This is a genomic window from Gorillibacterium timonense, from assembly GCF_001457415.1.
GTDB classification, from domain to species: Bacteria; Bacillota; Bacilli; order Paenibacillales; family NBRC-103111; genus Gorillibacterium; species Gorillibacterium timonense.
Genome location: NZ_LN881721.1, coordinates 57,672 through 115,342, shown reverse-complemented (window position 1 = coordinate 115,342; position 57,671 = coordinate 57,672). Strand labels below are relative to the sequence as shown.

At 45.1% G+C, this 57,671-nt stretch carries 52 protein-coding genes and 3 pseudogenes (2 of these 55 cut by a window edge); 17 read left to right on the top strand and 38 right to left on the bottom strand.

What is annotated here, in order from left to right:
- Positions 1-601 carry the 5' portion of a DUF5694 domain-containing protein gene (locus tag BN2684_RS02685; protein ID WP_058300642.1) on the bottom strand. 176 nt of this gene lie to the left of the window's left edge, so the window shows 601 of its 777 coding nt (coding positions 1-601); its start codon is at positions 599-601; the stop codon falls past the left edge of the window.
- Positions 602-841: 240 nt separating this feature from the next.
- Here BN2684_RS02685 and BN2684_RS02680 point away from each other — a divergent pair, with 240 nt between their 5' ends.
- Positions 842-1,957 carry a DUF4037 domain-containing protein gene (locus tag BN2684_RS02680; protein WP_058300641.1) on the top strand — a complete coding sequence of 372 codons (1,116 nt, stop codon included), beginning with the start codon at positions 842-844 and terminating at the stop codon, positions 1,955-1,957.
- Between the two features lie 176 nt (positions 1,958-2,133).
- Here the strand turns inward: BN2684_RS02680 and BN2684_RS02675 are convergent, their stop codons facing one another.
- Together BN2684_RS02675 and BN2684_RS02670 are read right to left on the bottom strand one after the other, a co-directional pair.
- Positions 2,134-3,489, bottom strand: coding sequence for a GyrI-like domain-containing protein (locus BN2684_RS02675; protein WP_058300640.1), 1,356 nt, complete (start codon positions 3,487-3,489; stop codon positions 2,134-2,136).
- Positions 3,490-3,711: 222 nt separating this feature from the next.
- The gene (locus BN2684_RS02670; protein WP_058300639.1) at positions 3,712-4,005 is read right to left on the bottom strand and encodes a hypothetical protein; all 294 of its coding nucleotides are present in this window, start codon (positions 4,003-4,005) and stop codon (positions 3,712-3,714) included.
- Positions 4,006-4,129: 124 nt separating this feature from the next.
- On the opposite strand from BN2684_RS02670, the gene BN2684_RS02665 reads away from it, so the two are divergent.
- On the top strand, positions 4,130-4,369 hold the full coding sequence (locus BN2684_RS02665) for a helix-turn-helix domain-containing protein (RefSeq protein WP_058300638.1): 240 nt from the start codon (positions 4,130-4,132) through the stop codon (positions 4,367-4,369).
- A gap of 98 nt (positions 4,370-4,467) precedes the next feature.
- Here the strand turns inward: BN2684_RS02665 and BN2684_RS02660 are convergent, their stop codons facing one another.
- The 8 genes and pseudogenes from BN2684_RS02660 to BN2684_RS02625 all read right to left on the bottom strand — a co-directional run bounded on the left by BN2684_RS02660 (position 4,468) and on the right by BN2684_RS02625 (position 12,906).
- On the bottom strand, positions 4,468-7,233 hold the full coding sequence (locus BN2684_RS02660; RefSeq protein WP_058300637.1) for a hypothetical protein: 2,766 nt from the start codon (positions 7,231-7,233) through the stop codon (positions 4,468-4,470).
- Between the two features lie 71 nt (positions 7,234-7,304).
- Positions 7,305-7,865: a TIR domain-containing protein gene (locus BN2684_RS02655; protein ID WP_058300636.1), complete on the bottom strand. Its 561-nt coding sequence runs from the start codon at positions 7,863-7,865 to the stop codon at positions 7,305-7,307.
- On the bottom strand, positions 7,865-8,692 hold the full coding sequence (locus BN2684_RS02650) for a macro domain-containing protein (protein ID WP_058300635.1): 828 nt from the start codon (positions 8,690-8,692) through the stop codon (positions 7,865-7,867). Before BN2684_RS02650 ends, BN2684_RS02655 begins: the two co-directional genes overlap by 1 nt.
- A 577-nt stretch (positions 8,693-9,269) precedes the next feature.
- On the bottom strand, positions 9,270-10,259 hold the full coding sequence (locus BN2684_RS02640; RefSeq protein WP_058300633.1) for a type II toxin-antitoxin system antitoxin SocA domain-containing protein: 990 nt from the start codon (positions 10,257-10,259) through the stop codon (positions 9,270-9,272).
- A 192-nt stretch (positions 10,260-10,451) separates the two neighbouring features.
- Positions 10,452-10,817, bottom strand: coding sequence for a hypothetical protein (locus BN2684_RS02635; RefSeq protein ID WP_058300632.1), 366 nt, complete (start codon positions 10,815-10,817; stop codon positions 10,452-10,454).
- A 272-nt stretch (positions 10,818-11,089) separates the two neighbouring features.
- A complete protein-coding gene (locus tag BN2684_RS02630) occupies positions 11,090-11,554 on the bottom strand; it encodes a hypothetical protein (RefSeq protein WP_058300631.1) in 465 nt (154 codons plus the stop codon).
- Between the two features lie 54 nt (positions 11,555-11,608).
- Positions 11,609-11,722 (bottom strand): annotated as a pseudogene (locus BN2684_RS24845) (transcriptional regulator); the annotation flags it as partial.
- Entirely contained in the window at positions 11,710-12,906 is a 1,197-nt protein-coding gene (locus BN2684_RS02625; RefSeq protein WP_058300630.1) for an MFS transporter, read from the bottom strand. The gene BN2684_RS02625 and the pseudogene BN2684_RS24845, both read right to left, overlap by 13 nt.
- 318 nt (positions 12,907-13,224) lie before the next feature.
- Here BN2684_RS02625 and BN2684_RS02620 point away from each other — a divergent pair, with 318 nt between their 5' ends.
- Genes BN2684_RS02620 through BN2684_RS02610 form a run of 3 tightly spaced genes read left to right on the top strand, consistent with a single transcriptional unit; the run spans position 13,225 to position 14,407 of the window.
- Positions 13,225-13,593, top strand: coding sequence for a DUF2089 domain-containing protein (locus BN2684_RS02620; RefSeq protein WP_058300629.1), 369 nt, complete (start codon positions 13,225-13,227; stop codon positions 13,591-13,593).
- A 13-nt stretch (positions 13,594-13,606) separates the two neighbouring features.
- Positions 13,607-14,035: an SHOCT-like domain-containing protein gene (locus BN2684_RS02615; RefSeq protein ID WP_058300628.1), complete on the top strand. Its 429-nt coding sequence runs from the start codon at positions 13,607-13,609 to the stop codon at positions 14,033-14,035.
- Positions 14,036-14,041: 6 nt separating this feature from the next.
- Positions 14,042-14,407, top strand: coding sequence for a hypothetical protein (locus BN2684_RS02610; protein WP_148449859.1), 366 nt, complete (start codon positions 14,042-14,044; stop codon positions 14,405-14,407).
- Between the two features lie 168 nt (positions 14,408-14,575).
- On the opposite strand, the gene BN2684_RS02605 is transcribed toward BN2684_RS02610, so the two are convergent.
- Positions 14,576-15,808 carry a S41 family peptidase gene (locus BN2684_RS02605; RefSeq protein ID WP_159065751.1) on the bottom strand — a complete coding sequence of 411 codons (1,233 nt, stop codon included), beginning with the start codon at positions 15,806-15,808 and terminating at the stop codon, positions 14,576-14,578.
- 290 nt (positions 15,809-16,098) lie between these two features.
- Here BN2684_RS02605 and BN2684_RS02600 point away from each other — a divergent pair, with 290 nt between their 5' ends.
- Positions 16,099-17,388: a serpin family protein gene (locus BN2684_RS02600; RefSeq protein WP_058300625.1), complete on the top strand. Its 1,290-nt coding sequence runs from the start codon at positions 16,099-16,101 to the stop codon at positions 17,386-17,388.
- Between the two features lie 21 nt (positions 17,389-17,409).
- On the opposite strand, the gene BN2684_RS02595 is transcribed toward BN2684_RS02600, so the two are convergent.
- Entirely contained in the window at positions 17,410-17,832 is a 423-nt protein-coding gene (locus BN2684_RS02595; protein WP_058300624.1) for a GNAT family N-acetyltransferase, read from the bottom strand.
- Positions 17,833-17,947: 115 nt separating this feature from the next.
- Here BN2684_RS02595 and BN2684_RS02590 point away from each other — a divergent pair, with 115 nt between their 5' ends.
- Positions 17,948-19,327: an aminotransferase-like domain-containing protein gene (locus BN2684_RS02590; RefSeq protein ID WP_058300623.1), complete on the top strand. Its 1,380-nt coding sequence runs from the start codon at positions 17,948-17,950 to the stop codon at positions 19,325-19,327.
- Positions 19,328-19,337: 10 nt separating this feature from the next.
- On the opposite strand, the gene BN2684_RS02585 is transcribed toward BN2684_RS02590, so the two are convergent.
- The 3 genes from BN2684_RS02585 to BN2684_RS02575 all read right to left on the bottom strand — a co-directional run bounded on the left by BN2684_RS02585 (position 19,338) and on the right by BN2684_RS02575 (position 22,587).
- A complete protein-coding gene (locus tag BN2684_RS02585; RefSeq protein WP_058300622.1) occupies positions 19,338-19,940 on the bottom strand; it encodes a class I SAM-dependent methyltransferase in 603 nt (200 codons plus the stop codon).
- Positions 19,941-19,983: 43 nt separating this feature from the next.
- A complete protein-coding gene (locus tag BN2684_RS02580; protein ID WP_058300621.1) occupies positions 19,984-20,976 on the bottom strand; it encodes a phosphotransferase enzyme family protein in 993 nt (330 codons plus the stop codon).
- Positions 20,977-21,183: 207 nt separating this feature from the next.
- On the bottom strand, positions 21,184-22,587 hold the full coding sequence (locus tag BN2684_RS02575) for an MFS transporter (RefSeq protein WP_058300620.1): 1,404 nt from the start codon (positions 22,585-22,587) through the stop codon (positions 21,184-21,186).
- A 148-nt stretch (positions 22,588-22,735) separates the two neighbouring features.
- Here BN2684_RS02575 and BN2684_RS02570 point away from each other — a divergent pair, with 148 nt between their 5' ends.
- Positions 22,736-23,704: an AraC family transcriptional regulator gene (locus BN2684_RS02570; RefSeq protein WP_058300619.1), complete on the top strand. Its 969-nt coding sequence runs from the start codon at positions 22,736-22,738 to the stop codon at positions 23,702-23,704.
- Positions 23,705-23,803: 99 nt separating this feature from the next.
- Here the strand turns inward: BN2684_RS02570 and BN2684_RS02565 are convergent, their stop codons facing one another.
- The 7 genes and pseudogenes from BN2684_RS02565 to BN2684_RS24405 form a co-directional block, all read right to left on the bottom strand.
- Positions 23,804-24,835, bottom strand: a complete 1,032-nt coding sequence (locus BN2684_RS02565; RefSeq protein WP_058300618.1) for a Cfr family 23S rRNA (adenine(2503)-C(8))-methyltransferase — start codon at positions 24,833-24,835, stop codon at positions 23,804-23,806.
- Positions 24,836-25,364: 529 nt separating this feature from the next.
- A complete protein-coding gene (locus BN2684_RS02560) occupies positions 25,365-25,586 on the bottom strand; it encodes a hypothetical protein (protein WP_058300617.1) in 222 nt (73 codons plus the stop codon).
- 25 nt (positions 25,587-25,611) lie between these two features.
- Positions 25,612-26,052: a pyridoxamine 5'-phosphate oxidase family protein gene (locus tag BN2684_RS02555; protein WP_058300616.1), complete on the bottom strand. Its 441-nt coding sequence runs from the start codon at positions 26,050-26,052 to the stop codon at positions 25,612-25,614.
- Positions 26,053-26,057: 5 nt separating this feature from the next.
- A complete protein-coding gene (locus BN2684_RS02550) occupies positions 26,058-26,468 on the bottom strand; it encodes a MarR family winged helix-turn-helix transcriptional regulator (RefSeq protein WP_234340138.1) in 411 nt (136 codons plus the stop codon).
- A gap of 196 nt (positions 26,469-26,664) precedes the next feature.
- Positions 26,665-26,892, bottom strand: a pseudogene (locus tag BN2684_RS02545) (SAM-dependent methyltransferase); the annotation flags it as partial.
- Between the two features lie 250 nt (positions 26,893-27,142).
- On the bottom strand, positions 27,143-27,835 hold the full coding sequence (locus BN2684_RS02540) for a GNAT family N-acetyltransferase (protein WP_159065750.1): 693 nt from the start codon (positions 27,833-27,835) through the stop codon (positions 27,143-27,145).
- 324 nt (positions 27,836-28,159) lie between these two features.
- Positions 28,160-28,291 (bottom strand): annotated as a pseudogene (locus tag BN2684_RS24405) (DinB family protein); the annotation flags it as partial.
- A gap of 545 nt (positions 28,292-28,836) precedes the next feature.
- On the opposite strand from BN2684_RS24405, the gene BN2684_RS02530 reads away from it, so the two are divergent.
- From BN2684_RS02530 to BN2684_RS02520, 3 genes are read left to right on the top strand one after another with little or no spacing between them, the layout of a single operon-like run.
- Entirely contained in the window at positions 28,837-30,426 is a 1,590-nt protein-coding gene (locus tag BN2684_RS02530; RefSeq protein WP_058300612.1) for a methyl-accepting chemotaxis protein, read from the top strand.
- 17 nt (positions 30,427-30,443) lie between these two features.
- A complete protein-coding gene (locus tag BN2684_RS02525; RefSeq protein WP_058300611.1) occupies positions 30,444-30,863 on the top strand; it encodes a chemotaxis protein CheW in 420 nt (139 codons plus the stop codon).
- Positions 30,864-30,884: 21 nt separating this feature from the next.
- Entirely contained in the window at positions 30,885-32,885 is a 2,001-nt protein-coding gene (locus BN2684_RS02520; protein WP_234340158.1) for a chemotaxis protein CheA, read from the top strand.
- Positions 32,886-33,043: 158 nt separating this feature from the next.
- On the opposite strand, the gene BN2684_RS02515 is transcribed toward BN2684_RS02520, so the two are convergent.
- The 5 genes from BN2684_RS02515 to BN2684_RS02495 form a co-directional block, all read right to left on the bottom strand.
- Positions 33,044-33,484 (bottom strand): cell wall hydrolase, encoded by a 441-nt coding sequence (locus tag BN2684_RS02515; protein WP_058300609.1) that lies wholly within the window; start codon positions 33,482-33,484, stop codon positions 33,044-33,046.
- Positions 33,485-33,547: 63 nt separating this feature from the next.
- Positions 33,548-35,323 carry an aminopeptidase P family protein gene (locus tag BN2684_RS02510; RefSeq protein WP_058300608.1) on the bottom strand — a complete coding sequence of 592 codons (1,776 nt, stop codon included), beginning with the start codon at positions 35,321-35,323 and terminating at the stop codon, positions 33,548-33,550.
- A 243-nt stretch (positions 35,324-35,566) separates the two neighbouring features.
- Positions 35,567-38,323 carry an S-layer homology domain-containing protein gene (locus BN2684_RS24130; RefSeq protein ID WP_058300607.1) on the bottom strand — a complete coding sequence of 919 codons (2,757 nt, stop codon included), beginning with the start codon at positions 38,321-38,323 and terminating at the stop codon, positions 35,567-35,569.
- A 1,303-nt stretch (positions 38,324-39,626) separates the two neighbouring features.
- Complete coding sequence (locus tag BN2684_RS02500; RefSeq protein WP_058300606.1) at positions 39,627-40,757, bottom strand: response regulator; 1,131 nt, start codon at positions 40,755-40,757, stop codon at positions 39,627-39,629.
- Positions 40,754-41,866: a sensor histidine kinase gene (locus BN2684_RS02495; RefSeq protein WP_058300605.1), complete on the bottom strand. Its 1,113-nt coding sequence runs from the start codon at positions 41,864-41,866 to the stop codon at positions 40,754-40,756. The genes BN2684_RS02500 and BN2684_RS02495 overlap by 4 nt, the downstream gene beginning before the upstream one ends.
- Positions 41,867-41,977: 111 nt before the next feature.
- Between BN2684_RS02495 and BN2684_RS02490 the strand changes: the two genes are divergently transcribed.
- Positions 41,978-43,273 carry an IS110 family RNA-guided transposase gene (locus BN2684_RS02490; protein WP_058300604.1) on the top strand — a complete coding sequence of 432 codons (1,296 nt, stop codon included), beginning with the start codon at positions 41,978-41,980 and terminating at the stop codon, positions 43,271-43,273.
- A 383-nt stretch (positions 43,274-43,656) separates the two neighbouring features.
- Here BN2684_RS02490 and BN2684_RS02485 read toward each other — a convergent pair whose 3' ends face one another.
- A complete protein-coding gene (locus BN2684_RS02485) occupies positions 43,657-44,367 on the bottom strand; it encodes a histidine kinase N-terminal 7TM domain-containing protein (RefSeq protein ID WP_058300603.1) in 711 nt (236 codons plus the stop codon).
- 210 nt (positions 44,368-44,577) lie between these two features.
- Between BN2684_RS02485 and BN2684_RS02480 the strand changes: the two genes are divergently transcribed.
- Positions 44,578-45,048, top strand: coding sequence for a pyridoxamine 5'-phosphate oxidase family protein (locus BN2684_RS02480; RefSeq protein WP_058300602.1), 471 nt, complete (start codon positions 44,578-44,580; stop codon positions 45,046-45,048).
- Positions 45,049-45,346: 298 nt separating this feature from the next.
- Here the strand turns inward: BN2684_RS02480 and BN2684_RS02475 are convergent, their stop codons facing one another.
- Together BN2684_RS02475 and BN2684_RS02470 are read right to left on the bottom strand one after the other, a co-directional pair.
- Positions 45,347-46,141, bottom strand: a complete 795-nt coding sequence (locus BN2684_RS02475) for a Nif3-like dinuclear metal center hexameric protein (protein WP_058300601.1) — start codon at positions 46,139-46,141, stop codon at positions 45,347-45,349.
- Positions 46,142-46,302: 161 nt separating this feature from the next.
- Positions 46,303-46,569: a hypothetical protein gene (locus BN2684_RS02470; protein WP_058300600.1), complete on the bottom strand. Its 267-nt coding sequence runs from the start codon at positions 46,567-46,569 to the stop codon at positions 46,303-46,305.
- Positions 46,570-46,742: 173 nt separating this feature from the next.
- Here BN2684_RS02470 and BN2684_RS02465 point away from each other — a divergent pair, with 173 nt between their 5' ends.
- On the top strand, positions 46,743-46,958 hold the full coding sequence (locus tag BN2684_RS02465; protein ID WP_108722143.1) for a helix-turn-helix transcriptional regulator: 216 nt from the start codon (positions 46,743-46,745) through the stop codon (positions 46,956-46,958).
- Between the two features lie 135 nt (positions 46,959-47,093).
- Here BN2684_RS02465 and BN2684_RS24400 read toward each other — a convergent pair whose 3' ends face one another.
- The 6 genes from BN2684_RS24400 to BN2684_RS02435 all read right to left on the bottom strand — a co-directional run bounded on the left by BN2684_RS24400 (position 47,094) and on the right by BN2684_RS02435 (position 54,446).
- Complete coding sequence (locus BN2684_RS24400) at positions 47,094-47,624, bottom strand: hypothetical protein (protein ID WP_148449857.1); 531 nt, start codon at positions 47,622-47,624, stop codon at positions 47,094-47,096.
- Positions 47,602-48,507, bottom strand: coding sequence for a hypothetical protein (locus BN2684_RS02455; RefSeq protein ID WP_058300597.1), 906 nt, complete (start codon positions 48,505-48,507; stop codon positions 47,602-47,604). The genes BN2684_RS24400 and BN2684_RS02455 overlap by 23 nt, the downstream gene beginning before the upstream one ends.
- A 418-nt stretch (positions 48,508-48,925) precedes the next feature.
- Positions 48,926-49,249, bottom strand: coding sequence for a DUF2834 domain-containing protein (locus tag BN2684_RS02450; RefSeq protein WP_058300596.1), 324 nt, complete (start codon positions 49,247-49,249; stop codon positions 48,926-48,928).
- Positions 49,250-49,352: 103 nt separating this feature from the next.
- The gene (locus BN2684_RS02445; RefSeq protein WP_058300595.1) at positions 49,353-51,092 is read right to left on the bottom strand and encodes an ABC-F family ATP-binding cassette domain-containing protein; all 1,740 of its coding nucleotides are present in this window, start codon (positions 51,090-51,092) and stop codon (positions 49,353-49,355) included.
- A 40-nt stretch (positions 51,093-51,132) separates the two neighbouring features.
- Positions 51,133-53,376 carry a U32 family peptidase gene (locus BN2684_RS02440; RefSeq protein WP_058300594.1) on the bottom strand — a complete coding sequence of 748 codons (2,244 nt, stop codon included), beginning with the start codon at positions 53,374-53,376 and terminating at the stop codon, positions 51,133-51,135.
- Between the two features lie 197 nt (positions 53,377-53,573).
- Entirely contained in the window at positions 53,574-54,446 is an 873-nt protein-coding gene (locus BN2684_RS02435; RefSeq protein WP_058300593.1) for a LysR family transcriptional regulator, read from the bottom strand.
- Between the two features lie 164 nt (positions 54,447-54,610).
- Between BN2684_RS02435 and BN2684_RS24675 the strand changes: the two genes are divergently transcribed.
- The 3 genes from BN2684_RS24675 to BN2684_RS02420 are packed head-to-tail and all read left to right on the top strand — an operon-like array spanning position 54,611 to position 56,914.
- Positions 54,611-55,168 (top strand): MFS transporter, encoded by a 558-nt coding sequence (locus BN2684_RS24675; protein ID WP_058300592.1) that lies wholly within the window; start codon positions 54,611-54,613, stop codon positions 55,166-55,168.
- Positions 55,140-55,688: an MFS transporter gene (locus BN2684_RS24670; RefSeq protein ID WP_392388991.1), complete on the top strand. Its 549-nt coding sequence runs from the start codon at positions 55,140-55,142 to the stop codon at positions 55,686-55,688. The genes BN2684_RS24675 and BN2684_RS24670 overlap by 29 nt, the downstream gene beginning before the upstream one ends.
- 14 nt (positions 55,689-55,702) lie before the next feature.
- Positions 55,703-56,914: an MFS transporter gene (locus tag BN2684_RS02420; protein ID WP_058300590.1), complete on the top strand. Its 1,212-nt coding sequence runs from the start codon at positions 55,703-55,705 to the stop codon at positions 56,912-56,914.
- A 393-nt stretch (positions 56,915-57,307) separates the two neighbouring features.
- Here BN2684_RS02420 and BN2684_RS02415 read toward each other — a convergent pair whose 3' ends face one another.
- Positions 57,308-57,671 carry the final stretch of a bacteriophage abortive infection AbiH family protein gene (locus BN2684_RS02415; protein WP_058300589.1) on the bottom strand. The gene runs 563 nt beyond the window's last position, so the window shows 364 of its 927 coding nt (coding positions 564-927); its start codon lies off the right edge, out of view — the gene reads right to left on this strand; the stop codon is at positions 57,308-57,310.

Genomic DNA, 57,671 nt, shown 5'->3' with positions numbered 1-57,671 from the left:
GCCACTCCACTCCTACGTACTGATCCCCATCTCCGATTCGCGCCATGTTTAGGTTCATCGTATGATGCTTCTTGACCCCAGTTGGTTCGTTACAATCGCGGTACATCTCCAGAATGCTTCGGTAAGAAGGAGCGGCTGGTTGGTCTCCTGAATGAAACAACCACCCATAGATTTCATCCCAGAGCGCCGGCTGATGTTCCTTCGCCCATTCATATACCTCTCCTGCACTCTTCGTTCCTGCACCCTTTTCCATCCAATCGATGCAATAGACCTGTTCGTGAACGAGATCCGCAGCGATACGAAACCCCAGTTGGTAGGCCTCGTTAACGGGAAGCTCAAAGCTCCCTTTGCGATACTGCCGGTATTGTTCATTGACGGTGTCGTTCTGTTTGGTTACCAGCTCTAGGGCTACCTTGGTTGGATGAAATCTCCTTAATCGTTCCACAACTTCCGCTATTTCTTGCCGCCTTTGGGCGGATAACACGAACTCCGTTCTGGCCGAAAACAAGTCAGTGGTTGATCCCATGTGGAACGTGCCGAGCAGCAGCAATTTTGGCAGCTTTGGTTGTATTGGTTGTACAGAAGACTCTATCCCGCCCATTTGATCACTCCATTAGGGTCATGGTGGAGAAGGCAAAATAAAAAACAAGACAACGGTGTCTTGTTCTGGATGAATAAGCTTAATCAAGTTTTCGAGGAGTCTGGATTTTTACCAAGACTTCAATCTAAATGATAACCGAAGCGAAAGAAACAGTCTAGTAATTTTTGGGTAGACTGTTACGATTATACCACCGGTAAAAACAATGCAGGTGCGCGCCTTAGCATGAAATGGAGTATACCCATGAAGGGATTAGACTTGAGTGAGCAGTTTTATTGGGAGATGGTTCGACCCATCCTGGAGAGGCGTTTCCCAACCTTACTGGAACGACATGCGGCAGGATTAATTGGCTATGGCTCCGATGTCCTTGGCCATGATGATGCTTTATCGAGGGATCACGAGTGGGGGGCAAGATGCCATCTGTGGTTGCTGGAATCGGATTACGATGAGGTTGCCGCTCTCCTGAACGAAGCTCTTCATGAAGAATTACCGTTTACTTATAAAGGATTTCCGGTTCGGTTTTCATTGGATGACTGTAATGAGGTATTGATCCCTTATAACGGCAGTACCAACCTGCATCATGTCGCCATCACGACGGTTCAACGGCATAGGAGAATTCAATTGGGGTTGCAATCCTCTCGCCCCTCCATGCTTGACTGGCTTGTCATCCCGGAGCAAAAGCTGCTGGAGTGGACGCGGGGGAGGATTTTTACAGACCCCGTTGGCGACATTTCGCAAATGCGAGAAACCTTGTCCTATTTACCCGATGAGGTTTGGCGATTCAAATTGAAGAATGCCTGGAGTTCGTTTTCTCTTCTCCGTGTAGCCAGGCTAACGGATCGAAGAGGCGAATCTTTGTCCGCCAGACTCGTCATTAACCGAATGGTGGAGAAGGCCGTTCAACTGATTTTCCTCTACCATAAGAAGTACCGCCCCGGCACGTACAAATGGATTTCGAGAGAGCTTTCCCAAATAAGCCCGCTGGCCGATCAAATGGGCAAGCAGCTCGAGGGTGCTTTGATGGAGATTTCCATCCCTAGGGCCGTTGAGCAAATTGAGATGGTATTGGATCAATTATTCGTCCAGCATAATGAGTTAAAGCTAACCGAACCACTCACCCTTCAGCCCCCTCCCCCTTATGCAAGAGGGATGCAAACCTACTCCTATAAAAGCATAGAAGAAGCTCTATTCGCTTCACTCCCTGAAGAGCTTAAGCAAATGGAGCTATCCGGAGCCGTCGATCAATTTGTTACGAACGAAGACATTTTAATCTGGGCAGACCACTACACGAAGTTTAAACCGCTATTCATGATGAAGTCCGATATTGAAAGAACGGGTATCGGGGATATGATCGTTTAGATGTACGAGGAGCCTCTTCCGCCTCAGTGGTGGAAGGGGTCATCCCCCCGTGTCAGGGTTTCCCCATATGTTCTGATTTTGAAAGGAGATCCGGGGAAGCATTCTGTAAAGGTGTAGCCGAATGGTTTCCTGTTCGTGCGTGCTTCTTTTTATCCAGATGCCTGTTGTTCATTAGGTTACGCTTCCCCGCCGATCCGTTCCACCTTCTGATAAAAGCACAGCTCTGTGTAGAAGCTCACCCGGCCGTCCTTGATGTGGAACTCCTCAAACCCTTCCCAACAGGGGCGATACTCGCCACCCTGCTCAATCCAGCGAATGAAGGCCCGCCAGTCCTTCTCCAGAAAATGATGAACCCCCGGAGACACCGCATAAGTCCCGCCGCTGTACGTCTTCCTCTTGACCTTCTCCTTCTCCGTCTCAGCCCAGCCTGTCGGCTCATCGGTAAGATCGAAGAACACCTCGCAAAACGACTCCTGCTCCTCCGTCTCCCCGTACCGGACACCCAGCTTCACCTGCGGCCCATTCGCCAAGCCGTTTCGCTCCACCCAATTCAATATGGCATCCATCGCCTCATATTTCAGCTTCCCGAGGTCATCGCCTACGGCGCGGTAATACACCGCTTCGCGGGAGGGCAATTCGATGATCCGATTCTCGGTCGGCCTCCTGATCGGGATGAAGATGTCCATCTCCGGCGGGGCGACGGTGCAGCGCTTGTCATACACCTCCATCACGGCAAAGGGCGTATCAGGCAAGTGAGCGGTCAGAAAGGTCTGGCTCTCGAACCACTCCCCGTACACGTACCCGATCGTTTCGCCCAGCGTCTCCGCAATTGGCCCCGTGTGAGTTGCCTTGGCATAGAGCAACGGCGGAATCTCCATTCCGACCGCACCCGCTGGCACCTGATCCAGCCCCTCCACCTCGAAGCCGACAAAATACCGAAGCGTCCCGTCCGCATCATACAAGCTAAGCGCCACCTCTTCGTCGTCCTCCGGTCGAACCCGATTCTTCACTTGTCCAAACAAGCGCTCCCAGCCTTGGTAATAATCGTCCCAAACTTGCGCAAAGCTCCTCTGTCCCTCTCCTGTGCCGATGAACCGCTCGATTCCGAGCAGATACAGCGTAGGCTTCTCCACCACTTGCACGTCCATCCTTCGGTCTCCCCTCTCAAAAGAATTCCGAATGGAGGCCATCTTCATCTCCTGGAACGTATAGCCGCGCTTGCGGTAGCTCTGAGGAGTCACGCCATAGGTGCGCTTGAAGGCCCGGCTAAACCCCTCATGCGACTCGAACCCGTAGAGGTAAGCCAGGTCAACAATGTTCTCCTCCGCAGCCAGCATGCGCTTGGACGCAGCATGCAGCTTCCGGCGAATGACGTAATTCATTGGCGTCTGCCCGGTGTAATGGGTGAACCACTTGAAGAATTGCGACTTGGAAAAAGCCGCCTGCTCCGCCAAGCTGTCACTGTCGATCGGCTCCTCGATGTTCTCCTCGATATAATCGAGGACGGCTTGAATGCTTCTTGCTGATTCCATGGGGATGAACCTCCTTTCCTCTGAAGGATAGCATTCGGGGTTTAGGGTGTTCTCGACGGTTCTTCTTGAGTTTGGGTGGCTGAGGTAAGGCTGAGGGTGAATGCAAAGATTCAGTAAGACTACGTGATAAAGGTATGGAATAAAAAGCATCGACAAGGCTGTTGGGAAAGTTGTGCATAGTAGCAAAAGCTTATGTAAGTAGGTTATCGGTGAAGCTTCGAATTATAGAGCGGCGGTCATATCGCCTTCCTCCTCCGGTAAACGTGACTCTCCTTTCTTCATCGTCTCGGCCAAAAATCCCTTCTCCAAGCGCAAATGCAGTAGCTCGGTCCGCAGATCCTGTTCGATGTGATGGATATTCGTGATGATTTCCTCCCCGATGGCCCTCCCCATCTCTCCATACCGACTGACATACTCCAACAGCGACCACTGGCAGCCTTCGCAAAGCTCAATCTTCGCCAGCAGCTCGTCTTCCTCGTCCACCAGCTTTTCGTACACGTCACAGGTACTCGTCATGTGGGTTCCTCCTTTGTGGCTGTTTTGTTGTGTTCATTTTGTATAATTTATCCTTTTTGTTGAATACTTTATCTGTGGATTTCATTATATCAGAATGATAATAGGCGTAAAAGGAGATTTTTCCTTGAATGAAGCCCAGTCGCTCAAACAAGTGATCGGCAAAACCGTCAAAGCGCTCCGCCTACGCCAAGACCTTACCCAAGAGGACCTAGCCGACCTGTGCAACGTGGACCGCTCCTACATATCCATGATCGAAGTTGGACGAAACGAGCCTTCTGTTACGAAACTGTTCATTCTCTGCAAGGGGCTGGAGATAAAGCCTTCGGATTTTTTTAGGTTGATTGAGCGGGAGTATGGGGAATAGGTTTTAGATACTTGTTAGAATGCGAAACAAAAATCGTTGTATCTACAAAAAACCAAGGAGAGAGCTATTAATCGTAGCTCTCTCCTTGTTAATAATTTTCAACTTTTTTGCCCCTCTCTAAGTACATCCCTCGCGAACTGACGAACTAAATAATGATTGTCTGTAATCAACTTTTCTAAGACCATTCTATACCCCTGGTTTTGACTTTCCTTACCCCCCCTTATCACTAATATTTTCAATCTGTAATCAGCATCATTCACTATGTAAGATAACGATTTCGATACAATATCAGAGTATTCCGATTTCATCATTCTAACTAAGCATTTTGTTGCAAGTACTTTTAATTCAAGATTATTATTCCTGACATGTGACAAAACAAGCTGAAGAACTGCAGAAAAGTAGGGATTATTTCTAATATTACTCAAATCACAGTATTCCATGTATATCTCTATGGAAGTTAAAAGTTGGATGTTGTCATAGGGACTTGCATTATAATGCATGGCGATTATTTCGAATAACTCTATACTGATATCTTTTCCCAACATCTCTCTCAAAAATAGCAAGTTCGTTCTAAGAGTAAATTCTGTCATACGGTTAAAAAAACCATCCTCAAAGGAGGAGCACACATTTAAGTATTCGTTAGTTATTTCCCTTGAAAATGCACTCCACTTTAAGTCGGATATTTCTTGCTTATTACAAATACCTCTCAAGAATAAGATGAATTGTGTAGCTTCTATCTTCTCTTCAGTTGTTTGCTTAGGATTTATAAGAACTTGAGTTGATACCAAGATTAGTTCATCAAGCAATTTATCGGCATCTATAATTACATTTGAACCCAATAATATATTTCTCATCGTTTTGAAAGGATGACTTGCGTAAGAAGAATAACTCCCCCCCCTTCCTTGATGTTGATTTCTTTCTCTAATCTCCTCTATACAACTAAATAAGAATGCCTCATCGTTTTGAGGTGTCCGTTCAGATATTTCCAATTTGTAATGAGTTTTAAAAAAGGTAGACCAATTATTACTAATAAAGGTATCCCATTGTTTAAGTTGGTTACACTTCAATCGCATTGTTACCACTAGATTGGGTAAACTTCTATATCTTCCTCTTAAATTTGGATCTTTAATAATGTTAGTTAGCTGCTCAACAACCATTACATGTGTTTCAGGGTTAACTTTTACCCAATCTATTTCGATTAAGGTTGAAAAGAAATCATCAAAGAATCTATATTGCTTATTATTCAGTATAATAAGTGCCCTTGCCACTACCGACTCATGATCAACTCTACTCATATTAGCTTTTATGCAACTAGACACTGCAGATGAGAGATTAATATTTGGAGTTACATCAGCAAGCCACTCATCGATTATTTTAAACAACTCACTATGAATATTGTTATAGTCTTCATCAGAAAAATAGTATCCTAATAATTCAATTAATTTAATCTTTAAAAGGTGCCTTTCTGGTGTGTGTGGTATTGTATCGGCAAGTTTATATAACTCTTTAATCCTACCAAAACTACAGGTGGCAATTATATCGTTGCTACGTCGATATACTTTTTCTAAGGATTTTATATCATTATTAAGAATACAAAATTTAAAACATAAAAATTTCCACTGATATTCGTCATATTCCCTTGAGAAATAGTAAAAAGTTTTATACAGCAGCTCATTAATACCTAACATATGAGTTAAAGAACCATAACAAACCGAAATAATATAACTTCGTCTTATTTGGTCAATAACACTTCTTAACCCAGTGCCAAACCTTTTTGTATATGGACTCTGAGTATTCAATTCGTAAAGTTCCTTTAATATAGCTCTATACGTATTTCCTTCTGTTCTATCTAATAAAGGATAATGGAGGACATGAGAACGTTTTTGAAGCTCACTTTGTGCGCCACCTTCACTATAATCATATGAGTGCCCCTTAGTCTTCATTTCTAAATTTCTCTTGTCGATTAATATATCGTCTGTAAACCAGTAAGGAAGTTTATTGTCACAAGCAAATAAATATGCTTCTTCTAGCATTTGTACTGCATCATCAACCTTACCTTCATAGACACGCCGAACAGCTCTCCAGCGAATTAATACTGCTCTTGTAAGTTCTTCAGAGTGCATTTTTTGAAAGTCTTCCTCAGGTAGTGTCAAATTTGATGGATCATATTTACCTTCTCCATGTATTACTTTTATGAATTGATAAGCAAACTGATCCAGTTGATTTGTTTGTCCTAAGTATTCCGTGCCCTCCCCCTCCATATTATCAAAGTAGCTATATGTTAGAGGGAAATCATGATTTTTTTGTTTTCCAAAAAAAAGCCCCTGCTTATCACCACTAATTGAATAAGACATTTTTTCCTCTTGATGTTCTTCCACAGATAGTTGATGGGTCAATGTAAGTCCATTCCTAGAATAGATAGTATATATATTCAGAATATCAATAATTACGGACTGATACCCTTCTCGAATAAAATCCTTAAAGTTTGGGATAATCCTATACTTAGCACCTTGAGGTCCTTTAAGTTCATTTTCAATGCTAGTACTTGGTTTAGTTGGGTTATTGCAAAACAAATAAATAGCCTTTTTTTGTATTTCTCTAGAATACTTCCATTCTTTCATTACCCCTTCGGTTATAGCGCTTTCATTATCTATAAGAAATAATACAACATGGCATTCTTCCAGTTTATTTAAATACGTATCTTGCGTACAGTTTGATGCTGCAGCACTCTCTTCAAAAATATATGTTTTAATTATGCCTGTTGCCTCTAGCAACTGCTTGATAGAGCATCTAATTAAATCGTAATTCTCCACACCGCATTTCGAACTTATAAAAACTTTTATTTTATCCTCGATAAACAACATGATCCTAATCACCTCTAGAAACTAATTTTCTAGACTTTATAATAAATATCCCAAATAGGTCGATATATTTTCTAATCTATGTATCCCCAGTTTTTGTACACCTCTTCACCGTAGTAATGTAGCGATGAAGTAAGCTGATTCTCTTTATTATGAGTACTAAATTGAGAAACTGCTGCTGCAATGGCCTTTTCTTTAAATGCAACATGAATGCATTTAGCGGTATTATTCCCTATTCTCTCATATAGGGCTTTTGGCCACTTTTCTTTGTGAGAGTTCGGGTTCAATATAGATTTATATTCTGGGTATGCCACAATGATTGGAATTTCATAAAAATCGACAGCCTTCTCAATTTCGAAATTCAACATACCTCTATCCCAATTTGTATCCTTAGAGATAATTAGTAGCATGTTCTTTGAACTCCTCATTCGCTCTAATAACCTCGATTTTAGTGTTGCTATTGTGCTACTATCTCTGACCTGGTATGTTTTTTTATGACTGTCGCTAAAGCTTAATTGAAATCCATTCGAATGATTCCACTTCTGTAATAACCCATAGTACTTCATATCGCCCTCAGTTGGATTTGTAGTTGCATTTCCATCAAAAGCGACATACGTTCCGTTTCGATATGCCATCAGACTACTCCTTTCAATTTGTAGAAATTAATTCTATCCTTTCTAGACTCATGTATAACGATTGTTATTTTAGAAGGATATGAAAACTTGATTCTACTGATCTTAAAGGACCACAAGAGCAATTCTAATAATTCTTGGTCCGTAATATTGCTGAACCCTTTAAATCTAGTAACCCCAGAACCCATAAGCGGTACCGAAACCGATTTCCCTGCATAAATAATGTCTATCTCATTCCAAAAATTTAGCAAGAAGTTGACGTAATCATTCATACATAAATATGCTCGATTATCATCATCAAACTTTGAAAATGCTGTTAATAAATATTCGCCGTATTGAATAATGCTCCCTAATCTAAATTTATTCTTTTTACCATGAGCTCTCTTCTCATTAATTTCAATTAGTTTCTCCCTTAACACACCGTCTGTTTCGATTAAGCTATCTAATTGGTTAATATCAGTTTCCACTTCGTTTAAGAAAATTCCATTCAACGTATTCTCTGATATTATTTTATTATCTACTATCGTGTCGAAGTACTCATTAAATCCAATCACCTTATATCCTTGTTCTTTAAAAATATCCCCAACTTTTACAACTACATATGAATTATCAACACTAAATTCAACTTTCGATAGTGTATTGGCTCTAATCCATAACAGTAGATAAGTCGCAAATAAAATAGCCACTATTGAAACACTAACTATAACCTTTTCTTTTTCGGCTACATCAAGCACGATAGAAAAGAATGAAAACACGACACTGACTGGTGACAATATGTAGAGAAAATCAGTTATTAAACGTCTATCAATAAGTGCAACTTTTTGTTTCATAGAATTCACCCTTTAGACAAATGTTAAAAAAATCCTTACATAACCGAAAATCCTCTAATATTCCTTGTCTTCTCCTAGACAAAACGAAGTTCCAGTTATGAATAAACCGTGCAATTTAACAAATAGTAGCGTCCCCACTTGTACTGTGAATGTGAAGCTGTTTTCTCTCTAACTTTACAATTAGAATATCCCTCCACCTTTCTAAGATCTTATGGAGTGGGTTTATCTTTTGTCTGTCAGAATTTTTTTTGATTGATGACCTAACATCCCCCTCAAGGACTTTAATGATTAATTTACCAAATAGACCTAAACAAAATCTTTTCCACCACCGTTTTTGCCCTTCTTGTTCAAGTTCTTCTACTTTTCTTAGTTCATATTCTAGTACTGCATGATTATTTATGTAGATTATAACGTAAATTCCCAATTGTTTAAGTAAGCAATTTACATCATTCACAGCTTCCTTAAATTAACACTACAAGTTTACGTATTAGGAGTATATGAATCATTAATAATAATTCTGAACTATTTCCAAAATAACAAAAGAGGAGACCTGCTATTGAAGGCCTCCCCTATCCCCTTACAGGTCGATGCTTAAGCTTTTTGAATATTTGTAAGGAATAACATCATGTCGTTCTGTTTTTAACCATGCATCTTCTCGATGAGATATTTTACTCAGTTCTACAGACCCCCTTTCTTTAAACACCTCCATTATTCTGTTCATACAACGTATTTCTCTTGGGTCAAATACTTCAAGCAATTGACCCTGTTCAAGTTGAATCATCGCTCTGTATTCTTCCGAGGAATAGCCATTCATTTCATCCACATTTATATTTAATACATTTCTATCCACCATTTCTTCCAGTAATGAGGCGTGTTTTAAAGGTACAGGGCCAAACTTTTGATTCTGATAAGGGGTTCCACTTATTGAAACGTCCGCCACTTTAAAATGCAAAAAATCGGAGTACCATAATAGTTTCATTAATTTAGTCTTTAAAACACCGTTTTGTGCAAAATACAAAAGCATATTAACCAATTTTTGAGGATCAAACTTTCGATTCCCCGTAAATTCAAATGTAGCATTCTCATAGTAAGGGTTTATTGAGGGTAATGTATAAGGGTCCTCCATCCATATTTTTTCATAAGGTTTTAATTTGGTTTGTAATTTAAAAAACTCTGCATCTCCAAGCCGTTCCCGTGCATTTAGTAATAAACCCCAAGCATGACTTGGACGTTGATTAAGATGATCCAATTCATACAATTGAGTAGAATTGGGATTTGTCAAACCAGCCTCATACCTTTGTACAGTTGCCAATCCCCACCCCAGTAACTGTGATAACTGTAATTGAGTCAACTCAAGTACTTTTCGGGCTCGCCGGGTTCTTTTCGCAGCAATTATCTTATTAAGGGAGATTGGATCATATTTTTCATCAAATAACCGATTACCGCATTTTTCACATTTCCGAAATTCATCCGGAATCTCAAATGTTTCCCCCTCTACGGTGAACCGGCTCGGTTCCGCTACGACGACCGACTCGACTGCACCACAAAATTCACATATAAAACTCATTAGAGTATTCCTCCAGAAAATTATTTTGACAAATTGTCTTACTCCATAAATCAATCTTTTATTACTCTCCAATTTCCTCCAAAGTCCCTTAAACAGCAGTTCAATTTCAATCCCTTTTATGTCTCCTCGGCCACTCTGCATTCGCGGCCGAGGTTATTTTATTACTAATTTAGTTTATCTAAATCGCTCCACTTATATCCAATCGTCAGGATGTATGGACATTATTGCAACTTCCGCCTCTGCTGCTGTAATCTTCAGCTTTATATAGGCTCGTCGCCCTTTGATATACTTCTTAAACTTGTAGATGCATAAACCATCCCTTGGAAACTTGCTATCCAATTCTGGTCCATCCTTCTTGAAGTCGTTCCACCTTAACTTCTTTAGCTCCTGTATTGCTTCGTCTTCTGTTAAGTCCAGTTCGGCCATAGCGACAATATAATGTACACAGCTTCCATCAGGCTTACGGATATTTCGTGGGATTACTCTACAACACCCTGTATCAACAAGGGTCGTAACTTTTCTCATCAACTTGTAAAAATCATCTTCCGAAACCGCCAAAACAGAACCTCCTCCTTTCCCAAGTTTTATCTCAATTATTACATCAATGATGCATTATTGTCAAACAATCAACATCATTGATGTTATCTATTTGACATTTTCCATTCTGAGGATCTCAAAACCGCAAGCAGAGAACGCTGGAGATACGGCTCGTTAAGCCGTTCAATGTAGTTCCTCTTACCCTCGTCACGCACGTTACCTACATAGCAAAAAGGCCGCCACATGGGCGGCCAATCGATCAAACCTTTCTCCAAAAGAAGCCTTCGCTCCCCTCAATACTCCCCTTTAATAACAAAAAACGAGCCCCGGATGGTTCCGGCTAATTTCGACTTCTGTCGAGCGAACTTGAACTTCCCTTCCAACTCCTTCGGTACTTCCATCCCCTCAGACAGCTTTAACCCGACGGCCCGCTTCTTGGGGTCATCCACGGTATACAGAACATTGATCCCGAGACCATCTTCATAGAAGACGAAGGTCCATTTTATGTTTTCCACTTGAAAGCTCGACGTCTCCAAGGGCTTTGCCGCAAATTCAAGATTACGTTCTTCCTTCAGAATGCGGTTCACATAAGCAAGGGTCTCCTGGCTTTCGCTGGCGGGTACAACCGTGAATTCATGCTTGTACTTGTTCATGAAGTAGCGGGCTTCATTGGCGCGTAGACCCGCAAGCGCTTCGGCAACCGGCGAAGATTCTAAACCAGCCGTAGACACGGTTTTAAAATCAACGATGTAGGACATTCCCATCCCTCCTGTGATCTCCTTATTTCTTAACAACGGGAATCCACATTTCCCCATAGACGAAGCCGTCTTCTCTTCCCCTTTGACCACCAAGTATTCCCCTTTCGGGAACTGGATAACCCGAGATCCTTCGGAAGCGGGACCCGATCTTTCTGTCAGGACTCCCGCCGTTCCATCAGAACGCTGCCGAATCCGACAGCGAGGGCCAGCGCCACCAATATGGCTCCAACCCACGGAAGCGAGGAGAGAGACAGGCGGGGAATCACCACACCGCCGACAAAAGCGCCGATCGCATTGCCGAGATTACCGGCCGAATGGCTGGAGGTGGCCGCTAAAGTCGGGGCGTCCTTGGCGATGCTCATGATACGAACCTGCAAGCCCGGCATGACGGCAAAGGACCCAGCCCCCCATATAAAGATGGTAACAAGAGCTGCGATCTCGCTGTGAATCGTGAACGTCAGCGCTGTTAATGCAAGGACGATGGCGGTATAGGTGCCCAGAACCGACGGCATCAGCTTCCAGTCCGCCAGCTTGCCACCGACGATATTGCCGACGGTAACGCCGACCCCGAACAGAACCAGTATCCAGGTGACATTCTCCTCGGTGAAACCGGTAATCTCCACCAATAGCGGCGTAATATAAGTGAAAACGGCGAACAGCCCTGCGTTGCCTAACACGAAAATAAGCAGATACACCAGCAGCTTGGGGCTCATCAGCGCAGCAACCTGCTGCCGGATCCCCGCCGCCTCTTCCTGCGGCATTCGCGGAATCAAGAGAGCAACGCCTACCAAGGCAAGCACGCCCATCAGCGCGATCGACACGAAGGAAGCTCGCCATCCCAGATGCTGACCGATATACGTGCCGAGAGGAACGCCCAGAATGTTGGCAATCGTCAGCCCGGCCATCATGACAGATACGGCGCTCGCCCGTTTGTCGGGGCGTACCAGATTGGCCGCAATGACCGCGCCGACGCCGAAGAAGGTCCCGTGGGTAAGAGCCGTCAACACCCTCGCTCCCATCAGAACGGCGTAGTTAGGGGCGATGGCGGCGATGCCGTTGCCCGCAATAAAGAGGAGCATGAGAAAGATCAACAGCTTCTTCTGGGGAATCCGGCTCGTCAGCACGGTGAGTATCGGAGCTCCCAGAGCTACCCCTAACGCATATAAGGTGATCAACTGTCCAGCTGCAGAGATGCTGACGTGCAGGCTCTCTGCAACATTCGGTAATATGCCCATAATAACGAATTCGGTCATGCCAATGGCGAAGGCGCCCACCGTAAGCGAAAGCAGCGAGATGGGAAAACTCCCCTTACCCGCCTGCGGTCGATGGTTTTCATGTTGAGTAAGATCCATGATGCTGAGCTGTCATCCTTTCGTCTGTCGTGTCCTGTTGTGAAGGGGCACAGATTCAGTGTGCATGGTTATTAGTAGATTCTACTCGAAGAAGGGGAGCTTGTCTCATTGAATTTTGAGTACGGCGATGCAACCGTTTACGTGTTAACGATGAAGTCGCTCATTTATATTAGCAAGGACTGATGGACTCCTTAAAGATATTGAGGATAACAACCCATAAAATCAATAAAATCAATTTACTAATTAAAATAATGAATTTTTTTCATTTACAAATTCATTTTATTGATCTATAATTCAAGAAAAAGAAAGGAGTCGAGTATGAAATATCCCATCCTCACACAGTGTCCGGTATGCGACCATCCGCTGCATGCCGTCAAGCTGGAATGCGGACACTGCCGGACCACGATTGAGAACAAATTTGAATTATCTAAGCTGGCTCTACTCTCGCCCGAACAGCTCCATTTTGTCGTCACCTTCCTCGTGAACAGAGGCAACATTAAGGAAGTGGAGAAGGATCTCGGCATATCTTACCCGACGGTGCGCGGCAAGCTCAATGATATCATTACGGCCCTCGGATACGATAATAAGCCGAAGAAGCCCGAAGTCGATGAGAAGAAAGTCATTTCCATGCTGGAGAATGGCGAAATCACCGCGGATGAAGCGGTCAAGCTATTAAAGGATGAATAGGGAGGAAGAAACCATGAAAGAAGAAATCAGCAAGGTGTTGTCCATGATGCAGGAAGGCAAAATTGATTCCGAGAAGGCTTCGGAGTTGATTGACGCGCTGAAGGAGAAGAACACGGCCCAAACCTCGCAAGCCGTGCTTATGCCGGGGAAACCGGACTATTCGGTGAAATCGTCATCGGGATCGAGCGGTTATTTGGCCAAAATGTTGAAAATACGGGTGACCTCCCAAGAAAACGATAACGTCAGCATCAATTTACCGATTAGACTGGTTAAGGCTGTTCTCGGAGCAGGGCACGGCATCGCGTCCAATATTCCACAAGCTGCGAAATATGTGAAGGATATCGATATCGACTTGTTGATCGATGCCATCGAGAACGAGCTCGACGGGCAAATCGTTGACATCCACTCCGGTGAAGCGACGGTCACCGTAGTGATCGAGTGATGAGTCATGATGATTGTGAAAGTGAAGAGCACGGAGCATTCTTTTACGATACCAGTCCCTTATGCCGTATTGCGCATGGGGATCGGTATTCTGACTTCACATTTCGTCCGTCGCAAAATGAAGGATTGGTTGAACCAGTACGACGGGCATGCGGGTGAGCACTCGAGCGGGGAACCTGATTTCGATTTGGACAGCAGCCAGTTCGGGTCGAACGGCAGCCAATTCGGGATTGCACTGGTGCAGTCGATTCTCGAAAACCAAAGCACAGGACAAGCGCTCAGGCAGTTCATCCTGGAGTTACAACGTTGCAAAGGAACCGTTCTGGTCGATGTCAAGGCTCAGGACGGCACGAACGTGTTGATCAAACTGTAGGTGACTGCTGAAACCGGTATGGTACTCTGCCCAGCTGCTTGATTTTATAGAAAGAGAACGGCACCTTTATGCTTACTTATGGTACGGTTCACCACGCTGTCCGAAACGGCAAGATTATTGAAGAAAGTCCAACCCACAAAAAGGATTGGACTTTCTTAACGTTTGTCTCTAAATGAACTCCAATGCTTTTTCAAGAACGACATCCCTGTTGTTGTAGAGATCTTCTCGACGGCGTTCCACCGGAATGTCCGGTGTGATCCCAATGCCTTCGAAAGGTTCCCCGTTTGGAAAGAGAGCACGAATAGAACCGACACCGATATAGATATCTTCGTCAATACGCTTCCAGACGGGTTGGCCGGTTGATCCCCAGGTTCTCTCCCCGATAACTGTTGCCCGAGCATTATCTTTAAACGGCATAATAAAATCTTCAGTAGCAGAACCGACAAATCTGTCCGTTAGAAAAAGGATCTGTCCGTTATAGCGTTCTCTTTCGTCCGCAGGTTCCTGCCAGTTCGGACGCCACTCGGCATAGCTGTAGTTTTCCGGAAAAAGGAGATCAGCGCTTCCATGGCGTTTCCTGAGCCACTCCGGGTGGCGTGACCGTTCGATCCACCACCGGTAAGGCCGATCCATAAGCTTCTTTGTCAACTCGCTTGGCGTTGACCCCCCGCCGTTGCCGCGCACATCAACAATGATTGCCCGGGCATGACCGTATTCTTGAACGAGCTCTACCGCACGATTCTCATAGTGGGGTTCCCCGAAACTAGGAATTCGAATGTAGGCTACTTTGCCCTTCTCGATCCATTTCCCTTCTGTTTCCGATGGTTGGTTAGTAACGTGGAACCGCTCATCGTTGCGTGCTAATCGTGGTAACATAACCGTTTTGCGGGAATGGTTTTGATCCTCGATTTCGACTTCGATGGACTTGTTTTGAATGAAATAGGGGAGAAAAAACTCTGTTCGACTATGTTGAGAGGTATTATTCGCTAACCCCGTGTAGATTTCAAGTTCCTTGGACCATTCTGATGGAGATTTTCCCTCAATGGATAGTACCAAATCACCTGATTTTAGAATATTCGCTGCATCTCGATTCACAACCCATTCATCTTTAAGCTCCAATAAAGAAAAACTAAGAACTTCGTTGCCATACTCTGGAATTCGTGTATCGGAGTACCCGGAATGAGCGTTCCGCAAGAGACCAAACAACTCCCACATTACCTTTGCAAAATCAAAACGTGTTTCTGCTTCTACTGCTTTTTCAAAAAACGTCTCCGCCACTTGATCCAATTCATCTGGTTTTACTTTGGCATCATCCCAATGTACAAATGCACGCTCAATCAACCGAATGGTTTCTGACACGATAAAGATTCGCCGCTCCACCTTTAAATGCTGCTCGTCCATCCTGATTCCCACTCCCAAAAACATTGTTTGTGTAAATATTCCATTGGAACCCATAAATTCCTCCATACAAAAGTTAGAAGCTTTTGACATACCACGCAGCGTCGGAGCACTTCCGGCGGCACTCCCCGACAAACGCCCAGCCATCAAAGAGCTACTTAGGGACGTCGAGAAAGGCTTGATCCGATCCACTTACCTAATGCAACAAGTAGTGCCTTCTTTTCGTTAAATAGGATATATTTCTATTTTTGATGAATGGATTCCCAGGCACTTGTTAAGGAGGCTGTTTTCGTTTGCGAGAAACATGGAAAAAGTGGACTGTACTTGCCGGATGTCTTTCTTTCGTGATTGTACTGGTTGTCCTCATTCCTCATGGCGACACCCCGTCGGACGAGGCCTTATTCAATGTGGCTTTTCCGAAAGCATATGCGTTTGATGACATCGGTTCCAAACGTACAATGATCGATAGCAATCCCGTGGACGATGCCTTTCTTTCTGCCTTGAGCGGATTTTCCTACAAAACCACCTCTCAAATTTTCGCGGACAGCAGCGGTAATACGAATTACTCGCCACTATCCCTCTATTACGCATTGGCAATGGCTGCTACCGGTGCGGGCGGTGAAACAGCGGATGAGATGCTTTCCCTATTGGATATATCCGGTCCATCCGCTCTTTCCATGCAAAGCAGAAATCTTTATCGTCGGTTGTATACCGATAACCAAATCGGGAAGTTAAAAATCGCCAACTCTCTGTGGATGGACAAAGATATCCATTGGAAAAAGGATTTTATTCAAAATACCGCCGAAAACTTCTATGCTTCCTCGTTCAGCGTGGATTTCACCGATAACCAGACAGGGGAAGTTATGGCGAAATGGGTTGCGGATAATCTAAACGGTACGTTAAAGCCTACGTTTGAGCTTGATAAGGATCAGGTTCTCTCCCTCATCAATACCGTATATTTCTATGATGAATGGGCGAATAAATTTGACAAGGACAAGACAGAGAAAGATATCTTCAACACATCAGAGGGTACTCCAATAAATACCGACTTTATGAATAGCAGATTTGCTTCCGCTGGCTTTGCATTAGGAGAGGAGTTTACACGTTCCAGTCTTGGCCTAAAAAATGGGGGGAGTATGGTGTTCATTCTTCCCAATAAGGGGATTTCCCCCAGAGAGCTTTTGTCCACACCGGAAAAAGTGAAGGCTGCTTTTGAGGATGGTCAGGAAGGTCATGGTGAAGTTCTATGGAAGATACCGAAATTCAATTTTGACACGAAGCTTCGTCTTGCGGACACTTTACAGAAGCTAGGCGTAACCTCCGCCTTTAAACAAGAAGCTGACTTTTCAGGCATTACGGATCATAGGGCTTCTCTAACGGAGGTTCGCCAAGAAACGCACATCGGCATTGATGAAAAAGGCGTGGAGGCCTCAGCCTTTACTGAACTATTATTTATGGGTTCGGCGCCACCTGAAGGCAGAGCCGATATGATATTAGATCGCCCATTTATTTACGGCATCCTTGCACCCAACGGTACATTGCTGTTTATTGGCATATGTGAGAATCCTGCGGAGAGCTCCTAACCCGGCCATAGATCGCTTTATCTAGACCGGGTTACATACACGGCGGACCATCATTTCCCGTCGTTCGAAGCCATACTTCTCATAGAGTCCATGCGCGTCCCGTGTACCAAGATAGATCGTCGTATGGCGAATGCGAGGATGGTCGACCAAGGCAGCCATCATCCATTTGCCGAGTCCTTTTCCGCGATGCTCAGTGTCAACAATGACGTCGCACAGCCAGGAAAAGGATGCTCCATCCGTTACAACCCGCATGAAACCTACTTGTTGCCCGTCCGCGCTGTAGACTCCGAAGCAAAGCGATTCCTTCAGGCTATTCATGATGGTTTCTTCCGACCGTTCCGCTGCCCAATAACTGCTCTTCAATAATGCAATAATCACATTCAGCTGCAGTTCCTCCACATGATCACTGATTCTGTAAGGCAGGCAATCATGAACCCACTCCATCTGTATCCCCTCCGATTGTTCACATTCCGTAATGGGTTTAGTATAATGGTGACAGTCAGAAGAGGAAACGGAATTATTCTGCAACTATACCCATACAGATTGAGGCGGAAAGACCATGAAATATGAGAATGTGAAGAACTACCTGAAGCAACAGATTAACAGCGGGTCGATCAAGCCGGGTGGGAAATTACCGTCCATCCGAGAGCTTAGCCTCCAATGGGCGTGCAGCAATAACACCGTCATTCGAGCCATCGAAGAATTAGAAAAGGAACACCTGATTTACTCGGTACCGAAAAGTGGCTACTACGTGATTGTTCGCTCCTCCAAGTCGGAGGATCGGCCCGAAGAGCGGATTGATTTTGCCATGGCTGCTCCGGATCCGGGTATTATCCCCTATGAAGAAATTCAGCACGGGTTGAACCGGGCGGTCGAGCTATATGGGGACCGGCTTTTCGCATATGGCGATCCGCTTGGATTTCCATCTCTACGCGAGGCTATTTCTCAGCATCTGGCAGTCTCTCAAATTTTTGCTGGACCCGAACGGATCTGTGTCGTCTCCGGCGCCCAACAGGCTCTCCACTTGCTTGCCTCTATGCCGTTCCCGAATGGGAAATCGGCAATCTTGGTCGAACAGCCCTGCTATGCCGGAATGTTGAGATTGCTGAGCCTCCTCGGGATAACCGCAATCGGAATTGCTCGAACGGAATCAGGCCTTGACCTGGATGAACTGGAACGGCATTTTCGGAACAATTCCATTAAGTTTTTTTATACGGTCCCCCGATACCACAACCCGCTTGGAACCAGCCTGTCCCGTCGGGAGAAAGAAGCAATCGCAGCAATGGCGGAGAAATATGATGTGTATATCGTTGAGGACGACTATCTCGCAGACTTGGAAACGAACAGCAAATCCGATCCAATCTGCAGCTATGATCATTCGGGCCGCGTCATCTACATCCGAAGCTTTTCCAAAATCATGCTGCCCGGCCTGCGGCTCGGTGCCGCTGTCCTTCCCGAAGCATTGATCCCTCTGTTCCGAATGTACAAGTCGTCGAGCGATTTAAGCACAGCTGCTCTTTCACAAGCTGCTTTGGAGATTCATCTGAGCAGTGGATTGCTTCAGCGCCACGCCGCCATGATGAGGGAGCGCTATGGAATTCGAATGAAGGCGCTGCAAGAGGCATGCAGCCGATATTTGAACGAGGGCTTCCGTCTAAGCCAATCAACCGGCGGGATATTTGCTCAACTTGAGCTGCCCCATCATCTGGCAGCAGAGGAACTCGCCGCAGCCCTTCGTCAGAAGGACGTGTATGTCTTTCCTACGATGCCTTGCTACCTTCCTAGTGTGGAAAGCGCGAACAGCTGCCGCCTCAGCATTATCCGCACGGATGAGCAAAAGATTGAGGAAGGCATCCGGATCATCCGCCAGACGGCCGACGAGCTAATGAGCCATAGAAGTCCAAACCAATTCAACCGATCAGCCATTACCTGGATTTAGAAAGGGTCCATTACTTCTGAGAATCAAGAATGAACATCGATGCATCCTGTCCCATAAATAGCTTGCTTCCCGTATAGAACGTTTTGGATTGAATAGTCGTATACCCGATTTTGGTCATTATGTCCGTGAGCTCGGCTTGATCAAATCCGTTATGGACGATATCGGACACGACTTTTTCATTGATATCATAATCTACGATCAGTAAGTGTCCACCTTCATTCAGAACCTCGAATAACCTTGATAAAACAAATTCGAAATCGGGAATATGCAGGAGAACCTGAGCCATGAAGATATAGTCAGCGTGAAGATCCGATAGCTCATCCTGTTCAAAATCAAAGCATACGGTGTCCGCATTCGGAATAGCCAAATCCGAGATTTTTTGCTTGATTTGAGTAATCATGTTTTGGGATGTATCCAGAAAAAGCATGGAATCAAAGTCGTTTAGCAAGTTCATTCCGACCAGACCCGTTCCACAACCAAAATCGATCGCGCTCTTGTTTTTCGCGTCAACCAAATACTCGCGGATGGCATCGGATGCAACCTTAGCAGTGTGGATTCTCTCCGGAGTGTCGTACATATTCGCAATCATTTCGAACTTATCGGTATTCCCCATTCGTATCTCTCCTATTGCCGTTTGGGATTTGAAAGATTCAACACTAGAGAAAATCATCGATCAGCGAAAGCCCGTTTGTGATTCGCATCCGGCTATCTCGCAAAAAATCGCGGGTCCAATCGTCCGGCTGACGCAGATCCCAACTCCGGTTCATACCTACGAGCACGATGATTTCACGAAGCCGAAGAAACAGCGGTAACTGTTCCTTCCACTTGTCCGGTAGTCGACGAGCATTCTCCTCATAGCCCCGTTGGAAATGCTCCATGAAGAGATCGTACTGCACCTTCCGTTCAGGCTTGGAATCCTCCCCAAACACATAAAGAACATAATAAAGTTGGATGGCAATATCTTCGACGTACCAGCTGTATTGACATTCATCGAAGTCGAAAAGAGTCAGTTTGCCTGCATCATCCATCGTAAAGTTCCCTACATTAATATCCCCATGGATAAGACCGAAATTGTCAGAAGAGATCGATAGGCTAGCCAAATGCTTTTTCAGAGCTTCAAGGGCGAACAGCACAGGCTCATCCTCGTGTGGTAAGTAGTCTCGGGCTCTAAGGAGGTATTCGTTGCGCTCCCACGAGTGTCTTCTGTGCGAAGGTTTGTACGGTTTGGCTAGTTCATGTAGGCGGCCGGTCAATCGGCCGCATTGCTCGTACAGCCGGGGATTGCCAAGGCATTCCGGGTAACCGATTTTGCGGCCGGACGCGTACTTGAAGGAGGTCACGTAGAACGTGATCGTCTCTTCCTGAATAGATTCAACGTCTATGCCTTGAGAAGAAGAGACCGGTTCGGAGACGGATAGTCCATTCTGCGCCAAATATCGAATCCATTCCAATTCGCCTTTAAGTGCCTCAAGGGAGCGTAGCGTGCTCGGCGTGAAGCGAAGAATGTATTGGCTTCCTTCTCTGGCGTAGGAGTAAATAAAGTTTTGGAATCCGCCAATGAAGGACAGCTCTTTGGGATGCACTCCGAACCGAGCTGCGCCTTCGTCGGCCATCTCACCCGTGAAAAGATCTTTAATGTGTGCGTCCATTGTTCTCCTTGTAATTGCCATCATTTTCATTTGGATATTTTTTATTTAAGCATATCAGTTCAAGTTTGGTGATAGCAAAAGAAAAGGAACTTATAACAATGGATTCCAAGCCACGGAAGGCCACCGAAGGAATCGGCGGCCTGTTTTTCTGTGATACTAGTGGTAACGACTTATTCTGGCTCCGTTTAGTTATTCCAGCCCCTGTCATCAATCCGCTACTGCTTGTTCTCGTGTGGATGGGCTTGCCGGAAGAAAGCAGATCAGCGCCGCAATAAAAGCAGACGTTATAAATAACACAGATCCCAATAGGGAGCTTGATATAGCATGAGCGAACTGCATCTTTGAAGGTTGATCCGTCCGGATAACGGCATCAAATACCGATATGAGAACGGCCAGTCCCAACGAGGAACCGCTTTGATGCGCGACATTAATGAGACCCGAAGCTGCACCGGTATCCTGTGGATCTACATCGGAGAGCCCGAAAGTGGTAAGCGGTTGGAATACCATACCGGCGCCAATGCCCATGATCGCCAAGAGGATGAACATCAGCGGAAAGAACGGGGCTTGCATGCCAACGATCCGGCTTATCCAGAAGGTACCCCCGATGGCTACTAGCAAACCGGTCATCAGGACCTTTCGATCTCCAAAGCGGTGCACCAACCCGGGCATCAAATACATCATCCCGAACTGGGCGCCTGTAAATGGCAGGAAGGCTAAGCCTGCTTCCAGTGAGCTGAACCCGAGCACGTTTTGCAAATACTGAGGGATAAAGAAGAAGAGGGAAAAATTCCCGCACACCAAGAGGAACCTTCCAAGATAAGCCCCGGACCGCTGGCGGTTCGCAAACAGTCGAAGCGGGATGATCGGCTCCGTCGCACGTGCTTCAATAAGAGCGAATGTCGCTAACAGAATAATTCCGGCTGCAAGCAAAATCCATGTTACAGGATTCCCCCAACCGTGCTCGGCAGCCTGAACAAATCCGTATACCAACGCAGTCATGCCGATAACGGAGACAAGCGCGCCCCAAAAATCAAATTGTCCGGTCCGTGTATCCGTTTTCTGTATATGCCTCTGTACCAAGTACAGCAAAGCAATCCCAATAGGTACATTGATGAACATCCCGACACGCCAAGATATAAAATCGGTGAAGAATCCGCCCAGTAGGAGACCGATGCTGCCGCCTCCAGCCGAAACCGCGCTGTATATGGCAATTGCTTTGGTACGTTCCTTGGCCTCGACAAAGCTCGCAGACAGTAATGCTAGGGCAGCAGGCGTTGCTAACGCAGCGGCAAAGCCTTGGAATGCACGGGAAACCAGCAGAAATCCGGCTGTCGGCGCCAAACCAGCCAGCATGGAGGCAAGCGAAAATAATCCAATGCCGATACTAAGGATTCTTCTGCGTCCCAAAAGGTCGCCCGCCCGGGCACCAAGCAACAAGAAACCGCCGAACGGCAAAATGTAGCCATTTTGGACCCAGGTCAAGCTGGTCGCCGTCATATGCAGCGAACGTCCGATTTGTGGGATTGCCGTTACCATTATGGAGGCGTCAAGCACAACAATCAGTTGACATGCGATGATAATGGTCAAAATCATTCGTTTTGACTGATTCATAAGCATCTTCCTTTCCTTATCCGATGTTTCGTGTCCCTGATCGTTATTATGGATGGAATCGGAGGAAGGAAGTAGACCTTTCGTGCACGAAACTTGCCTAAAGCTGCAAAATGATGTAGTTTGAATAAGAACGGGGGGAATGGAATTCATGCCGGAACAAAGAGTGGATAACCCAACTGCCTTTGGAAAAAGTGTTTCTATTCATAAGAAAGCATTGGATCAGCTCATTGCTATGGCGGATCGAATTACCCTTGCAGAGGGACGGACGCCAACGATCATTCCGTTTCTTACGATTGTCAGAAGCAATCGCGAAACGCCGAAAAGCACGGGGGTGTTGACGCCTTCTTTTTGCCTGATCCTTCAAGGGACGAAGAAGCTTTACCTCGGTCAAGATATCTATCATTACTCGGCGGGCGATTACTTGGCGTCACTCATCGATATGCCGGCTGCCGCCCAAGTCATCGACGCGACAGAAGAATCGCCGTATATCGGTTTACGTGTCGATTTTACAACGCAGGAAATAGCCTCTGTGGTCATGGAGGCGGGAATCAATACGGGGTTAAAGGAGAGTAATTGGAGCACCGGTGCCTTCATTGGAAAATCAGATGCCGCGCTGCTGGACATCTTTTTACGGTTGCTTAAGCTTGTTGATAAGCCTAAAGAAGTTCGATTTCTGTCCGAGTTGATCAAACGAGAAATGATTTTCAACTTGCTGTCAGGTGATTTTGGGCACTTGTTTTTGCAAAAGGTGCTCTTCGATCAAAGAGCGGACGGAGTCGGAAAGGCCATCCATTGGATCAAAGAAAACTACGCAAGCTCTTTCACCATTGAGGAGCTCGCCAAATCCTGCAACATGAGCATCTCGGGGCTGCATCATAAATTCAAAGCCGTCACGACAATGGGGCCCTTGCAGTACCAGAAGCAGCTTCGCCTTCTGGAAGCGAGGCGCCTCATGCTGAGTGGTCCCATCGGGGCAACGACAGCCGCTATGACAGTAGGCTATGAGAGTCCGTCGCAGTTCAATCGGGAGTATCGGAGGCTCTTTGGGCTGCCTCCTCTCCAGGATAAAAAATCGCTGCGAAAAACCTCATCTGCCGGAGGATTTGAGGATAGTTGAGTGGTGTTGGATCAACAGAATGGATAACGGCAACCGACTACATTGTTCGGCTGCCGTTATGCCTTTTTCAGCTATCGTTCTCCGGTTCAACCCTATCGGCTAATCTTTACCGTATAACTGTCCGCATGCCGCGTTAATGTCCGATCCGAATTGCGTTCGGATGGTCACCTGAATCCCTTTTGACTTCAAGACCTGAACAAAGCTTTCGATCTGGGCAGAATCAGATACCCGGTACCTTTCTGGTGTAACTTCGGTTGAGTTGTAAGGAATCAGGTTTACGTGATACAGATGCTCTCCTGGCCCCCTTCCTCGCAACAACTCGGCGACCGCCTTCGCATGCGCCGTCGAGTCGTTGACTCCTCGGAGTAGAAGATAAGCAATATACACCTTCCTCCCTGTCTGTCGGATATGGCGATCCAATACATGGAGGATGTCTCGGACTGGAAACCGGTCGTTGATCGGCATCAGCTCACTTCGTTGATCGTCGAACGGCGAATGCAGAGAAAAGGTTAGATTGACTTGGGGATACTCCCGGGTCAGCTTGTCGATACCCGGCAACAAACCGATGGTGGACATCGTAATCCGTCGTTGTCCTAATCCAAAGAGGCTTGGATCGGTCATAATAGTCAAAGCATCAAAGATATGCGGGTTGGCGAGCGCCTCCCCCATGCCCATGAATGAGACACTGTCTAAGCTGTGACCCTTCAGGTGAAAGTAAAGCAATTGGTCGGTAATTTCGTCGGCCGTCAAATTTCGTTTCAGACCTATCGTACCGGTGGCACAAAATTTGCACCCAAACCCGCAGCCGCACTGTGTGGAAATGCAATAGGAGTCCCACCCGCGTTCATAATGAAGCCGTACGGCCTCAATATGTTCGTCGCCAGCTATGGCAAACAACACCTTGTTGACCTGACTCGATGTCAGCTCCTTTACCGGAAAGATGCTGCAGACCCGCGGACCAAGCGTCTGAATCAATGGTTCCCGCAGCGATTTGGGCAGTATGACCATCCGTTCGAATTCGTCGACTTTCCCCTTGAAAATCGCTTCCGTAATTTGCGAATATCGATAGGAGGGTTGCTTCAACTCGGACAATAGTTGGCGAATCTTATCATATTTCGAGACTGCCTTCATGTCTTCTCCTTACCGCCGGAGAAAACGTACAGAAGCAACCGTCAATCAGCGTCTTACATACGTCATTACCCCATTGCGAATGGACGAGCGTGATGTGCTCGCAGACCGATCGCTACGTACATTTGTCGATATAAGGGTAATTCTCCGGCATGTTGTTTTCGTGAACCGCATCATGGGACATGAACCGGTTCACAAAATCATCTACAACCTCAGTCAACATCGCATTCAGCCTCCAGTTCAGATTAGTCTGTAAGTTCCTTATCAACAAAAATAGAGCCACAAGAAAGTTACCCTTCTTGTAGCTCAAAAATACGGATAATCCACCCCGGCACAGGGATGAATAGACTCTATTTTTTGAGTGAAAAGAATAAGGTAACTCTCTTGCCAATAAAGAATAAAACCATCGATTTTATTCTTTAAACCAGGCAAGAAAACCTACATTATCCTCTTCATCTCCAATCGTTAAGTGTAGCGGTATTCTATCATACCCTTTTCTTTGTTGCAACATCCTATAAAGGGGCTTGACCGCTTATAGTAAGCTTTTTAGGCTCAGTGCCCTTTTGTATAGCGGATCAAATTCGCAACCACAACTGCCGCATGTCTCATCCGCCTCTTCAATAGCTGCGATTAACTTGTCTCTGTCTCCGTTACCCTCAAGCCATGCTTTTGATGGAGTGTCGATCAAGTCCCACCCTGATTCGGCGAATTTTGTTAAGATTTGAATCAATTCTTCGCGGCTTTCACTTCCCATGGTTATTCCTCCTTGTTTGCCAACTTTATGATTCTTGTTTCTCTATTTCTTCAATTGTAAATTTTGCACTATTCGGTCCATGATAGAAGCTGCCGGAATTTGCCGTAAATTTCAGAACACAATAATCCGGGTCGGTCGCACCCTCTGGGTAATAACGTTCAAACCCTTCTCGCCAAAGAAAGTCTTTTGTTTCCTGATCGGTGCACACCTGCATTTCACCGACGAACAACACACCTTTGAAATTTTGGGGATCACAGTAATAGACCGATGCTTTGGGATTGTTCTGATAATAGCTGACTTTTCCGGAGGAGGTGTTCGTTGAGAAGTATTGGGTTTTAAAGCTGTCGTGTTCCAAAACGAGCATTGCCCTCATGACCGGATAGTCTTCGTTGTTTATCGATGCCAGATAAGCGGTGCTGCTGTTTTTCCTCAGTTCCGTTATGGATTCCCTTGCGTTTTCGTTCATTGTTCTTATTCCCTCCTGGTTAGGTTGGTCAATATTCGTTCGAGATAGCTTTCAAATTCAACAATCTCCTTTGCGGAGAAGCCTTCATAAAAGATATCATTCATATGTTCCGACACCCGATCGTATTGATCCCTCATTGCGATTGCAGTGTCTGTTAACTTGATATTTATTCTCCGGCGGTCAAAATTATCGTAAACACGCTTGAGATAACCCGACGATTCAAGCCTGTCCAGCATGCTCGTCAGGGTTGTTTTGGCAAGTCCGGTTTTATTGGCAAGCTCCGATATAGGAATGTTGTCGTTATTCCAAAGAATATGAAGGATCCGCCCCTGTGCACCGTTAAACTGGTCAATGCCGTGCTCTGCAAGAATATGCTCAAACACCCTACCTTGAATTTGTTTGATTTTGGATATCAAAAAGCCACCGCTTGTTTTGATCGTAGGGTTCCTTCTTTCCTTAATAAGTAATTTTATCTTTATATAGAATATCACTATATAGTACTAATTGGCAATCCCTTCTTTAATGGTATTGACCCGTAACCTGTTCCTTCTCCAAGATAGTCTGCCTTCGGGTACTACCTCGAATTAACCTTCTTAATGACTAACATGCTGTTAGCCCCTGCTGCTCAACAGGATGATAATAGGCAAGATCAGTCGCAGTTGCATCTGCACCTATTTTGCTTGCAATTGCTGTAAATGAGCACGCCCCTGCAGGACAATCAAGAATCCTCCGACCCCGTAATTCCTCTTGAGATAGGTTGAACATGTGCATGTACTCATCAAAGGTTCTCCCAATAAAAACAACACGACTCAAATCCAACTTCACTTCTGCTCCACTCATCTCATCTCACCTTTTTTCAACTATTCTAATGCCTAGTACGCTGTCAGCCCTAATCGTGTGGATATGAATCGGCGTCGATTGGTATGAGAAGTTGTGCGAAGACCACGGTTTTTAAGCTGACAGCGTACTAGCTTGAGGGTACTTTACCAAATTTTGTTTAGATGTGCAATTCATTTTGTCTTTCTTTACTATCGCTTTGTTCGACTATCGTCTCCGGGGGTTTCGCTCAGGTCACCCCTATGAAAAGGTTTTAGTTTGAAACGAATGTATGCTCCGCGAAATGAGACAGCTCCATAAAATGATTTCTTTCGTAAAATCGTTTGGCCCCGCTATTTGATTTTGCCACACGGAGGAGTATCCTGTTCATCCCCATTGTGTTCGCCATTCGATGAATGCAATGGCTCAACATCCGGCTTCCATACCCCTGATTCTGATATTCCGGAAGGATAACAAAATCTCGAATAAACTCACCCGCTATAACATAAGCCCCAATCAAGGTATCCTCGATCCAAAAAGACCTTACCCGATCTTCTGATTCGTAGCTTAGCATGGATTGTAGGAAATCGTTCTTTGGCGGTGCTTCGGTGCTCCAGCCATTTTCAACCTTCAACGGATAATAGGCTTTGTCGAACAGTTGCATGACATCATCCAGCATGTCGGGGGAAAAACCCTTTTCAACAAGGGGAGCCATCTCCAGCGTCTTACTTTCCTTGCCGAAATCGTACTGGAGCTGGAAGCCCTCCATATCGGTCGCGAACCCAAGTTGGTGGGCTAGCTGAACGATCTCCGTATTCCGCCCATATACGTTAAAGCAAACTTCCTTTGTTTCGTTTGGACCCAAATGCCTTTGCAGGCTGTTCGCCATAAGCGTGATCAGGGCTTCGTCATGACGATAACGAGAAAAGGCGGCATAAGCGATGATACAATCCTCATTCTCCACCACACAAAAAACTCCCTGGTTACGAGGTGAATCTTCATAGTGAACCAGAGTTACCGCATGATTGCTAAAGCCATCCTGTACATAATTCCTCGCGTCCGTAGATATCAACGAAATGAATCGGCATACTTCACTCTCGATAGTGCCCATCATAATTCCCCTACCTTTAGCACAAATATACAGTTAGTTTACCAGTATCTAAAGGCAAGCCGTATGTAGAAAACACTTATAATTAATTACTAGCCCTACATCAACGTCATGATGCTACTGCACATGCGATGCCGAGACGACGCCTATCCCATAGGAAGGTGTTCCTCTTCCGGCCTGGCCTCAAGCTTGCGCTTCCTTCCAAGCATCGTCCAGACGCTTCATCTGGAGCAGATGATGGCGATAGTGCATCTCGATTAAGCAGAACCATTCGAATGCATTCAATCCGCCGAGTCGCGGATGGACAACCGTATGTCGGTCGATCTCGTTTCCCGGTTCTGATCGTGCCCCCGTACTCTGATCGAGCGCTGACGCCACCGCCGGTTCGATGTCAGCCATTCGATCGGTTTTATTCACTTCATCCTCTTCCTTTCCATCATGCAGCAACGGAGTCGGTGCGATTATGCTTCGATCAATCTTAGCATAAGATCGAAACAAGTAATTTCTCTTAACGACTTAAAGCCAATTTTACCTCTTCTCTACTCATCTCACCTTTTCTCAACCCGTCTGGGGATGAAGGTGCTTTTTTCATATTGACTTCCCGATTTCGGGGCTAAACCGACTATTATCAAGAAAGTAGAGGTTGCATATTTCGATATTTTTATTGTTTATTTGACAGTTATGTGAGAGATTCCCGACAAAATATATGACTAATTTCACATATTGATATAAAAAAACGAAGAAAAATGTCGAAATAAGAATTAAGCTATTATATCTTTTCTTGAGGGGGGCCGTTCTCGTCATAAACGGAAAGAGCAACCGATGAAAATTCATACTGTTAAGCATAGGGGGAGTTCATAGTGAAAAGGTTTCGGGATCTTAAAACGGCAACAAAAATCATCAGTTCTTTTCTAATCGTATCCATTATTTTGGCGGGGCTGGGTATATACTCGATCATTGCCCTTCAAAACACGAACCAGAATATGAAAAAAATGTACAGCAACAACTTAATATCCATTCGTGATTTGTCTGCTACCTTCTTCAATTATCGATTAACCATGATTATGATTCGAGATGTCGCATTGAGTAACGATAGCACTGCAATCGCCGAATCAAAGAATAGAATTGATCAAGCACAGAAAGAAATGGAAAACCGGATTCAGAATTACTTGCCTCTTGCAACAACGCCGGAGGAAAAGCAAATGATCGAGCAATATCAGCAAGACTATAAGGATTATCTGGCTGTATTCGATCAAGCGATGTCTTATGCAGAAAGGGATAATATTAAGAATTTTACAGATTTTGTGGCAAGCGATCTCTCTCCTTCAGGAGACAAAATCAGAGATGGGCTTACCAATCTGATCAATCTGAACGTCGATATGGCAGACAAAGCGAATACAAATGCTCAACAGATGTATTCAGTATCCCTCACCGTGACGGCAGTCGCCATCATTCTAGCTATTGCTGTAAGTATTATCATCGGTACGTTTATCTCCAGTTCAATCTCAAAACCATTGCAACAAATGTTGCGGATTTCGACAGCGGTGGCAGACGGCAATCTAACCATGAAACTAGATATTAACAGTAAAGATGAGGTAGGGTTGCTAGCTGCCGCAATTAACCGGATGGTCGACAACCTGCGCGGCTTACTCGGCAACATTATTAGTAGTTCTCATAACGTTGCGGCATCTTCACAGCAGATATCCGCCAGTACGGAAGAGATTGCCAGCACAAGCACCAACCAGACCGCAGCTGCGGCAAACATCACGGTGCTATTCGGGGAGCTGACGACGGCGATCAATTCCGTTGCTATTAGTGCAGAAGAGGCTGCAGAATTGTCTAATGCTACGGTGACAACTGCGCGAGAAGGCGGCAAGGTTGTTCAAGTATCGCTTGAGGGTATGCAGGCGGTAAATGAGAAAATGACCCGGCTTGAAGAAGACTCCAATAAAATTGGAGATATTATCGAGGTTATTGACGATATAGCCGATCAGACAAATCTACTTGCGTTGAATGCTGCTATTGAGGCAGCGCGTGCAGGTGAGCAGGGACGCGGTTTCGCTGTCGTGGCTGATGAAGTGCGCAAACTGGCCGAGCGCAGTGGAGCGGCCACTAAAGAGATTACCAAGATTATTAAGGCCATGCAGGATAATACCAAGCAAAGCGTCAGAGCCGTATCGGATAGCGTACAGCAGTCGTCCTTAACCAGCCAGGCGTTTGAGCAGATTATCACGATGGTCAACTCCTCCTCGCTAAAGGTTAATGAGATCGCGGCAGCATGCGAGGAGGAATCGGCCCAGGCTACTGAGGTTATGCAATCCGTCGAGGCGATATCCGCTTCTAGCGAGGAATCGGCGGCTGCATCCGAAGAGACGGCAATGAACTGCCAATCGTTGGCACAACTGTCTGAGGAACTTGCTAAGGCTGCTTCCACATTCAGGACCGAGTAATGCAGGGGGTGGGCGTAGTGGCAGCGACCGAGAAAGATCAATATATCGAGCTTACGGTTGGCACAGAGACCTGTGCGATTCGAATTGAAGAGATTGATGAGATTATCAAAGTGCTTGCGATTACCGATATTCCTTTTAGCCGAAGTGAAGTGAAGGGTGTCATCAATTTGCGCGGCAAGGTTGTCTGCGTCATGAGCCTGCGTAATTTGGTTGGTATGCCGGATGAGCCGTATACAAAAGAGAACCGGATTGTCGTCGTCCGATATCGTAACGAATCTGTAGGCTTAATCGTTGACAAAGTGAATAAGGTGACGACTTATGCGGAAATTCATCCTCCTTCCGGTCAGACTAGTGATCGGGAGGGGTTGTTTCAAGGTATCGGCCAGAATCATGACAAGCTGGTAGGCATTCTGGAATTAGACAAGGTTCTCGCTTGACAGGAGGGAGCAAAACGATTGATGGAACTGTCAGCCTATCGCGAGATTTTTATTGAAGAACTTAACGACCAGCTTGAACGGATCGACCAATCGCTGCTGGAACTGGAGCGGGAGAAGAATCCGGATGTCATTCAGACGCTATTCCGGGCGGCACATACGATCAAAGGCTCTTCGTCTACTATGGGCTTCCGGGAGATGAGCGAGCTTACGCATGAAGTGGAATTCGCACTGGAATGGGTCAGGGAGCACAAGCCGGATATTACCGCTCAACTGATTGATACCCTGTTTCGTGCACTGGATGCGATGAAGTCGCTTAGGGACCATTATATTGGCGACGAGCATTATGATGATTTCGGCGGAGTCGTCTCTGCCATCAAGACGATGGTGAAGAATGGTTCCGGAAGCATAGGGGCTGCAAACGTGGAGTCCCGGCGCATAAGGCTGACTCTTGGAGCAGAAGCTGTGCGACAGGCTCAGGCTGCCGTTGCTGCCGGGTACACCCTTCAGGAGATTTCAGTTGAGCTGCAGCCCGATTGCCCTATGAAGGCGGTACGTTATTATATCATGCTCCAGCGGTTTAATGACCTTGCTGGCGAAGTCATCGCCTCCACCTTTGAGGTGGACGAGCTGTCTAATGCGGAGGATGATGAACGGTACGGTAGCTTCCAGCTCATCGTTGCCGCGAAGCGGGGATCAGAAGAATTGCAGGCCATGCTCCTTGCAGAAACCGAGGTTATCCGCTTCGATATTCAACCCTTCCTACTCCAGGGTACCGGTGACAAGAGGGATGGGGAAGCGAACGATCCGGAACCACGATCCCCTTCGATGGAGCGTGCAAAGGCAGCAGGTCAATCAACCGTTAGAGTTAACGTGGAGCGTCTCGATCATCTGATGAATCTGGTAGGAGAGCTGCTGATCGAGCAGACTTCACTGACAGAGTTGAGTCATGATACGTCTGATCCATCCCGTTCCCTGCAGGATGCAGGCCATGTGGCCGACCGAATAGGCACTTTGATCAAAGAGCTGCAGGAGGGTGTCATGAAGACGCGCATGCTGCCTATTGATCAATTATTTAGCCGTTTCCCGCGGATGGTGCGGGACCTCGCCCAGAAGCTTGATAAGGACATCGAACTCATCACCCATGGCGGAGAGACCGAGCTGGACCGGATGATTATTGAGGAGCTTAGTGATCCGCTGATTCATCTGATCCGCAATAGTGCCGATCATGGGATTGAAACGCCGGAAATACGTCTGGCTGCAGGCAAGCCGGCCAAGGGACGTATCACACTGAGTTCCTATTATGAAGAAAACCATGTGGTTGTGGCGCTTCGGGATGATGGCCAAGGTATTGATGCAGAACGGATCAAAGCATCGGCTGTGCGCAAGGGAATCATCAAGGAGGGAACGGCAGCTTCGCTCGGACAACAGGAGGCCGTTCATCTCATCTTCGAACCAGGCTTCTCCACAGCTGCGGAAGTCAGCGATGTGTCGGGTCGCGGTGTGGGGATGGATATCGTTCGCAGCCAGATCGGCCGCTTGAACGGATTGATTGATATTGAGACAAAAGTCGGTGAAGGAACGTGTTTTATCATTCGGCTGCCCCTGACACTGGCTATTATAAAAGGATTGCTCGTAAAGGTCTCCGGTCGCCTGTTCGTGATCCCGATGTATAATGTCGGCGAAGTTGTCCGGATCCACCCCGACAAGATTCAAACGGTGCAAGGCAAGCGTACCCTTCTAAATCATGGACGAATCGTGCCATTCCGTTGGTTGCATGAGAAATTGAATTATGCTCCTACGGAAAAGACCGGAACGCAGCTTCCGGTCGTCATCGTCCGCTCTGCCGATGCAGCTACCGCTTATGCGGTTGATGAGATTATCGGGAATCAAGAGGTTGTCATCAAGAAACTGAGCGGCATCCTCGGAAATATGAATCATCTGTCCGGTGCAACCATACTGGGTAACGGTACGGTCGCGCTTATTCTGGATGCGGCCTACCTGGTTAGTCATTCAAAAGGTTGAACCTGCAACCGTAGGTATCCTGCACAAGAGCTCTGCTCCTCCGTTCGGGACCTACCCCATAACGTGAGTAAAATCAAAACACCTTCAAGAGATTAGCCCCTTATTGCAAGATGGGGTGGATCTTCTTGGAGGTGTTTTTGCGTTGGGCAGTCTCAGTCTCACGTATTATAAATATTTTCACATTCTTCCACGGTCGGTTGATAAAAACAGTGCTTCTTCCATCGACCTACGAACGGCTGATTATACCAAGTTGGCGGACATGGTCCGGGATTCTCGAACGTCCCTGGACGGAAATACCATAAGGAGAATTCGGCTGGCCAACTCCGCTCTCCATTCACAGCCCGTCGCGCAAGACGGCGTTCCCTGTCTCTTGCGTTTTGATAGAACATCCCATGTTGTAATGCTTCGAACGCATGAGGCTGGTTGATCATTTCGGGAATTGTCCGGATGTTTTTAAAATCGGAGCAATTCCCTCTTATTCGGTTAATGCCAACATTTCCAACAAGGAGCATGCCCGTTTCGCCTTCGGTCTCAGCTTCAGCTCGAAGCAACCTTGCCAACATATCGATATCCCGCTGCCTGGCTTTTACGACTGCCATGTGCTCACCTCTTTAGGTTTCTAGACTTATCATATTGGAGGTGAGGCGGATGCGTTACTCTATTTAGATTTCCCTAGTTTCTTCCCTCAGCCATGCGCTCTCTTCATCATTTAAATAAGGAGCTAGCTTCGTGTATACCTCTTGATGATAATTGTTTAACCATTGCTTTTCACTCTCTGTTAACAGATCTGTATGGATACCGGCTAGATCAATTGGACAATACGTAATGGTTTCAAACTTCATAAATTGACCAAACTCTGTTTTCTCGTCTTCAACAACTACCATCATATTTTCCGTTCGAATTCCATATTTACCTTCAAGGTATATTCCCGGTTCATTCGTAATGATCATGCCTTTTTCTAATCTAACATGATTAGTATTCCTTATGCTTTGTGGTCCCTCATGAACATTCAGGAAAAACCCTACCCCATGGCCTGTTCCACACTTATAGTCTAACCCATATTGCCATATGGGCTGTCTTGCTAGAACATCCAAATTAGAGCCAGTAGCTCCATGTAAAAACTTTACTGAGCTTAATGCAATAAACCCTTTCAACACCAGAGTAAAATCTCTTTTTTGCTCATCGGTAAGTTCTCCCAACACAAACGTTCGTGTAATATCTGTTGTTCCATCATAATACTGTCCGCCTGAGTCAACTAGAAAAAGACCTTCATTCTTAAGGGTAAATTGCGTTTCCTTATTGGCTTTATAATGCATCAACGCAGCATGTTCTTTATAACCTGCGATCGTATCAAAGCTTGGCCCAACAAATCCTTCCTGCACCCTTCGGAAATCTTCTAATCTCTCTTCGGCAGCAATCTCTGTAATATCTTCTTTATCTACAACGGTTTTTAACCATTTCATAAATTTCACCATGGCCAAACCATCTTTTATTTCACACCATTTTACATTTTTTATCTCGACTTCATTTTTAATAGCTTTTAAATTCGTTGTGATGTCCGGACTTTCCATTTTCATTGTATTCCTGCTAATGGCGCTATATAAGCTACTATTTGTTTTATTCGCATCAAAAATAATGGTGTCTTCGCTCGAAAGATTTCCCAAGAACATATGGATTTCATCATACGCTTTTATCTCGATTCCTTCAGCCTCCAATTCTAATTTGACCAAAGGAGGAACCTTGCAGGAATCAATAAATAAATAACATTTATGCTCTGCTACGATCAAATTAGTGATTACAACGGGATTGTTAGGCACATCGGCCCCTCTTATATTCAAAAGCCATGCAATGTCATCTAAGGAGGTTATAAGATAATGATTGGCTCCCCTAATTTTCATTTCTTTTCTTACTTCATTTACTTTTTCTACACGTGATTTTCCTGCATATTTTACGTCATGGGTAAACATGGATCCTTTAGGAATATCCGGTCGATCTCCCCACAATTTGCCAACTAAATCTTGATTCATTTTTAATTCCATTCTTTTTGCTTTTAGATCATTTTCCATCCTTCTTACCATATCAATTGAAAAAACATGTCCATCAAAGCCCACAACGCTACCTTCATTAAGAACATCTGCTAACCATTCCGAATAAAAGGGTATCCCTGGATCCGCCATTCTGAATAATCGGATTCCGGAGCCCTCAAGCTGCTTTTCTGCTTGAATATAGTATCTACCATCTGTCCATAACCCAGCATCCTCTAATGTAATAACTACTGTACCTGCAGACCCCGTAAATCCTGATATCCATTGTCTACATTTCCAATGCTCTGCTACATATTCACTCTGATGTGCATCAAAACTGGGAATGAGATAAGCATCCATTTGATTTGTTCTCATTAGTTGTCTTAGCTTTTCAACCCTATCCCTGATATTCATATCCAATACCTCCATTTTCCTTAAGACCAAATGCATTTAAGACTATCCTATAAAAATGACGAGCTCTTAATAAGCCTACTCCTAAAATTATAGAATAACAAATACGCCGGAGGGTGAGACGGGAGACGACTGAACGACTACGAATAACCTAACAGAAGAACCCTTGGATACTTTCCAGAGGTTCTTCTGTTTTCCGGTGAAAACGAAATGAAGGACGCCCCGTTTGGGCATCCTTCACAGATACTAGCTAAGTGAATCGAGCAGCGTCTTCAACTGCTGGTTAAGCTTCAACACATTCAAGATGATCTGCAACGCCTCAGCACGTGTAGCATTGCTCTTGGGATCGAATCTTCCATCCCCTTTACCGCTAACGATACCTGCTTGCGCTTCTGCCTTGATCTCGCTAGCTGCATAAGAACCATTCAGATCATGGAAATTGCCTTTTGTTGTGTCCTTCGCCAAGTTATTGAGGTTTACAACTCGGGACAGCATGATAACCATTTCTTCACGTGTAATCGTTTGATCCGGCTTGAACGTACCGTCCTCGTAACCTTTGATTACCCTTGCCGCTACAAGGTTCTCAATAGCTTCTTTAGCCCAGTTATCGCCAATGTCCTTCAATACAACACTCGCATTGCTGCCAGCTTGAATATTGAACACGCGATTCAGAATGACTGCAAACTCAGCGCGTGTGATGAGACTGTTTGGTCTATACGTCCCATCTGGGTAGCCTTTAATGATTTGCAATTTGTTGAACGTATCGATTGTCTCTTCAGCCCAGTGCCCTTGAATGTCAGCAAAATCAATTGTAGGGTTTGCTTCCTTAGCTTCTGCTACTTTGGATTCAATCGTCTTTACTAAAATGGCTTCATTAACAATGTTACTATTAAACACCTCTACCGTAGGCTGTGGAGAAGCAGGTGTCTGCTCCGCTGGAACAGGTGTCTGCTCTGGAGCAGTCGCTGGTGCAGGAGCCGGCAGGATCACCGTCTGGCTCGCAATCTGCGTCAAGCCTGTTGCATCGAATGCAAGCTGCGCTCCCGTCACCTCAGCTGCATTCGTTGCGCCTAGGCCGGTGAAGGTTACGACACCTGTGCTCGCTGTTGCCGTCGCCGTTCCGGTCAGCGTCCACGTGCCTGCATCCTTCTTCGATACGGTCACCACTGTGGTACTGTCGTTCGTGCTCGTATTCCCATAAGCATCTCGGAGCGTAACAACCGGCTGCTGTGCGAACGCGCCTCCATTGCTAGATGGGGCTGTAATGTCTGTCGTCAGCGCCATTGAAGCCACGCTTCCCGCTATAGGCGTGATGCTCACCGTGTTCGCTGCTGGCGTTGCCACGCCCGCCACGCTGAAACCGATGGTTTGCGCTGCCGCCTTGTTCAGCTTTAGATTCACTGTCGCTACGCCGCTTGCAAACGTAACGCTGATCGTGTTCGGCCCTTCCGTCAAGTCCGTTCCGTTAAAGCTGCCATAAGAGCCGTCAGGTGCTGCGGTATATCTGGAGATCGTCACATCATGTGCTCCGCTAAACGTCGTATCCGTGAGATCCACCGAATTCTTTACCGTCAGCGTGACCGTATCGTCCGCGCCGACTCCGGGTGTTGCCGATGCAGCAGATGCGCTGACGGTTTGTGCTGGTGCTGGTGCGGGAGCCGGAAGGATCACTGTCTGGCTCGCAATCTGCGTCAGGCCTGTCGCATCGAATGCGAGCTGCGCTCCCGTCACCTCAGCTGCATTCGTTGCGCCTAGGCCGGTGAAGGGTACGACACCTGCGCTCGCTGTTGCCGCCATGGTTCCGGTCAGCGTCCACGTGCCTGCATCCTTCTTCGATACGGTCACCACCGTGGTGCTGTCGCCCGTGCTCGTATTCCCATAAGCATCACGGAGCGTAACAACCGGCTGCTGCGCAAACGCGCCTCCATTGCTAGATGGGGCTGTAACGTCCGTCGTCAGCGCCATCGAAGCCGCGCTTCCCGCCGCTGGCGTGATGCTCACCGTGTTCGCTGCCGGCGTTGCCACGCCCGCCACGCTGAAACCGATCGTTTGTGCCGCCGCCTTATGTAGCTTCAGATTCGCTGTCGCTACGCCGCTTGCAAACGTCACGCTGATCGTGTTCGGCCCTTCTGTCAAGTCCGTCCCGTTAAAGCTGCCATAAGAGCCGTCAGGTGCTGCTCTATATCCGGAGATCGTCACATTATGCGCTCCGCTAAACGTCGTATCCGTGAGATCCAGCGAATTCTTTACCGTCAGCGTAACCGCATTATCCGCTCCAGCTAATGGAGTTGCCGAGGCGGCAGATGCGCTGACGGTTTGTGCTAGTGCTGGTGCAGGAGCCGGCAGGATCACCGTCTGGCTCGCAATCTGCGTCAAGCCTGTCGCATCGAATGCGAGCTGCGCTCCCGTCACCTCAGCTGCATTCGTTGCGCCTAGGCCGGTGAAGGGTACGACACCTGCGCTCGCTGTTGCCGCCATGGTTCCGGTCAGCGTCCACGTGCCTGCATCCTTCTTCGATACGGTCACCACCGTGGTGCTGTCGCCCGTGCTCGTATTCCCATAAGCATCACGGAGCGTAACAACCGGCTGCTGCGCAAACGCGCCTCCATTGCTAGATGGGGCTGTAACGTCCGTCGTCAGCGCCATCGAAGCCGCGCTTCCCGCCGCTGGCGTGATGCTCACCGTGTTCGCTGCCGGCGTTGCCACGCCCGCCACGCTGAAACCGATCGTTTGTGCCGCCGCCTTATGTAGCTTCAGATTCGCTGTCGCTACGCCGCTTGCAAACGTCACGCTGATCGTGTTCGGCCCTTCCGTCAAGTCCGTTCCGTTAAAGCTGCCATAAGAGCCGTCAGGTGCTACTGTATATCCGGAGATCGTCACGTCATGTGCTCCGCTAAACGTCGTATCCGTGAGATCCAGCGAATTCTTTACCGTCAGCGTAACCGCATTATCCGCTCCAGCTTCTGGTGTCGTTGAGGCAGCGACTGCACTCGCAGTATACATAGGCTGCGTCTCCCGATAAAGTTTCATCACGGTCGCTTTTCCGGAGTTCCCATTATCCCTATAGACAACATAAGGGGTGCCGCTACTGTCTAGCGCTATCGATGTATCATCAACACCACCTGCTGAAAAAGCCGGATTCCCTACAGGCTCCCAACTGCTTCCGTTGTATGTCATTACGGTCGCTTTATAATCATTCTCATCATCCCTGTAGACAACATAAGGGGTGCCCCTGCTGTCTACCGCTATCGATGTATAAAATACTTCACCTGCCGAAAAACCCACACTGCCAACAGACTCCCAACTACTTCCGCTATATTTCATTACGGTCGCTTTTCCGAAGTTCCCATAATCCTTATAGACAACGTAAGGGGTGTCGCTGCTGTCTAGCGCTATCGATGTATTATAAACTTGACCTGCCGAAAAAGCCGGATTCCCTACGGGCTCCCAACTGCTTCCGTTGTATGTCATCACGGTAGCTTTTGAGTCACCCGCTTGATCACTATAGACAACATAGGGGGTATCGCTGCTGTCTAACACGATCGATATTTCACTAGCTGCACCTGCCGAAAAAGCTGGATTCCCTACAGGCTCCCAACTGCTTCCGTCGTATTTCATTACGGTCGCTTTTTGTGAGTTCCCATTATCCCTGTAGACAACATAAGGGGTGTCACTACTGTCTAGCGCTATCGCTGTATCATAAACTTCACCTGCTGAAAAAGCTGGATTCCCTACGGGCTCCCAACTGCTTCCGTTGTATGTCATTACGGTCGCTTTATTGGAGTTCCCATGATCCCTATAGACAACATAAGGGGTACCCCTGCTGTCTAAAGCGATCTTTACATCAGTAGTTACACCTGCCGAAAAACCCTCACTGCCAACGAGTTCCCAACTGCTTCCGTCGAATTTCATTACGGTCGCTTTATTGAAGTTCCAATCCCTATAAGCAACATAAGGGGTGCCGCTGCTGTCTAGCGCTATCGATGTATTATAAACTTCACCTGCCGAAAAACCCTCACTGCCAACCGATTGCCATTCCGAGACTCCAGCTGCTTGAACCGTCGCTTGCTGCACAGGCAACAGCGAAGTGACCATGCTGATGATTAGCATCCAGATCCAAATTCGTTCTTTCGGTTTCGATTGACGCTTACTTGTTGTCATATTCCGCCCTCCGCTTTTGTTTTCTCCTTCTATTGGGGTTTTCCCGTTCATTCAAGCTTATCTCACCTCAATGACAACTTAATGACAAACTTCAACACAAAAAGAGCCCCTATTTATTCTGGAGCTCTTTCTCACTTCCTCTTCTTTAGTTCAGTTTTTCGATAAGCTGGTAATAATAATCCGTTACTTTAGTAGATACACTTACACCGACATCTTCGCGCATAATTTCGATAAACGTTTTATATTGCCTTTTTAATCCTACTTCATCCTGTTTTAAAGCCAATGCTTCTAAATACAGCATCATCGTTCTATCCTCAAGTTCATAGCTATCCACTAACTTTTTCAAAATAGATATTGCTTTATCCATCTCTGCTCTATTCAATAACGCTTCACATAGCTTGTGTGAAAAGGTAATCGATACTAAAAATAATCGCTCTACTTCGTTTTGTGCCCATCTATAAACATACTCCCCAAATAAATGCCCCCGATAACTTTTCTCATGTTCAACTGCTTGGTTAACTTGTCGTTCATTGCTGAAGTCCATCCTATTGCATTGATCTTCAAACCTAAAAGCGTCAACATGAATCTGCGAGTAATCTAATGAATAATGCTGATTACCCGAATAGATAACTTGAGAAAACCCATGGTTGCTTAACAACTTTCTTAGTTGATATACCGTTGTATTTAAGTACGTTTCTGCATTTTTTAGCGGCATATGGTCGAACATATCCTCTATAATTCTTGCCCTTGAAACACGCTTTCCTTTCTGCATAATCAAGTAAGCGAAAAGCTCCGCGCTTTTACTCGTTCTCCACTTGATGAGTTCATTTTGTGGAGTTCTTAATTCCATAGTACCTAGACAGTTATAGATCAACTTATGTTCTTGAGCAGCCTGTCTGACCTTGTTCTTTTGTAATTCCATATCTGCAACTGCTCGTTCGATGGTTTGCTGAAGTCGCTCTTGATTAACAGGCTTCAACATATAATCCAAGGCATAGACATCAAATGCCGGTAGTGCGTATTCTTTGTGTGAGGTAACAAATATGATCTTCGTTTCTCTGCCTTCATCTCTTAATCTTTTTGCAAACTCTAATCCACTTTCCTTTGGCATACTAATATCGACAAAAATTATATCAACATCATGGTCAGATAAGTACGTATATGCAGACCAAGTATCATAAAAACAACCAACTAAGGTAATCGAATTTATTTTTTTGAGCATTCTTTCCATAATCATATGCATACTTCTTTCATCATCAATAACGATAACCTTCACACGACTTCCTCCTTCTCATCTGTTCTAGACATGCTGAATGTTGAGGCTATCGGAAGTGAAAAATAAAATGTGGTACCTACATGTCGGAAGCTCTCAAACCAAATTTCTCCGCCATTTAGTCCAACAAATTCTCGGCAAATGGATAGACCAAGACCTACACCTTGCTCACCCGCCGTACCTCTCTTGGATTTAGGAAATTCATCTTGTAGTAAATAACTTGCTTCATCAGCAGATATCCCTTCTCCAGTATCACTGATTGAAACCACAACCATATTTTGTGATATTTCTGAGCGTAATCGAATCCTTCCTCCAATTGGAGTAAACTTGACAGCGTTAGACAATAGATTGCGAATAATTAAATCCAACATATCCCTATCCGCATAAACGTAGACATTTTCAGCTATTTCAGAATGAATTCTAATGTGCTTACTGTTTATTTTCACGTTCATCATATGAATCGTTTTCTGAACAACGTTGCCTAAATCTCTCACAACGGGGTTAAACAACATTCCACCACGTTGAGTATGAAACCATTCGAGTAAACTTTCAAGGAGTAGAAATGTGTTGTTAATCTGCTTTCCCATCTCCTCGACCAGTTCTTTATAGCTCCCCTTATGTTCAATGATTTCTACTTCCTGCATATCCTCTTCCATTAGTTCAATTAAATTAACTAGTACTGCAAGCGGATCACGAATATCGTGAGCTACTACGTTAAACATCTTATCTTTAAATAAATTCAACTCCGATAATTGTTGCGATTGCTGAAGTAAACTTTCTTCATACTGTACCGATTCTGTAATGTCATGTAATAGTAACATCTTACCAACTGGCTTATTATTGCTTCCATTTATTAATGAATAATGAACATGATAATACCGTTCTCCTAGTCGCATGGGATGTGTTGTTACGTGATCTACCTCTGATTTATGTTCAATAAGCTGCAATAGAGGTGGAAAATGAGACAACGCTTGTGATGCAGCGTTACCAATTAGCTTCTTGTCAGGTACCTGTTCAAACAATAGAGTAGCGGAGTTATTAAAGCTCTTTAAAGTATTATCTATATCAAGAATAATGACCGCGTCGTGTATGGATTCAAAAACTTTTTTCATAGCTAAAGGAGCCATTCCTGTAATGAATTAATTTGAGGTTTGAATGAAAAGAGCACCTTCTGTATACTGGGTTCCGACCAAAGAACAACTCAGCACAGGAGGCACTCTACCATGAAGTATAAGCAATCGAAGAAGCAGAATCAACGGATTACTCGAATTACCGAAAACACCCTGGTAATCGGAGCAGACATCGCCAAAGAAACCCACGTGTCACGGGGGATCGACTTCCGGGGCATCGAGTTGGGCAAGGAATGTGTGTTTCAAAACGACCGTTTGGGCTTGGAAAAGCTGGTATCGTGGATGAAGGAACTACAACGGGAGCATGCCAAGACCGACGTCATCTTCGGCATTGAACCAACCGGACACTACTGGTTTACTCTAGCGGAATTTCTACAGAATGAGGGCATCCAACTCGTTATCGTCAATCCTCACCACGTGAACAAGAGCAAAGAACTTCAAGACAATTCACCGACGAAAAACGACTACAAGGATGCCAAGGTCATAGCAGATCTCATCCGTAACGGCCATTATTCGGAGCCTAGACTTCCGAAAAGGATCTACGCCGATTTACGTATTCTCATGAACCATCGGGAAAAGGTCATGTTAAACCTGGGCCAAACCCAGAGGAGAATTCAAAATTGGCTGGACCGGTTCTTCCCCGAATACCATAGGGTATTTGCAGACTGGGAAGGAAAAGCCTCTCTCATCACGCTTACTGAATTCCCTACCCCACAAGAAATCGTCACGCTCGGCGCCTTTGCGGTCCTAAAGCGGTGGAAACAAGAGGTTAAAAGGGCGGTAGGCATGAAGCGGGCGGAGAAGCTGGTTCAAGCCGCTCGGAGTTCAATCGGCCTTCGAGAGGGCCTAACGGCAGCCAAGATCGAATTGAAGGACCTGCTGGAGCAATATACCTTGTTTGCCCGGCAGAGCGACGACGTCATGCAGCAGGTGGAGCAGCTTCTTGAACAGATACCTGGTGCGGAAGAAATGCTCACAGTTCCGGGCGTCGGAGTCGTTACATTAGCTGGATTTCTAGCTGAAGTAGGCGATCTGCAGGGCTATGACCACAGTCAACAAATCATACGACTTGCAGGCTTCAATCTACGGGAAAACAGCTCAGGCAAGAAGAAAGGCAAGTCCACCATAACCAAACGGGGACGATCCCGGCTTCGGGCATTGTTGTTCCGCGCGGTGATGCCCATGGTGGCGAAAAACGCGGAGTTTAAAGCCCTGCACCACTATTACACGAAACGAACTCAGAATCCACTGAAGAAGAAACAATCTATTGTAGCCCTATGCGGAAAGCTCATTCGAGTCTTGCACACATTGGGGACGAAACAAATTCGTTACAACGCAACAGATGTTTTGGGGCCGGTACGCCAGTCTCAGCTTCAGATGGCTGCTTAATTCAAACCGGAATATTCATTTTGCTTAACCCACGCTTAGAGTTTTACAAATGACAATAGAAGCACGGAGCAGCCGCAGATCATCATCCATAAGGGCAATGACCCAGTAAAGGAGCAAGAAGCGGCGTCCACCCCTTGAGAGGTAGAACGAAGGAATGTGAGGGCATAGACCCCGTGTGACATGGGAGGGTAAACCGTCGAGGGAATGGTGTGGATATCCAAGGTGCGACCATAAGTAGCATCCACAGATTGGAAAAAGGGTTCCAAGCTCTATTCCCGCAACCGGCTCCTCCAGAAAAAAATGTCATGCCAACATGATATCTCCATCTCTTTACAAAGTCGATGTTGTAAATCTAAGAAAACGTGAGCAAATGGAAGAAAACATTAATTTATAGTGGGAGATAATTTAAGCATATTAAATTGGTATATCCCCCATAAGTAAAATAAGCCCGAAATAACAAGTCCGAATGGAGATATATCGACTGGTATTTTTATAACATCTATTGAATGGATGAATGGAACAACAAATACACCAAGAGAACCTATCATCATTAAGACAACATGTTTTTTCTTCTCTCGATTCGACTTAAGATACATGTGAATTAAGAGACATATGCCAACTAAGTAATAACCATAAACATAACCAATGTGTAAGTAAAAAAGCGGCCCTCTATCTAAAATGATAAGCGAAAATCCTTGAGAGTAATCTAAAGCCATGCCCTTGTAAAATAAATAATGCCATCCATTGGTGAAGTGAGCAATTAATGTATAGAGTGGACCAATTGATAATAAAGCTACATTCCTTTTTGTCACAAGTCTCTGATTACCTGTGAATTGTAAGATCATAATCACCCAAATAAATGATGCAAAGGGAATGCCTATATACTGAACATGTATCCAAAAGATGATTTGCTCCATTGTCGTACTTACGAGTTGAAAAGCATAGCCAAATGTATAAAAAGATGCGGCTACCACCCCTAAGCCATAACTAATCGAAATAGGAGTTTCCCTATTTTTCCAAGAAAAGTGTAGCAGCACCATAAAGCAAAAGGTGAAAATAATTAAAATGGCTGAAAGTACCATGTTATATCCCATAAAGTGAGTTCCTCCGATAGTATCTTATCGGTAATTCCTATCTTTTATATTTATATCAATTTAAGAATATGTAAATGAAAAATATATATTAGTCGAGCAGAGGATTATGATAGCGATTTAGTATTCATCGTATTAATCTTCACATACACTAAGATTTTACAATGATAGGCTTAATAAGGTATGCCTTACGACACATTAGGAGGTAATAGAGTGAGCAAGTACGATGAAGCCATGAAGCTGCTGGAAGAACAAGTGGGTAACAAGGACGGTCTGATCTCTCTGTCCACCATCGCGCTGGAACCGGGAGCCGATGGCAAAAGCCGCCCCGCCGCCCGCATTGTAGACGCTTACTATGAGGACGGCGCGTTCTACACCGTCACTTACGCGACCTCAGGCAAGATGCAGCAGATCGCCCAAAACCCCGAAGTCTCCGTTTGTATCATCGTCGAAAACTTTACGGCCGATGGGATCGGTGAAAACCTGGGCTGGGTATGTGACGAGAAAAACGCAGAGATGATGACAAAGCTGCGCACAATATTCGCCGAGTGGTATAACGACGCCAATAACGACGAAGACCCTAACACATGCCTGCTGCGCATTCGCCTGACAAAGGGCCTGTGGAATGACGCCCATAAAGGAATCAGAAATGAGATTGATTTTGTCAATAAGACGGTAAATTAATGGGATGTAGACATTTGATAATTTAAGGGCCAACCTTTACGGGAGGCCCTTCTTTTGATATTACCTTCTTCAAACGGTTTGGTATCATATCAAGCTGCAACACATCTAGCAGGAGGCACGATGGAGTGGCTCGCCTCGTCCGAACGGGCGGTTCAAAAACGCCAGAGACATGGCTCTCACTCATCGGAACCATGGCTCAATTCACTCCGGATTATTCACTTAGTTGCTACAAAAAGAATCAAGGCCGCCATATAGGCGGCCCATGTGAATCGGCGAGTTTGGACCCGTCGACAGACCCTTACACTCTCTTTGCCGCAGGAGGGCTCACGATAAAGTCCACTTGAAGCCCGGGGAATGCTTCCTGCAGCATCTCCACCACGGTCAGCATCCCGGCCTCCTCGCTGCTCTGGTGTCCTGTGATAATCAACGCCTTGGGAAGTCCCATATCTACGGCGTCTCTCACATACTCGTTGGTCTCCCATTCATTTGTCTCGCCAACGATTAAGAGATCAAGGTTTCGGCTCTCGAAGTATTGAATATGCCAAGGTCCGCCAGCCGCACCGGGCAGCAGTCCGACCTGCCGAACGGGCATGTCCAGATCCCCGATCACCGTCATGCTATCGACACCGAGCTTGCTTTTCAGATGAGTCACCAGAGTACGGACGGTATGCTGCTCATCAGAGGGCAGCGTAAGGAGATTCAACTCCTCTGGATTTGCGTAAGCTTCCCATTCCAGCTTCTTGAGTATGCTGATCTGAATCCCGTCCGGCTTGTAGCTATGGATGTAATCGTGCAGGCGAAAGATTGAAATCCCCGACTCCTCGATGAGCTTCCGCTTCTTCTCATAGACGGAACCCCCGGCTAGCCAATCCCCTTCATCTGAGTGGGTATAGTAAGTCGGCTCATGCGTGATGATCAGATCGACTCCCGCTTCCACCGCCTGCTGAATGATGGCATACGTCGCCATGAAGACAACCGCCACTTTGTGAACCTCTGCATCAAGGCGCCCGCTCTTCAGTCGATCGACCGTCTCCTCAAAAGCACCAACGGGCTCAATCAGGCGATCGATCACATTCTGGACCGTAATGGTCATCTGTGAAACCTCCTTTTTCGTTGTTTGCGTTATTTATGTACATGAGCAAGCTTACTCATCCTGTTACTATTCCCTTTCTACATGGGGCGAGTCAATCCTGCTTTCTCCAGAGGATGTCGATTATCCCTGATTAATGATCAACCCCACCTTCTGTCCCATGTTCATCCGGGACACGGGGAGTCTTCCCCCTTCATTGCCTCCGCCAGGAAGCCCCTCTCCAGGCGCAGATGCAGCAGCTCGGTCCGCAGGTCCTGCTCAATCTGATGAATGTTCGTGACGATCTCCTCCCCGATCGCTTTCCCCAGCTCCCCCTGCCGACTCACATACTCCAAGACCGACCATTGGCAGCCTTCGCACAGCTTGATCCTCGCCAGCAGCTCGTCTTCCTCGTCCACCAACTTCTCGTACACGTCATAGGTCCGTGTCATGCGGGTTTCCTCCTTGTAATGGGTGTTTTGTTGTGATTGTATATCAGAACTTCTCATGCTGAACTTGATTATGTAATTGTTTCCCATTATACAATGTGCACTATAATTCGCCAAGTATACTTCGAGGATGATTTTTCACCAATTGCCTACGATAAAGGGAGCACAGAAAGGATGTGTTTCCCTTGAAAAAGTTAAGCGAAGCTCGAACCCAAAAAGGACTGACCCAGGAACAGGTCAGTCGCAGTGTGAATATATCGCTGAAGCATTATCAAAACATCGAACATGGGATTACTTCACCGACAGTAAACATCGCTCTGCATATCTGCGAGCTGTTGGATGTTGACCCTCGTGAGATTGAGGAGTGGAAGGATCGGAGGAGGGTTGAGTAAACGTTTCAGTTAATCGACAGCAGCTTGTACTATCGTATGGTCGTAACCACAGTCATTTATCTTGAGTAGTAACTCTTAGGGAGCACTTTTCAGCAGTCAAACGGGAACTTATGTTCCTTCTTTGCCCAAAAAAAATTAACTCATTTGTGACCGTTGCAGTGCCAACCTAATCACTAATCCAGTCAATTGCACGGTGTAGAAAGTTGCGTATAAAAACCAAAACAGTTCTATACCAAAAACTATAGCTACGCTCTGCACCAACCCATATACTTCAAAAAAATTAAGAATAATACAAAGCACAATACTTACTCCCCACAAGACAACTACAAACCAATACGGGAATAGGAATTTATGAATTAACTTAGTTTCAAGCATCTTAGGGAGCAATGAATTATGAAATAACGTTAAAGTTATCGTTAGTGCCGCAATAACAATTCCTAACACACCCGCGGATGCACCTAATAAAGTTGCAGATAGCTCTTTTGAAAGGGAAATAAAGTCTGAGGTAAATGTGCCTTTTTTCCAAGAGTAAAAAATCGGAACTGACGAAATCAGAAATGACCAAAAAAAAGACCAATTAAAAAGCACCTTCACACCATTAATTCGTAATAACCCCAGAAATGTAGTGTCTCTGTAAGAAAGTTTAGAATTTGATGTTGGTGTCATCCTCATCACCCTTATTAACTACTTTATCCTTAACATCTAAAATGAAACTCCTTATTCTAGATAATAATACTTCCTCACCAAATTCATTAACGGTAATTTTACGAATTGATTTTCTGGAAAGGAATGCCCGTTGCTCTCTAACAATCTTATCTTTTCTTTTACCCTTTACCTTGACTTCATCAAACCCCTTAATATCAACTCCACCATACCCCGTCTCAACTAGTTGAATGCCGGACTCGATTGCATCAGTTAGGTGATCCGGATCATTTTTATCCGAAATCTTCATTCCATCCCTGTTTGCCATACACAAGTCCAGCTCTTTTAAATCGTGCTGATTTATTAAATTATTATACAAGTCGAACTCTTTTTTTCCGGGGTTTGGATGGATCAAGTGGAAATGAATACTTGTAACTTTTTGTATGGACTTTAACTCGGAACGAATTTTGTGTGGCTCTGGAATAAGGATAACCTTAATCTCGCCAATATACACATCCCTCCCAATTAACTGCTGAAAGATACTTATAAAGTCCTCTTCGTTTATGTAACTACTAAATTCGTGAACAATTATTTCACTTACAGGATGATAAAAAAAGCGAGATGTATGGGCTACTTCAAAATCAGTAACAATATCCTTTGTATTCATACCATCCCTTTTCTTCATACTAGCATATCTTGACTTGGTAAGGTTCCCAGTAATCAATTCACTTCCCTCTACCAGTACTTTGTTAACGTCAGTGATGGACCAATTGTATGATCCTTTTTTAAGGCTAGGGGCTGACAAAATTGCTCTAGGAATATGTATTTCAATGATATCGTTCAAATTTTGAGAAAAGATGTTTGCATGCACATTTACCTTGGACGCATAAAAAACTTTTTTTGCCATATCATGTCATTCCTTCGAAGAAATTATTCTCTACATTCTACCCTCCAACCCTAATTCTTACAATATAATTTTTGTAATAATCATATTGAATTTACAAAGTGACCAATAATCATGAACCAAACATTCATCGTCATGTTTGTCTTCAGCAAATAAACTTACCACAGCTTATGATCTGGCTCTTCATATCAATCCAACTACGATTTTTCATTCTCAAACTAATGTAAAAAGCAAAAAAAAGAGCCTTTTGTATTATGTAATTCCCATACTTACTTTAATAAACAGAGAGACTATATTATAGAGGACTAACAGTCTTTTTTGATGAAGTAAATCATTTGCAGGAAGCCCTTTGCCCGGTACCGCTGGTACTTATGTTTGGGAGCCGTTTTGAAGTTTACGATCTATGCCCCTGCATCCGATGTTATTTTAGAATATTTTTCTCCAAGTGTACTTGTCGAAGTAACAAAAACAAGGGAAGACCCAGTGAAGGACCTACCAGTAGTGTACTGGCAATCGGCAGCCATAAATACTTCATTCTCTTTCTGGTGCCTTCAAACAGAATGAATCCCATAAGCACGATCGCGGTAACGAAAACATCCATCCATGCAAAAGCTCCGATACGCGTACTGTTTATAGCTTCAAATAGGAGAGTCAAATCGAGGCCGTTGTGCACGATCCAAGGGATGAATTGCGAATAGGGCAAGACGAATCCCAGGAAAGATAATACTCCGTAAAAGTACTTCATATATAACCCTCCATTATTTTGAAAGTTTTAAAGCCACCCCTCCTGGGATGGCTTTCATTGAGGCCGTCTTTCACACCGTACATTTCGAACCCTGTCCCGTCCTTTAAAGCAGTTTGATGATCTCTCCCAGCTCATCGGCCAATCCTTTGGCAAGTTCAAAATTCTTATCTTTTAAAGCCAACTCTATTTTCAGTTCAACCGACTTTTTCTTTTGTTCCGTTTCCAAATAGTCTCGATTAAAGTGACTCGCATAAATCATTTTTCTAAATTTTCGCATGCTCATTTTTCTAATCTTCTTATCGTCAATGATTAACACATAATCCATGCCGTTTACGACCGAATAGAAATCATGGGAAACCATCAAAATCGCACCTTTATAGTCCTCGATGGCTTTCTCCAGTGCGATCTGTGCATAGATATCCAAATGGCTTGTCGGTTCGTCAAGAAGCAGGAGGTTTGCCTTACTGGCAGACACCTTGGCCAACTGAAGCATGTTTTTTTCTCCACCGGACAAAGATGCAATCGTTTGATCCAAGATTTCTCCTTCAAAATCATAGTTTGCCAGATACGATCGGATCTCGTCATACGTTTTAAACCCGGCATCGATGAATTCATCCATGATGGTATTGGATTCGTTTAGCGTTTCGCCATGAAGCTGGGACAAATAAGCCACTTTCGCATCAGCCTTTATTTCGATCGCCTCATGATGGTTTTTAAAGATCTCTCGGAGCAAAGTCGTTTTCCCGGTACCGTTTGGACCGATAATGGCTACTTTATCTGTAGATTGGATCTCAAAGGTAACGTTTTCTAAAAGCAGCTCATGGAAGGCAATGCTATAATCCTGGACGCTTACCACCGTGGTATCTTCCATTTCATGCTCCATACCAAACGTAATATCCGGCTGCTTAATCTCAACAAACGGCGCTTTGATTCTACGCGCTTCCAATCTTTCTTGAAAGCTGACTCTGGCTTTTAACGCTCTGCCTCTGGCTGCTTCTGAATTATTAGTCGCGATCACTCTAAGATGATTGATGATGTTCTCGTTTCGCTCGATTTCTTCTTCGTCCGCAATCGCGAGCTCTTGCAGCTCAATTTTGGTCTGAAGCAATGAGAATCTATACTCGATATATCGCCCGTCAAACTCTTGGATCTCCTTGTTTTCAAGGTGTATGATTTTGTTGAAGCAATGATTCAACAAATAGCGGTTGTGCGTAACGACCAGCAGCATTCCCTTGTGGGCATTCATCAATTGTCTAAGCGCGTTTAGGTTCTCAAAGTCTAAAAACACATCCGGTTCGTCCATGATTAGCAAGTCCGGACGGATAAGCATTTCCTTGATTACTTGAATAAGCTTGAATTCCCCGCCGCTCAGATCGGATACCTTACGATCTTTAAGCTTCATGAGGTTTGCCAGATTTAGTTTCTTATTCATGCTGCTTTCAAAATCATCGCCGCCTATTGAAGCGAATGCGTCCAATGCCGATTGAAGCTTTTCCAGCAGCGAATCCATGTCCGATGCGGTTTCCATTTCAGCATAGATGGATGTGATCTCATCTTGTATCTGGATGTAGGTTTCCGCGATATAGTCAAAAACGGTTGTTACTTCAGGCTTGTTTACTTGCGAGAACTGACTGACATACCCGATTTTACAGGTCGGGTCTTTCTCTAACTTGCCATCGAACAGATACCTTTCGGGATCGATCAGGATATCGATCAGTGTACTTTTCCCGCTGCCGCTTGTTCCGATAAAAGCACAATGCTGCCCCTCTTCAAGCTGAAACGAAATGTCCTTATATAGCTCTTTTTGCGGAAACGAGAAGGATAAGTGATCCACTTTTATCATAGGGTTGCCTCTCTTAAAACGATAGTGGTGACGATTCTGCCTACAAAATCTCTTTATGAAAATGTCCTCTTGTGTCGGTTTCCTGATTGAAGACAGCATGATTCACGGAGCCCTCTAACTTGCCTAAAGCCTGATGAATAACGTTCACAACCTGCTCTTGTGATTCAATGGTGAAGCTTAATCGGAATGCCTCGATTCCTTTGATGCTTTGCAGCTCATCTAGAAGATTAAGCGTCTTCCCATTCAGGATAGTCGTCGTACAATCCTCATGGGAAAGGATAGGGAACGTTCCGTTCTCATCTTTTAACGCATAGCTCTTCGTTTCGCAAACTCTGCATTGATTCATTTTTTTCATCGGACAGTATTTGGTGAACATCAAGGGAGCCTTGCCGTATACAATCATCTCCAGTGAAGGATAGCCGTCGTTTTCTTCATAATAGGCGTTCCTTAAGTCTTCCATTTGGCTCTTATTCAATTCATAAGATAAAGTGACTCGTTTTGCACCTAATTTGTGTAATTCATAGCAGCTGGCAGCATTCACGACATTTAGCGAATAGTCCGTAACAAACGGATTCGTTTCTCTGTAGTGATAAATTCCGCCATATCCCCCGATTAGCAGCTGCCCTTCTTTTTCCTTATAATCATTTTGATTTCTTCTCACAACATTTTCAAAATAGATTTCCTTAATTCCACAGCTCACGCAAGCATCATACTGTTCCTTAGTCGTTACAGAGGCCGTAAGGTATGGTTTTTCAGGGGCAAAGCTTATTTTTTCTTTTGCTCTCAAAGCCTGGGTTCTCTTCTGCTGGCTGTTCAGCTTTACGTCATATAAGCCCTGTACAATCTCTCTTCTTGCTGCATTTAACAGTTTAGCCGGAATAAACGCGTGGCATTCCTCATAATCGACCTGGTTCAGCTCGAATATCGTATCATTTAATCTGGAAAATTGCTTGATTACCTGGTCTTTGGTTGTTGGATTATTCATGGCTTTGCCCAGTATTTCCTCGCTTTCATAGGAATAATGAAAGCCTAAGCCCTCCGCATTGATGAAAAGCTTTGAATCTGGACATGCATATACTTTCATATCCAGGGCAAACCGCTTAAATTCTTTTTCCAGCGATGCTTCTAATTCTTTGGAATAGAAATAATCCTTCGTTTTATAGACGACATCTCCCGTAGACAGCGTTTCTTGGATTTTGATATAGCAGACTTTATCTGCTTTGTTGATTAATTGACCCTCTCTATCGTACAGTTTGGCAACCGCTAAATTAACATCTTCTTTGTTGTGACTTATTCGAATGGTATCGTTTTGATTTAAAGGACGTGTAAGGGTTATTTCATACCGATCTTTATCAATCCTGCTGATGGTTCCAATTTCATAACCAAAGTTATTCGGCTTTACGATGTTTGTAATGTTTCTCCTATCTTCGTGAAACAAATAGCCTTTGGTGAATGTTCGATTGAAGGTTTTCTTCAGATTATCTTTCTCTTCTTCGGTTATTTGATTATCCAAGGCCATGCGATATTTGGATACAACATTCGCCACATACGTAGGATCTTTCATTCGACCTTCTATTTTTAAAGAATCGATTTCTCTTAAATCATCGATATAATCGATTGTGTTTAAGTCCTTCGTGGATAAAATATAGTTTTTCGCTAAAGATGTATCGGTTGTCTGATCCAGTAGTTCATACTCCTTACGGCATGAACCCACACATCTTCCGCGATTTCCGCTTCGATAGCCGAGTAATCCTGACATGAGGCAATTTCCTGAATAAGAGACACATAACGCACCGTGAACGAAAATTTCCAAAGGGATTTCCGCTAATCGTTTGATCTCTTTTACTTTTTCAATCTCAACCTCACGGGACAGAACCACTCGTTTCGCACCAAGTTCTTTAAACAATAAAGTTCCGTCTACATCGTCTATTCCCATTTGAGTGGAACAATGGGCTTCCAGATCAAGAAAGTTCTTCACGATATAATCGAAAGCAGCCAGGTCCTGGACGATAATGCCATCCACACCGATTTCATTTAATCCGCGGATCTGCTCTTTCATCTCTTCCACTTCGTTCTCGAAAACGATGGTATTCATCGTAACATAGATTTTAACGTTCCTCAGGTGCGCATACGTAACCGCCTCTTGTAACGATTCGAAATCAAAATTAGATGAGTAGGCACGTGCGCCAAATTTTTGCATTCCTAAGTATATGGCATCACAACCATTCGAAATGGCAGCTTTTAAAGCTTCCATGCTTCCTGCTGGAGCTAATAATTCAGTCATTTTTTCCTCCTGGTGATTCATAAATTATGTAAAATTTGTAGTTACTTATGATACGGTTCAGCTTACACGCTATAACGGCTAAATTTCTACCAACGTAATGCCCTTGATGAGCCCCCGCAAGAATACGCACAATATTGAATGGGAAATATTAGCTTGTCATCGTCAGATTTAATGCATTGTTCATTCGCCTCTTCACATTAAATCCTCTCACCATACAATTGACCCATTACACTTATAAACTGCTTGGCTGCTGGTGTCACTTCATCAAAGGAATGCGCCACAATCCCGATATCCCGCGTGATCCGAGGAACAATCTCTTTGACAATCAAGTGATGCGGAACAGAAGTAAGCGTAAAATGAGATATAATGCCGATCCCCAAATTTTTTTGGACCATTTGGATTAAGGTTTCAGCCGTTTGGACAGTCAGACTCTCATGGAAAGAAATATCATTATCGTGAAATGTGTTCAATACAGCGGATTCATGTCCACCTTTGCAAAAAATAAGATCATTTCTGCAATGTTCCAGGTTAATCTCGCTTTGTGATTTTAAAGGATGATTCTCCGGTACAATGGCTACCATGTAGTCATGCGCCAGGATTTTAAAGCTAAAATGATCGAAGGGAGAAGCGATAATCCCTATTTCAACCGTTCGGTCTTCCACCCATTGTTTAATTTGATTAGAGGTTCCTTCCATAAGCTCAATCGTGACTTTCGGATATTGGGAGCGGAATGAACATATCACTTCCGGCAACAAGTTTGTGGAGGCAGCCGGAAATGATCCGATCTTCACCTTGCCGCGCAAAAGCTTGTTCTCCTGACAAGCGAGTTGAACCATTTTATTTTCAATTTCCTTCATTTTCCTAGCCAGGATCAACATTTCTTCCCCAACATCTGTAAGCATTAATCCATTCTGTTTGTCTCGAATAAACAACTTCACTTGTAAAGATATTTCTAAATTTTTCAAAGCTTTACTAACAGCCGGTTGGGAAATAAACAGTGCTTTGGCAGCCTCCGTAATATTCAACTTCTCCGCGATCTTCATAAACACTTCAAGATGATTCATATTCATATTTTCATTATAACCATTCGGTTATTCTCCTTATGATATAAAGATATTTCAGTTATAGTAGAACATACCTTATGATAAAATACAACTCCTGCTTACGTGAAGCAGATTATTTACTATCGACCACACTTTTATTAAAAAGTGGATTTAGGAAAGAGGTTTATATCATGAATATTCATGCTGAGCAAGATAATCGTTCATCCTTATTGGAAGAACGAAAATCATTCAGGCGCATATGGATCACCGCCTGGATGGTAACAGCCGTCTTCGTTCTCTCTAATTCAGCTACTCCGCTCTATGTATATTGGCAGCAGAAATTCAACTTTTCCAACGGCACGCTCACGTTGATTTTTGCTTCTTATATTGTTGGACTGCTCCTTACACCTATGATTGCAGGTCAACTGTCCGACCGATTTGGACGCAAGCCCGTTTTATTCCCTGGGATCACAGCAGCTATTATAGCCTGCTTGCTGTTTGCCACTGCACCTTCCGTCATAGCACTTCTTACAGCCCGCTTTTTGTCAGGGGTAGCCGTCGGCGTCATGGTCTCAGCGGGGATGGCCTCCGTTGTGGATGCGGGAGGAGCGAAGTTGAAACAACAGGCGTCCCTTGCAGCATCCATATCCATGGTGTTGGGTGCTGGCCTCGGTCCCTTGCTATCAAGCATACTGTCCAGCGTCATGACTCAACCGGTCTCTGCTTTTACCCGGCGTCCCTTCAGGTAATCGTCTGCATCTCGTATTCGGAATTACTGTTTTTGCACCGGGAATCACGGCAACATCTTTCATTCTGTCTTTAGGGCCTTCCTTGCTGGCGAAGGTTCTTGACGTAACCAATCCACTGGTAGCAGGCAGTACAGCATGTGTCATGTTTTTAACCGCCACAGGGATTCAATTCGCTCTCAACAAATTTTCTGTCCGCACGATCTTCATCATAGGAGCTATAGCCACGATCCTATCCATGATTGGTCTTGTTGCAGCAGTTACTGCCTCCTTAGTACCGTTATTTATATTAGCCGCCATTTTTGCCGGTATGGGCCAGGGACTTGGCCAATTAGGTGGATTGACGCTCATTGGCCTTCATGTCCCTGAGCACCGCAGAGCAGAGGCGAATGCTGTATTAAATATGGGAGGATATATTCCGGCTGCCTTATTGCCTGTATGCACCGGCTTTCTTATTGATGATAAAGGGCGTTTACTCCAATCTTGGTCCTTCTATCGGCCGAAGCTTATAAATTTATCGTGAGAGGTGATTCCAGAATGAATTCAAACCTTACTTCTGCCGAGCCTACTACTAAGGGCGCATCTGCATCAGAACGTCTCCCTTGGACCGGGTTACTGGCACTCTCTATGACAGGATTTATTTGTATCCTCACCGAGACCCTTCCTGCCGGTTTGTTGCCTCAAATCAGCGAGGGGCTCGGAATATCAGAAGCTTTTGCTGGTCAACTTGTCACATTGTATGCCATGGGCTCTCTGGCAGCCGCAATCCCTTTGACTGCTGCGACGCGTGGATGGCGACGACGGCCGTTACTATTACTCTGCATCATTGGTTTTCTTGTGTTTAACACCATTACGGCGATATCTTCCAACTTCATGCTTACGCTTGTTGCCCGTTTCCTAGCAGGCGTATCCGCTGGCGTGCTGTGGGGAATGATCGCGGGTTATGCCCGTCGTATGGTGCCGGATTCATTAAAAGGACGAGCTATGGCGATAGCCATGTCAGGCACTCCGCTGGCTCTTGCTCTCGGTGTCCCAGTTGGAACTTTCCTTGGCGTTCTTGTGGGCTGGCGATCGATCTTTGGAATTATGTCCCTGCTGACGGTAGCATTGGTCTTTTGGGTACTCTGGAAACTGCCAGATTTCCCCGGACAAGCTACCCATCAGCGGATTCCTCTAATTAAGGTCTTCACGATTGCCGGTGTACGTCCCATTTTGCTAGTCGTTTTGATTTGGGTGCTAGCCCACAATATTCTTTATACCTATATAGCACCCTATCTGGCACAAGCCGGGCTTGCCAGCCAAATAGGTTTTGTCCTGCTTATTTTTGGAATTACTTCTGTTGTCGGGATTTGGATAACAGGCGTTTTGATCGACCGTTGGCTGCGTTTATTAGTATTGATTAGCACCTTTGGCTTTGCTGCGGCTTCTTTGGCACTCGGTATTGGCAGTCAACAGCTCATTGTCGTTTATATAAGTATTTCCATATGGGGATTGACATTCGGAGGGGCCGCAACTCTATTGCAAACGGCATTGGCCGAAGCTGCCGGCGAGAGCGCGGATGTTGCCCAGTCCATGCTTGTGACAGCATGGAATCTGGCCATTAGCGGCGGCGGCTTGGTCGGTGGGATTCTTCTCGAATCACTTGGTGTCCTTTCCTTCCCATGGGCATTGCTTATTCTCATGCTTATTGCCTTCATCGTTTCATTGGTTGCCAAGAAACACGGTTTTTCTGCCAAAGAGCGCGCATAGGCGTAATTCGTACCAAGCCGAGGTAAGCCGTTAGTTCAAGAATCACTGCTCTGCCATCATTTACTTGATGGCTCTCGCCATTAACATGCTGGCACTATTTTAAAACTTCGTGGCTCTGAAACATTAACCCAATGGTTCTGCCCTACCGAAAAGTTTATCCACTACTTATGATAAGGTTCACCGCGATAGCTGAAGCGGCAAGTTTCAGTGATATCAAAAAGGTTCACCTGCGGGTGAACCTTTTACACTATATCAAACATCATCGTGGTTATGTTGAACTTCAGCCTGCAAATCGTATAGGAGTTGAAATATGAGATCTGTCACTGAAAACTTCACAATCCGCAGCTATAAGCTTCTAAACTTTAATACTATTACAGAACGTACCATTTCAAACTACGAAATATGGTATGTATCAAAACTCCCCTTAAAGCCACAAGATCTCACAACTTCTTTATACTCATCTTGCTTCGAAACATCATCATAATCATTCAGATACCACGTAATATCTGCTGTAGGTAAAATCCGGCATAACTCATGTACATACACTTCATCAACTTTAGAAAATGAGAATCCGTAAGAATATATTTTCTTAACTGACTTTGAAATGCTTCTAAAGAAACCTTGATTCTTTTTAAGAGCCATTTCTGTATTTTTTCTCAGTTTACTTTGCATATACTGTAGCCGATCTTCGGAACCAACATTCCGTCCCATATTTTCCTCATAGTAATCCTCATCGTTTCCATGTCCAAATAACAAT

Bases quoted from the DNA above. Each gene is read 5' to 3' on its own strand.
- BN2684_RS02640 (WP_058300633.1), bottom strand. From the start codon at position 10,259: ATGAGTTTTATATGTGAATTTTGTGGTGCAGTCGAGTCGGTCGTCGTA.
- BN2684_RS02485 (WP_058300603.1), bottom strand. From the start codon at position 44,367: ATGGGATATAACATGGTACTTTCAGCCATTTTAATTATTTTCACCTTT.
- BN2684_RS02495 (WP_058300605.1), bottom strand. From the start codon at position 41,866: ATGAAAAAAGTTTTTGAATCCATACACGACGCGGTCATTATTCTTGAT.
- BN2684_RS02615 (WP_058300628.1), top strand. From the start codon at position 13,607: ATGAAAGAAGAAATCAGCAAGGTGTTGTCCATGATGCAGGAAGGCAAA.
- BN2684_RS02575 (WP_058300620.1), bottom strand. From the start codon at position 22,587: ATGAATCAGTCAAAACGAATGATTTTGACCATTATCATCGCATGTCAA.
- BN2684_RS02680 (WP_058300641.1), top strand. From the start codon at position 842: ATGAAGGGATTAGACTTGAGTGAGCAGTTTTATTGGGAGATGGTTCGA.
- BN2684_RS02670 (WP_058300639.1), bottom strand. From the start codon at position 4,005: ATGACGAGTACCTGTGACGTGTACGAAAAGCTGGTGGACGAGGAAGAC.
- BN2684_RS02435 (WP_058300593.1), bottom strand. From the start codon at position 54,446: ATGAATATGAATCATCTTGAAGTGTTTATGAAGATCGCGGAGAAGTTG.
- BN2684_RS24130 (WP_058300607.1), bottom strand. From the start codon at position 38,323: ATGTATACTGCGAGTGCAGTCGCTGCCTCAACGACACCAGAAGCTGGA.
- BN2684_RS02555 (WP_058300616.1), bottom strand. From the start codon at position 26,052: ATGAACGAAAACGCAAGGGAATCCATAACGGAACTGAGGAAAAACAGC.
- BN2684_RS02625 (WP_058300630.1), bottom strand. From the start codon at position 12,906: ATGGATCTTACTCAACATGAAAACCATCGACCGCAGGCGGGTAAGGGG.
- BN2684_RS02660 (WP_058300637.1), bottom strand. From the start codon at position 7,233: ATGTTGTTTATCGAGGATAAAATAAAAGTTTTTATAAGTTCGAAATGC.
- BN2684_RS02420 (WP_058300590.1), top strand. From the start codon at position 55,703: ATGAATTCAAACCTTACTTCTGCCGAGCCTACTACTAAGGGCGCATCT.
- BN2684_RS02450 (WP_058300596.1), bottom strand. From the start codon at position 49,249: ATGAAGTACTTTTACGGAGTATTATCTTTCCTGGGATTCGTCTTGCCC.
- BN2684_RS02470 (WP_058300600.1), bottom strand. From the start codon at position 46,569: ATGACACGGACCTATGACGTGTACGAGAAGTTGGTGGACGAGGAAGAC.
- BN2684_RS02655 (WP_058300636.1), bottom strand. From the start codon at position 7,865: ATGGCATATCGAAACGGAACGTATGTCGCTTTTGATGGAAATGCAACT.
- BN2684_RS02595 (WP_058300624.1), bottom strand. From the start codon at position 17,832: ATGGAGTGGGTTCATGATTGCCTGCCTTACAGAATCAGTGATCATGTG.
- BN2684_RS02610 (WP_148449859.1), top strand. From the start codon at position 14,042: ATGATGATTGTGAAAGTGAAGAGCACGGAGCATTCTTTTACGATACCA.
- BN2684_RS02490 (WP_058300604.1), top strand. From the start codon at position 41,978: ATGAAGTATAAGCAATCGAAGAAGCAGAATCAACGGATTACTCGAATT.
- BN2684_RS02565 (WP_058300618.1), bottom strand. From the start codon at position 24,835: ATGAAGGCAGTCTCGAAATATGATAAGATTCGCCAACTATTGTCCGAG.
- BN2684_RS02515 (WP_058300609.1), bottom strand. From the start codon at position 33,484: ATGGCAGTCGTAAAAGCCAGGCAGCGGGATATCGATATGTTGGCAAGG.
- BN2684_RS02475 (WP_058300601.1), bottom strand. From the start codon at position 46,141: ATGACCATTACGGTCCAGAATGTGATCGATCGCCTGATTGAGCCCGTT.
- BN2684_RS02650 (WP_058300635.1), bottom strand. From the start codon at position 8,692: ATGAAACAAAAAGTTGCACTTATTGATAGACGTTTAATAACTGATTTT.
- BN2684_RS02445 (WP_058300595.1), bottom strand. From the start codon at position 51,092: ATGATAAAAGTGGATCACTTATCCTTCTCGTTTCCGCAAAAAGAGCTA.
- BN2684_RS24675 (WP_058300592.1), top strand. From the start codon at position 54,611: ATGAATATTCATGCTGAGCAAGATAATCGTTCATCCTTATTGGAAGAA.
- BN2684_RS02630 (WP_058300631.1), bottom strand. From the start codon at position 11,554: ATGTCCTACATCGTTGATTTTAAAACCGTGTCTACGGCTGGTTTAGAA.
- BN2684_RS02510 (WP_058300608.1), bottom strand. From the start codon at position 35,323: ATGAATATCAGGGATAGGGTTGAAAAGCTAAGACAACTAATGAGAACA.
- BN2684_RS02560 (WP_058300617.1), bottom strand. From the start codon at position 25,586: ATGGGAAGTGAAAGCCGCGAAGAATTGATTCAAATCTTAACAAAATTC.
- BN2684_RS24400 (WP_148449857.1), bottom strand. From the start codon at position 47,624: ATGACACCAACATCAAATTCTAAACTTTCTTACAGAGACACTACATTT.
- BN2684_RS02585 (WP_058300622.1), bottom strand. From the start codon at position 19,940: ATGGGGAATACCGATAAGTTCGAAATGATTGCGAATATGTACGACACT.
- BN2684_RS02455 (WP_058300597.1), bottom strand. From the start codon at position 48,507: ATGGCAAAAAAAGTTTTTTATGCGTCCAAGGTAAATGTGCATGCAAAC.
- BN2684_RS02520 (WP_234340158.1), top strand. From the start codon at position 30,885: ATGGAACTGTCAGCCTATCGCGAGATTTTTATTGAAGAACTTAACGAC.
- BN2684_RS02580 (WP_058300621.1), bottom strand. From the start codon at position 20,976: ATGGACGCACACATTAAAGATCTTTTCACGGGTGAGATGGCCGACGAA.
- BN2684_RS02440 (WP_058300594.1), bottom strand. From the start codon at position 53,376: ATGACTGAATTATTAGCTCCAGCAGGAAGCATGGAAGCTTTAAAAGCT.
- BN2684_RS02620 (WP_058300629.1), top strand. From the start codon at position 13,225: ATGAAATATCCCATCCTCACACAGTGTCCGGTATGCGACCATCCGCTG.
- BN2684_RS02605 (WP_159065751.1), bottom strand. From the start codon at position 15,808: ATGGACGAGCAGCATTTAAAGGTGGAGCGGCGAATCTTTATCGTGTCA.
- BN2684_RS02590 (WP_058300623.1), top strand. From the start codon at position 17,948: ATGAAATATGAGAATGTGAAGAACTACCTGAAGCAACAGATTAACAGC.
- BN2684_RS02570 (WP_058300619.1), top strand. From the start codon at position 22,736: ATGCCGGAACAAAGAGTGGATAACCCAACTGCCTTTGGAAAAAGTGTT.
- BN2684_RS02675 (WP_058300640.1), bottom strand. From the start codon at position 3,489: ATGGAATCAGCAAGAAGCATTCAAGCCGTCCTCGATTATATCGAGGAG.